We start from the raw sequence: 54,127 nt of genomic DNA on the forward strand, positions 1-54,127 counted from the left end.
CGCGGCGGGTGGCGGGGCCCCGCCACCCGCGGCACCGCCTGCCGGTCCGCCGCGGCCGAGCGGCGCCGAGCTCGATTACGCCGCTCTCGTGCTGTGCGGCCCGGAAGGACAGGGCGGTCGCCGGGGCCGGCTGTTCCCGGACGCCCCCTCGGACCCGGTCGCGGCCGAACACCGGCGCCGCGCCGAGGCGGTGGCCGCGCTGCCGCTGCCCGGACACGCCGTGCGTCCCCGCGAGTCGGCGGGCTCCTTCGACCACCGCTTCGATGCCGCGGCACGCGCCGACATCCCCTCGGACGGCACCTGGCACACCGTCACCGTCGGCGCGATCCCGGTCGGTCTGCGCACCGAGTACCTCTGCGTGCCGTCCGTCGAGCAGACCGTGTACGCCACGCTGGTGGTCGCCAACGCCACCGACCAGGCCCTGCTGGCCGGCCCGGTGGAGGTCACCGTCGACGACGAGTTCCTGCTGACCGCCGCCCTGCCCACGCTCGCCCCCGGCGGTGTCCGCCGGGTGGGACTCGGGCCGACCGAGGGCATCGGGGTCACCCGCCGCACGAACCTGCACGAGTCGACCGCGGGTCTTCGGGGCAACACCACCGTGCTCGACCACCGGATCCATGTGGAGCTGGCCAACCGGCTCGCCGGGCCCGTCACCGTCGAGGTCCGCGAACGGGTACCGGTCACCGGCGAACCGGACGTCCGGATCGAGGAGCGGGCCGACTGGACGGTGCCCGAGGCCGGCACGGGAGCCGAGCAGCACGCGCCCGGCACCCGCATCTGGCGGGTGGACCTGCCCGCCGGCGCCACCACCGCCCTCGACGGCGGCTACGAGATCCGCATCCCGGCCGGCAAGGGCCTGGTCGGCGGCAACCGCAGGAGCTGACGCAGCCATGTCCACGGCCCCCATGCCGATCGCCCTCCCCGTCACCGCGGTCACCGCCCTGGAGGACCGGGCCCACATCGAGCGCACCGCCGTGCTCGACCTCGAGGCCGGAGTCCAGCGGCTGCGTCTCGGGCCGGTCAGTGCGCTGGCCGCCGACCGCACCCTCCACGCGGAGCTGACCGCGGATCACCCGGCGACCGTGCTCGACGTACGGCTGGTCCGCACCTGGACGCCCGTCGGTCCGCTGCCGTCCGCCGACGACTCCGCCCTGCGCCGCCGCGCGCACGAACTGGAAGGCGAGCGGCACGCCGCGGAGCAGCGGTGCGACCGGCTGCACGCGCGCCTCGACGTGCTCGGCCGCCTCGCCGCCGATCTGCTGCGGGACATCGGCGAAGGAGCCGGCTCCGGGGAGAGCGACGGGCCCCGCTGGGCCCTCGAGCTGGACCGGGTGGACGGGGAGCGCGAGAAATTCGGCGAACAACTCCGCTCCGCCCGGGCACGGCTGGCCTCCCTCGACGCCGAACTCGACGAGGTCCGGCGGGCCATGACGCGCTCCGGCGCCCAGCCGGCCGAGCTGGTCGGCCATGTCGAGCTGACCGTGGACGCCGCGGCGGCCGGGCCGGCGCGGCTGCGCCTGAGCCACCTCACCCCGTGCGCGCTGTGGCGGCCCGCCTACCGGGCCGTGCTCGACGGCGACTGCCTGACGCTGGAGACCGATGCGATGGTCTGGCAGCGCACCGGTGAGGACTGGTCCGGCGTACGGCTGACGCTGTCGACTGCCCGGTCGGCGCTCGCCACCGACCCGCCGCGGCTCGGCGAGGACCGGCTGACGCTGGGCGACCGCAGCGCCGCCGAACGCCGCACGGTCGACGTCGAGTTGCGCGAGGAGGCGATCGGGGACATCGGTCCGGTCCCGGTGCTCGGCCTGCCGGGGGTGGACGACGGCGGTGAGGCGCGGGTGCTGAGCGCGCCCGCACCGGTCTCCGTACCCGGTGACGGGCGTGCCCACCGGGTGCCGCTGTCCGCGTTCACCGCGCCCGCGGTCAGCGAGTACGCCTGCTCACCCGAGTTGTCCGCGCTGGTCACCCGGGTGGTGCGGTTCGACAACGGATCCGGTCACGCGCTGCTCGCCGGTCCCGTGGACCTGGTTCGCGCCGGCGGGTTCGGCGGCCGCGGCACGCTGGACTTCACCGCGCCCGGCGCCCCGGTGGTACTGCCCTTCGGCAGCTGCGACGACCACGGTGTGGTCCGGGAGGCCGAGGAGTCCCGGACGACCGCCGGAATCACCCAGCGGACCGTGGTCACCCGCACGGTCCGCCTGCACCTGTCCCGGTTCTCCGCGCCGGCGGAGCGCGGCGAGCGGATGATCGTCGTACGCGAGCGGGTCCCGGTCTCGGAGGTCTCGGCGGTGGAGGTGCGCCTGCTCAAGGACGCCTGCTCCCCCGCACCCGCCGCGGTCGACGCCGACGGGGTCGCGCGCTGGGACGTCGCGCTCCCGCCCGGCGGCCGCCGTACGGTCACGCTGGTCTACGAGCTGTCGGCGAGCGCCAAGGTCGCGGGGCTCTGACACGTCGCGCGGCGCCACCGGCCCGCGGTCTCAGCCGACCTGGATTCCGATGACGCAGGTGTCGTCGTCCGTGTCGGAGCGGCTCTCGGCGAGCAGGCGGTCCAACTGCTCGTCGAGGTCGCCGACCCCCGAGGCCGCCGCGTCCACGAGGTGGAGCAGGGAGTCCTCCACCGAGGAGTCCCGCCTCTCCACCAGCCCGTCCGTGAACATGAGCAGGGTGTCGTCCGGTTCCAGCCGGACCTCCCGTTCGATGTACGTGACGTCCGGCAGCGCTCCGAGGAGCAGGCCCTCGATGAGCGGGAAGGCCTCGGGTTCCCCGCCGCGGACGAGCACGGGCGGCAGGTGGCCGGCGCGCGCCCAGCGCATCACCCGGGTGCGGGGGTCGAAGAGCCCGCAGACGGCCGTGGCGGTCACGTTCTTCGCCAGGTGGTGGGTGACCGTGTTGAGCCAGGACAGCAGTTGGGCGGGGCCCGCACCGGTGACGGCCAGGCCGCGCAGGGCGTTGCGCAGGACGACCATGCCGGTGGCGGCCTCGATGCCGTGTCCGGCCACGTCTCCCACGGAGAGCATGACCAGCCCGGAGGGCAGGACCACGGTGTCGTACCAGTCGCCGCCGACGAGCGATTCGGATTCCGCGGGCCGGTAGCGGACGGCCACGCGCAGGCCCGGGGCTTCGACGGCCGGCGGGGTGGGCGGCATGATGGCGTGCTGGAGCTGGAGGGCGAGGCGGTTGCGTTCGGCGGACTCGGCCGCGGTGTGGGCGAGCTGGTCCCGGGTCGCGGCCAGGGCGACTTCCGTCCAGTGCTGGGCGGAGATGTCCTGGTAGGCGCCGCGGACGGCGTACAGGCGCCGGTCGGCGTCGAGGACCGGCTCGGCGACGACGCGGATGTGGCGGGTGATCCCGTCGGACCTGCGCAGGCGCAGATCGACGGAGGCCGGACTGCGGTGGCGCAGCACGGCCCGCAGGAAGCGGTCCAGGGCGGCGGAGTCGTCGGGGTGGGCGTAGCCGGGCAGTTCCCGCAGCGGTACGGGCGGGGCGCCGGCCGGGAGGCCGTGCAGCGCGTACAGCTGGGCGTTCCAGGTGATCCCGCCGGTGACGAGGTTCTCCTCGAAGCCGCCGATCCGGCCCAGGCGCTGCGCGTGCTGGAGGAGGTCGGCCAGGCGTGCCGTCTCGTCCTCGATGCGCCAGATCAGCAGGACGGCCGTGCCGTGCCGGCTGACGCTGATGTCCGCGACCGAGGTGAGCGGGATCTGGTCGACGAGCGCGGTCAGGCTCATGCGTTCGGCCCTGAAGGGTTCGCCGGTGGCGTGCACGCGCTCGATGACGTCGAACAGCCCGTTCTCGCCGGCGGCCGTCGGATAGGCCTCCAGCAGCAGGGCGCCGTTGACGTCGGTGCGCTGCCGCCCGGCGGGGTCGACGAAGCGGCTGCTGGCGTGGCGGATGCGGAAGTCGGTCAGCCGTCCCTCAAGATCCAGTACGGGGGTGAGGATGACGGCGGGGTCGTGCAGTCCCTCGGCGAGGTCGGTCAGCTCCGAGACGTCGGGGAGCAGCGCTTCCGGGACGCCGGGACCGGCCGGGGACGCGGTGTCCATGGTGCGGGCGCAGAGTTCGGCGAGGGCCTCGACCTGGCGTTCGATCTGCGGGGGCTGCGGTGCCAGGGGTTGTGGCCAGCAGATTTCGAGGACGCCGTGGATGCGGCCGCCGGTCCCGGCCGGTACGGCCATGCGTCCGCCGTCGGGCCAGTGCAGGTGCGCGATCGAGGGCAGCCCCTCGCGTTGGAGGCGGGGCAGGGTGACGAGTCGGCGCTCGCTCAGCGCGAGGCGGGCGACGGTGGAGACGCCCGGGGGGACGTGGCGCCAGCGTGCTGCTTCTCCGGGCGGGAACCCGGCGTAGCCGGCGAGGGCCAGGGAGCCGTCGGGCGCCGCGGTCCACACGGCGACGGCGATCGCGCCCAGGGGCCCCAGGGCGTTGGTCAGGAGGGATTCGGCCACCGCCTGGGTGTCGTCGGCGGCGGCCAGCATCCCGCTCTCGGCTGTGCGCAGCCGGACCGCCACCCTGGTGGACGGCTTGGCCGGGCCGAGCGTGCCCGTGCGCTCGACGAACTCGGCGGCGACCTCGCTGACGTGGTCGCGAGCGGCTTGGTTGACGATGTCCGCGGCGATATCGAGCGGGGAGAGCCCGGTCTCGCGGGACAGCTCGTCCAGCTGCCGTGCCGCCGCGGCGGGGGTGCAGCTCAGCTGGCCGATCAGGATGCCCTTGGCCAGTTCGACCAGGGCCCTGCCGTCGGCGGCCGCGTGCGCCGCCCGCACCTCGCCGCGCAGGCGTTCGACGGTGGCGACGAGGCGTCCCAGCGGTGTCGGACCCCGGTGGGGGGTCGGGTCCGGGTACGGCGTCGGGTCCGGGTGCGGGGTCAGGCCCTGGCGCGGGGCGGCGGTCATTTCGAGAGCCAGTGCCGGACGCGGGCGATGAGGTCGTCGGCGTCGACCGGCTTGGTCACGTAGTCGCTGGCCCCCGCGGCGAGGCTCTTCTCCCGGTCGCCGGGCATCGCCTTGGCGGTGACCGCGATGATGGGAAGGCCCGCGTGGGCCGGCATCCGCCGGATCTCGGCGGTCGCCGCGTACCCGTCCAGTTCCGGCATCATCACGTCCATCAGGATGAGGTCGACCCCCTCGTTGCGGATGAGCGTTTCGATGCCCTTGCGCCCGTCCTCCGCGTGGAGCACCCGGACACCGTGCAGTTCGAGTACGCCGCTGAGGGCGTACAGGTTGCGCGCGTCGTCGTCGACGACGAGGACCGTACGTCCGGCCAGGCCGTCGTCGAGCACGCGGGCGGGGCTCTGCGCCCGCTCCGCGCCCGCGTGGACGAAGGGCAGTACGTCTCCCGGCTGGTCCGCGGACAGGTGCAGCACGATGCGTTCGCGGAGTTCGTCCAGACTGGACAGCAGCTCCAGGCGGCGCGACGCTGCCCGTTCCCGCAGCGCCGTCTCCTGTCCCGTGTTCAGACGGGGGTTGTTGTGCGCGAGGACGGGGAGGGAGGAGAGCGCCGGGTCTCCGTCGAGGGCGTCGAGGAAGCGCAGGGCCTCGCCGTCGGGCATGTCGAGTTCGAGGACGACGCAGTGGAAGGAATCCGATGCGAGGGCGGCGGCGGCCTCCCGCGAGCTCGTGACGCCGACGACCTGGATGCCTCCGAGGTCGCCGACCGGCCGGTGGCGGGGGGCGAAGTCCCGGTCGGCGCTCTCGGCGACGAGGGTGAGCAGGCCGCCCTGGCGTTCCTCGATCACCAGCAGGCGTCGTGCCTGCCGCTGCGCGGGAAGGGCCGGCGGCGTACCGGCGTGACCCGCCGCGGCGGGTCCGGTCGCGGTGTGCCGGGCGGGCGCAGGGAGCTCGGGGAGCGGGTCCGTCTCGTACTCCGCCCACCGGACGGGCAGGTAGAGCGTGAAGGTGCTGCCCTGTCCCGGTGTGCTCTCCGCGGTGACGGCGCCGCCGAGGAGCTGGGCGATCTCGCGGCTGATGGAGAGGCCGAGGCCGGTGCCGCCGTACTTGCGGCTGGTGGTGCCGTCGGCCTGCTGGAAGGCGCCGAAGACGGACCCCAGCTGCTGCTCGGGGATCCCGATGCCCGTGTCCCGCACCCGGAAGGCCACCACGGGCCCGCGGCCGGGCAGTCCGGCGGGGACCTCGGGCGCCGTCGCCGGCTCGATCCGGAGCTCGACGCCACCGCGTTCGGTGAACTTGACGGCGTTGGACAGCAGGTTGCGCAGGACCTGCCGCAGCCGTGAGTCGTCGGTGTGCAGGGCGTCCGGCGCGTCGGGGGCGGTGGTGACGGTGAAGTCGAGGCTCTTCTGGGTGGTCATCGGCCGGAAGGTGGCGTCGACGTACTCCAGCAGCTGCGGCAGGGACACCGCCTCGGGGTTGATGTCCATCTTTCCTGCCTCGACCTTCGACAGGTCGAGGATGTCGTTGATCAGCTGGAGCAGGTCGGACCCCGCCGAGTGGATGACGCCGGCGTACTCGACCTGCTTCGGGCTGAGATTGCGGGTGGGGTTCTGGGCGAGCAGCTGGGCGAGGATCAGGAGGCTGTTGAGCGGTGTGCGCAGCTCGTGGCTCATGTTGGCGAGGAACTCGGACTTGTACTTCGAGGCCAGCGACAACTGCTGCGCCCTGTCCTCCAGTTCCTGCCGCGCCTGTTCGATTTCCAGGTTCTTGGCTTCGATGTCGCGGTTCTGGCTGGCCAGGAGGGCCGCCTTCTCCTCCAGCTCCGCGTTGGAGCGCTGGAGTTCCTCCTGTTGCACCTGGAGCTCCGCCGAACGCGCCTGCAGTTCGCCGGTCAGCCGTTGGGACTCCCCGAGGAGCTCGTCGGTGCGGGCGTTGGCGACGATCGTGTTGACGTTGACGCCGATGGTCTCCAGCAGCTGGCCGAGGAAGTCGCGGTGTACGGGGGTGAACGCGGAGAAGGAGGCGAGCTCGATCACGCCGAGGGCCTGGTCGTCGACCACGATCGGCAGGACGATCAGGCTGCCCGGGGTGGTGCGGCCCAGCCCCGAGGAGATGACGTAGTCGCCGGGGACCTGGTCCGTGGCGATGATGCGCTGGCTGCGGGCGGCCTGGCCGACGAGGGACTCGCCGAGGGCGAAGGCGGTGCCCTCGCCGGTGCCGGCGGGGCGGCCGTAGGAGCCGACCAGGGTGAGCACGGTGCCGCCGGGGCGGTCCTCGGCGAGGTAGAAGGCGCCGTACTGGGCGGCGACCAGCGGTGTCAGCTCGTCCATGACGAGCGCGGCGACGACGGAGAGGTCGCGGTGGCCCTGCATCAGGCCGGAGATCCGGGCCAGGTTGGACTTGAGCCAGTCCTGTTCCTGGTTGGCCCGGGTGGTCTCGCGCAGCGAGCCGACCATCGAGTTGATGTTGTCCTTGAGTTCGGCGACTTCGCCGGAGGCGTCGACCGTGATCGAGCGGGTCAGGTCGCCCTCGGCGACGGCGCTGGCGACCTCGGCGATGGCCCGGACCTGGCGGGTGAGGTTCCCGGCCAGTTCGTTGACGTTCTGGGTGAGCCGCTTCCAGGTGCCGGAGACGCCCTCCACCTCGGCCTGGCCGCCGAGCCGCCCCTCGCTGCCCACCTCGCGGGCCACGCGCGTGACCTCGGCGGCGAAGGCGGAGAGCTGGTCGACCATCGTGTTGATGGTCTCCTTCAGCTCCAGGATCTCCCCGCGCGCGTCCACCCGGATCTTCTGCGTCAGGTCGCCCTGGGCCACCGCGGTGGTGACCTGGGCGATCGAACGGACCTGTGCGGTCAGGTTGTCGGCCATGACGTTGACCGATTCCGTGAGGTCCTTCCACGTTCCGGAGACGCCCTTGACGTCCGCCTGACCGCCGAGCCGGCCCTCGGTGCCCACCTCGCGGGCCACCCGCGTGACCTCCCCGGCGAAGGCGGAGAGCTGCTCGACCATCGTGTTGATGGTCTCCTTCAGCTCCAGGATCTCCCCGCGCGCGGTGACGGTGATCTTCTGGGAGAGGTCCCCCTCGGCCACGGCGGTCGCGACCTGGGCGATGGAGCGCACCTGATCGGTGAGGTTTCCGGCCATGAAATTGACCGAATCCGTGAGGTCCAGCCAGGCACCGCCGACGCCCGGTACGTCGGCCTGGCCACCCAGGGTCCCCTCGGTGCCCACCTGGCGGGCCACGCGGGTCACTTCCGACGTGACCAGCGACAGCTGGTCGGCCATCCCGTTGAAGACCGTGGCGATCTCACCGAGCAGTCCGTCCGACGTATCGGGCAGCCGGGTGCGGAAGTCCCCGTCCCGTACGGCCGTCAGGCCGGCCAGCAGCCGGCGCAGCTCCGGTTCGCCGATCCCCGCCCCGCCCCCGGGCGCCGGCGGACCCGTCAGTGGCTCCTGGCGCGTCCGCTCAGCCATCCGTCAACCTTTCGCCACACGACCGTTCGGCGAAGGTGGACGCCGACCCGAAGGACCTTATGGCACGACCGATCACCCTGAAGCAGCGCTTCCGTAACTGACCCGCAAGACACGGGTGCGGAGGCGGGCGGAGGGTAGACGAATCGGTGACGAAGGACACAACCGAGTCAAAGGGGTGAGCGCATTGTCGGTCAAGGCGGTCGGCTGGGCACGCTCGTTTCCGGTGGCGAGAGGAGTACGGGCGGCACGGCAGTGGACCGCCGCGCACCTGGCGTCACTGCCCTGGGACGATTCGACCGCGGACACGGTGCACTCCGTACTGCTGACCGTGTCCGAACTCGTCACCAACGCCCACCTGCACGCCGCCGGCACCGCCCACCTCGTGCTGACCTGGGACGGCCGGTGCCTCCACGTCAGCGTCGCCGACTCCGATCCCCGGCTGCCCGGCCTGCGGCCGGCCGAAGCCGATGCCGGCGCCACCTCCGGCCGGGGACTGGGGATCGTCGCCACCCTCGCGGACTCGTGGGACGTCCACGCGTGCCACGGCGGCAAGGCCATCACGGCCTGTTTCCGCCCCCACGGCGGGGCCGACCCCCACACCGGGCCGCCGGCCGACCGGGGCGGGCCGCGCCCGTCATGAGCCGCCGCCGACCGCGTCTTCGACGCTGGGGTGGAGGGACAGGACCGTATCGGCACCCGTCAGGGCGAAGAGCCGGCCGAGCTGCTCCCCGGGGGCGGCGATCCGCAGAGCGGTCAGACGGTGCACGCGCAGCAGCAGGTTCAGGAACGAGGAGTCCCCGAAGGTGACGGAACCCACGTCGAGCACCACCAGCCGGTGCCGGTCCGCGGCGGCGACGAGGGCTTCCTCCAGCGGGGCCAGCGTGTCCTGGTCCAGCTCCCCCCGCGCGGCCACCACCCACCCGGCCCCGGCCGGGCGGCCGTCCCCGACCACGCCCTCGTGGTGCGTGTCCCCTGTTCCGGTCATGTCCGCCTCCCGGATCGTCACATGTACGGCCTCCGCAAGGGAGTATGCCTGCCCGTCGGCCGTACGCCAGCGCAGGGGCCCCGGTACGCCGTGGCCGGTGGCCGGCACGGCACCTCCGGCGGGCGTCCGGAAAAAGTTTTCGCATGGGCCGTGTAAGAACGAGAAGTCGGGGCATGAGCGCCCGGGCAGCCGTCAGTCAATCGGGAGGGAACGGCCACCATGTCTCGCTCGGCCACCGCCGTAGGACCCATTCGTGCAACAGACGTGCAGATCAGGACCTCTGTACCCGCCGACAGGTCCGTGGGAGCCCCATCTCGGGACGTGGCACTGCCCGAGGTGGAGAACCCCCGGGAGATGGCACCCGGCGACGCGCGGGAGCTTTCGCGGCTCTTCTTCGCGAGGCTCCGCACGCTGGAGGAGGGCACGCGCGAATACCAGTACGCCCGCAACACCCTGATCGAGATGAACCTCTCCCTCGTGCAGTTCGCCGCGCGCCGCTTCCGCGCCCGGGTGCTGGGCGGGGGCCTGGACATCGAGGACATCATCCAGGTGGGCACGATCGGTCTCATCAAGGCGATCGACCGCTACGACCCCGAGCGCGAGGTCGAGTTCTCCACGCTCGCCCTGCCGTACATCACCGGCGAGATCAAGCGCTACTTCCGTGACACCACCTGGGCCGTGCACGTACCGCGCCGCCTCCAGGAACTGCGTACGGAGCTCGCCAAGGCCCAGGAGGCCCTGACCGACGTCCTGGGCCGGGCCCCGACGGTCAAGGAGGTCGCCGGGCACCTCGAACTGACCGAGGAGGAGGTCATCGACGGGCTGGTCGCCGCGAACGGCTACACCAGCGGCTCCCTGGACACCGGCGGCGGCGACGGGGACGAGCCCGCGACCTCGGCGAGCCGGACGACGCGGCCGCTGGCGGACCGCCTCGGGGACGTCGACCCCGCCATGGAGCTCTTCGAGGAGTTCCACACCCTCGCGCCCCTGCTGGAGGAGCTGGACGAACGCGATCGGCTGATCCTGCAGTTGCGTTTCGGCCAGGAGAAGACACAGGCCGAGATCGGCGCCGAGCTGGGCATCTCGCAGATGCAGGTCTCGCGCTTGCTGTCCCGGACGCTCTCCCGGCTGCGCGCCGGAATGCTCTCGGTGTAGGCAGCGGCATGTCCCCGGTCCACCGCAGCGACGGACCCGTACCACCCGTCGGCGCACAGGCGTTGTACGACGACGTGGTGTGGGCTGACGCCGTCGTGCGGTGCTCCGGGGAGGACGCGGACCTGGACCTGCTCTCGGACGCGGACGCCACGAGCGGCGGGACGCGTGCGCGGCGGCCGCTCACCGCCCGGCCGCTGCCCGACCGCCCCGGGGCCCTGCTGCGCGGCAGCTGCGACCTCGACACCCGGCCCATCCTGTCGGCGGCGCTGGGCGTCGTCACACGGATCCCGGGCCCGGTCGTCCATCTCGACCTCTCCGGCGTGCCCTTCCTCGACGCCGCCGCCGTCGCCGCCCTGGTGCAGGCGAACGCCACCGTCGCGGGACAGGGCCGTCGTCTGGTGCTCCACCACCCGCCATACTCGCTCCGCAAGGTAGTGGAGATGTTCCCGGACGAATGTGCCGCGCTGGAGGTCGCAGCATGATGAACGTATCTGCGCCCACCGCGTCCGGGGACTTCGTCCACCCCGCCCTCTTCTACCAGGGCCGGGCGGAGTACCTGGCGGGAGTGGGCGGGTTCGTACGCGAGGCCCTCGCGGCCGACGAGCCGGTGCTCGTGGCCGTGCCCGGCGCGCACCTGGACGCCCTGCGCGAGAGCCTCGACCTCTCCGGGGCCGAGGTCACCTGGACGGACATGACGCAGCTGGGCCGCAATCCCGGCCGCATCCTTTCCGCCCTGCAGGACTTCGCCGACCGGCACGCGGGCGGGCGTCCGCCCCGGATCGTGGGCGAGCCGATCTGGCCCGGCCGCTCCCGGGCCGAGGTGCTGGAGGCCACGCGTCACGAGGCCCTCATCAACTCCGCCTTCGCAGGACGGCACGCCACCATCCTGTGCCCGTACGACGTCCTGGGCCTGCCGGCCGCGGTGGTGTCCGATGCGCGGCGCACCCATCCCACCGTGATCGCGGAGGGCAAGGACCTGCTCAGCCCGGAGTACTCCGACGCCTCGGCGGTCTGCGCCGACTGCGACGAACCGCTGCCCGAGCCCGACGGGGGTGTACGGCGGTTCGCGTACGCCTCCGGGGAGCTGGGCGAGGTACGCGCGTACACCGAGACCTGGGCCCGGAAGGCGGACCTGAGCACGGCCCGGCGCGGCGATCTGATCCTCGCGGTCAGCGAGGCCGCCGCCAATTCCCTGGCCCACGGCGGCGGGAGCGGCTCGCTCCGGCTGTGGAGCGCCGCGGGCGGCGGAGTCGTCGCCGAGGTCCGCGACGGCGGCCACCTGGCCGATCCGCTGCAGGGGCGACGCCGCCCCTCCCTGACATCGGCCCAGGGAGGCCGCGGCCTGTGGATGATCCATCAGCTGTGCGACCTGGTCGAGATCCGCGCCTCCGAGAGCGGCCTCACCCTGAGGATGCACATCGCATGCTCCTGAGACCGGCGCCTCCCCTAAAATGTCACGGGCATGCTCGGGTGTCCCCCTGCACGGGGGTATGCGCGAGGTCCGCGACACCGGAACCGTGAAGGGGCCGGGCGGAGGCCGTGCGGGGCCAGAAGGGGTCCCGCACGCAGAGAAACCAGTGTCAACGGTGGGGGTGAGGTACCACGGTGGAAACCATCGGACCGGGAACCGGGACCGGAACCGGAACCGGCGATCCGCTCCGCGCCGGGCCCTCCCCCGTGGTGCAGCGCCGTCGCCTCGCGCTCGCCGGCGTCCGGGGGCACGTCGCCAAGGGCCGCGACTTCACGCGCCAGGCCTTGCAGGACTGGGGCTGGGACGGCACCAATACCTCCGAGGACGCCCTGCTCCTCGTATCCGAGCTGCTGACGAACGCGTCCCTGCACGCGGGCGGCTGCATCGAGCTCGTGGTCTGCTCCGGTGAGGTCCTGCGGATCGAGGTCTTCGACGGCTCGACGACACCGCCGCGCCCCCATCCGTCCCCGCAGCGCGGACTCCCGGGCGGACACGGCCTCTACATCGTGCAGCGCCTCTCCGATCGCTGGGGCACCCACACCCACGAGCACGGGAAGGCCGTCTGGGCCGAGATCGAGGCATCGCGGCTGACCTCGGGCAGGCCGACCGGCCGGTGACCCGGCCGGCCGCCGGCCCGCGTCCCCGCGGGGAAGCGTCATTCCGGGAGCCCGGGGCAAGCGCGCGGTATGACACCGAACGCGCTCACCTCCCTGGCCCTGACCCCGGCGCCCGGCCCCGCCTGGGTCCACCTGATCGTCATCGGCTTCGCCCTCCTGATCCTCGTCCGCACCCTGGCCCGCCACCGGTAGCGACCACGCCTGCGGGGCGGACGCACCGGAGGCCGTGTCCTGCGCGGCCGCACGCGGTGCCCGGCACGGCGGCCCTCGACCCGAACGGCTCGTACGCGGTGGCGGAGCAGCGGCGCCCGCCGGACCGGATCGGCGATCTGTTCTCCGACGACCCGGCCGGTGAGCAGGCCGTGCAGAAACGCGCCGCGCAGCACATCGACGGGGCGGCCCGGGACAGCGGTCTCGCGGAGCGCGCCGGGAAGAAGACCACCGCGATGCCGTAGGAGACCCTCACCCCTCGGCTTCAGTGGGGTGAGGGTCTCCTACGGCTGAGGGGGCACGGCCCGCCCGGTGGTGTCCTGCCCCCTGTCGGAGTCACGGCCCGCCCGGGACTGCGCCGACGGCGCGAGGACCAGGCGGGGAAGGGCCTCCGGATGCTTCTCCGAGAGCCAGGCGACCAGCTGTTCCCGTACCGCGCAGCGCACCGTCCACAGGTCGTCGGCGTCCTTGGCCGTGACGATCGCGCGGACGACCATGGTGGAGGGAGTCGTCTCCGTGACGGCGACGTCCCAGCCGCGGCCGTCCCACTCCGGGCAGTGGTGCAGGATCTCGTGCACCTTGTCGCGGATGAGGTCCACGGGGGCGCGGTGGTCGCAGTGGAGGAACACGGTCCCGGTCATCTGGACACCGCCGCGGGACCAGTTCTCGAAGGGGCGGGTGGTGAAGTACGAGACGGGCATGGTGATGCGGCGCTCGTCCCAGGTCCGTACGGCGAGGAAGGTGAGGGTGATGTCCTCCACCACTCCCCACTCTCCGGCGACCACGACGGTGTCGCCGATGCGCACCATGTCGCCGAAGGCGATCTGGAACCCGGCGAAGAGGTTGCCGAGGGTGGACTGGGCCGCGACGCCGGCGACGATTCCGATGATGCCGGCGGAGGCGAGCACGGAGGTGCCGAGCGCGCGGAAGCTCGGGAAGGTGAGGAGCATCGCCGCGGCCGCGACGACGGCGACGACGACGGTCACGACCCGCGTGATCAGGGTGACCTGGGTACGGACCCTGCGGAGCCTGGCGGGGTCTCGGGTACCGGCCGCGTACCGGGCGTACCCGGACTCGACGGCGGCGGAGGCCACGCCCACGATCAACCAGGCACCGGCGCCGATCAGCGCGAGCGTGAGGGCGCGGCCGACGGCGGCCTCGTTCTCCCGCAGCGGCGGCCACGCGGTCTGCCGGTAGGCCCCCCTCAGCAGTGCGGCGAACAGCACGATCTGCAGGGCCCGGCGGCAGCGGCGCAGCGAGTTCCACAGGGGTGTTTCCGGGTGGCGCGCGTCGGCTCGGCGCAGCAGCAGGTCGGCGGCCCATCCGGCCGCGAAGGTGAGGAGGATCGAGCCTCCCAGGACGGTCAGCAAGCGAAGGACGTGGTTCATGTCTCCTCGGCGGGTGTAGGCGGCACGGACTTCCCCGCGCATGCCCAGGCGAGGACGGGCGACACACGGGACCTCCCGCCCGGCTGAGACCGGCGGCCGAACCCCTGCGCATGCGAAAGCCGCCGTCCCCGCCCCAGACCGCGGGGTGGGAACGGCGGCGGCTGCCGGTTGCCGGTTGCCGGTTGCCGGTTGCCGGTTGCCGGCCCTACCGGCCGCGCCCGCTGAGGAAGTCCCGCGCGCGGTCGACCAGTCCCGTGCCGGCGGACAACAGCCGGTGGTGGGGCTGGGAGGGGAGGGCACCGGGGTGGGGGCGGGTCGGAGCGAACCTCTTGGCCCGGCGCACCCTGTCGCCCAGCGTCTCCAGGACCTCCGGTGTGCACGCGTGGCGCAGGCGGGGGAACAGGTTCTGCTCCTCGTCGTACACGTGGGCGGTGACCTCGGCCTTCAGTACGGCGACCAGCTGGTCGAATTCGGGCCCCGCCGCGTCCAGCCCCTCGAGGTCCTTCAGCAGCTTCTCGACGCGTGCGTGGTCGGCGAGTTCCTTGTCCGCGATGAGGTCGCCGTCCGGGAAGAGCTCCCGGATCGCCGGGTAGAGGAACTCCTCCTCCGCCACCGAGTGCCGGACCAGTTCGATGGTCAGCTGTTCCGCCGCCTTCTGCCGTTCGCCCGCCGGGGTGGTGTGCTCGATCCTGTCGAACAGGACGTCCACCTCGTGGTGGTCGACGGTCAGTTCGGCGATGACGTCCCCTGCGTGTCCCATGCCGTTCTTCCTTCCCGATCGGCTTCGACCGGCGGTGCACGCCGGTCGCTGCGCGCGTACCCGGGATGACGCGGCGCTAACGGACGGCCGCGTGCCCACGGTGCCCGACCGGAGGGGGCCGTCGGGGGCCGGCGCATGGGGAACCCCGGGGCGGGTAGCCGCGCCCCGAACGGCTGGACCGGTGGCCCGGCGCCCCGCGGTGCCGGGCCGCCGACGATACGTAAGGAGTGCACATGTCACACGTCGAGGAGTACGTCGAGGTCAACGTCCCCGTGCGGACGGCCTACAACCAGTGGACGCAGTTCGAGGACTTCCCCGCCTTCATGGAAGGGGTCGAGCGCATCGACCAGCGCACGGACACGCTGACCCACTGGGTGACGAACGTGAACGGTGTGCAGCGCGAGTTCGACGCGCAGATCACCGAGCAGCTCCCGGACCGGCGCGTCGCGTGGATGACGGTGGACGGGGAGGCTCGCCAGGCCGGCCTGGTCGTCTTCCAGCCGATCGACGCGACCACCACCAAGGTCGTCCTGCACATGAACTGGGTGCCCGACGGCCTGGCCGAGACAGCCGCCGACAAGCTCGGCTTCATCAAGCGTCAGGTGGCCGGCGATCTGAAGCGGTTCAAGCTGTTCATCGAATCGCGCGGAGTCGCTACGGGCGCCTGGCGGGGCGAGGTCTGATCGCGATGAGAGGCGGGGGCGGGGACAAGGGCGTGCGGGCCGCGGCCCGCGGTGGTCGGCTGCGGGAGTTCACGGCCCGCTGTGGTCTGGCGGCGCGCGGAGTGCTGTACGTGCTGATCGGGATGCTGGCCCTGCGCGTGGCCTTCGGTGACGCGGGGGGCGAGGAGGCCGACCGCCAGGGCGCCCTGCGGGAGCTCGTGGGAAAGCCCTTCGGCGGTGCCCTCGTCTGGGCCGTCGGGGCCGGGCTCGTCTGCATGGCGCTGTGGCGGCTGTCGGAGGTGGTCTTCGGCGCTGCCGGGCCGGACGGGGACAAGCCCGCGAAGCGGCTGGCCTCGGCCGGCCGGACGGTCTTCTACGCCGTGGTCGCCTTCTCCGCCCTGTCGTTCGCGGCGGGCGGCGGGGGGCGCTCCGGGGACGAGCAGTCGCGCGACGGGACGGCCCGGGCGCTGGACCTGCCCGCCGGCCAGTGGCTGGTGGGTGCGGCAGGGCTCGGGATCGCCGTCGCGGGCGTGGTCATCGCGGTGCAGGCGGCGCGGCGCACCTTCCGCCGGCACCTCTCGATGGGAGGGGTGCCCGGGTGGGGGCGCAAGAGCGTCGATTTCCTCGGGGTGGCCGGCGGTCTGGCCCGGGGCGTCGTGTTCGCGGCGGCCGGCGGGTTCGTCGTGTACGCCGCGGTGCGCTACGACCCGGCGCGGGCGAAGGGCGTCGACGACACCCTGAGGTCGTTCGCCGGGACCGCGGCGGGCCCGTGGCTCCTGGTCGCGGTCGCCGTCGGACTGATGCTCTTCGGGGTGTTCTCCTGGGCGATGGCCCGGTGGCGCGAGGTGTGAGGCGGGCCGCCGTTGCGGGCCGGACCGGCCGGACGGATGTGACCGCTCAAGGGCGTTACCCGCCGAAGGGAAACGGAAATCCGTGGGTATCTCGGCCAACTTGACCGTACGCCCCTGCACGCCCCCCGCAGTGACGTTCCATCGGCTCTGTACGGGGCACCCGTGGTGCCGTTGGTCCGTCTACCGAGGAGCACACACGATGACGAAGGTCCTCGTCCTGCACAGCGTCAGCCTGGTCAGGTCGGCACTGGCCGCCCTCCTGAGATCCGAAGGGCCGTTCGAGGTCACGTCGTCGGGCTGGCGGGCCGCGGCACGCCAGACCGAGTCGTTACGACCAGACGTGACGGTCGTCGACCTCGACTGTCCGGGGACGACGGCCGTCCTCGCCCATGACGGGCGCGCGGACCACCGGGTCCTCGCGCCCCCGTCCCCGGTCCTGGTGCTCGCGTCGACCGGCGCGCCCGGGCTGCTGCACCGCGCGTTCCGCGCCGAGGCGCGCGGTTACGTCGACAAGGACGGCTCGCCGGGGCGGCTCGTACGGGCGGTCCGGAAGGTCGCCTCGGGGGAACGTTTCATCGACGCCTCGCTGGCTTCCGCCTTCATGGAGGCCGACCCGCTGCCGCTGAGCCCGCGGGAGCTGAGCGTGCTGACCCGGGCCGCGGAGGGCGATTCGATCGCCGAGATCGCCCGTACGCTGCACCTGGCGAGCGGGACGGTACGCAACTACATGGCCGCGGCGACCCGCAAGACCGGGGCGCGCAACCTCATCGACGCGATCCGCATATCCCGGCGGGCCGGCTGGGTGTGATCCCCGGGCCGCCGCGGGGCCGCGGACGGGCACGACGGCCGTGTCAGTCGTCCGCGGCCTGGTTCCACCTCCCCACCAGATCGCCGTACAGGGGTGACCTGGCGGGGAGTTCTTCGTGTGTGCCGCACACGGCGCGGGTCCCGTCGAGGACGAGGACCCGGTCGGCGCGGGCTGCGGACGAGACGCGGTGGGCCACGACCACGAGGGTGCCGGGACGGTCCGCGAGGGCCCGTTCGGCACGCTCCTCGGCCGCCGGGTCCAGGTGGCAGGTGGCTTCGTCGAGCAGCAGGAGCGGGGCCGGCGAGAGGTAGGCGGCGGCGAGCGCGAGCTGCTGGCTCTCGCCCCGGGACAGCAGCCGGGGCGACACCCCGGCGTCCAGACCGCCGAGCCGGGCCACCAGCTCTTCCAGCCCCAGGGCGCTGACGGCGCGCCGCACCCGGGCGTCGCCGGGCTCCGGCGTGCCCGGGGCGACGGCGAGGTGGGTCAGGTTCTCCCGTACGGTGCCGGTGAACACGTAGGCCTGCTGCGGCAGCAGGGTGCGCCGCGGGTCCGGCCCGGTGGACCCCGTCTCCCGGCGGGCGGCCGCGCCGGCGACGAGGACCGATCCCGCGTCGGGTGACAGCATTCCGGCGAGCAGGGCGGTGAGCGTGGACTTGCCGATGCCGCTCGGTCCGACCACCGCGAGGTGCTCCCCCGGGCGCACCAGCAGGTCGAGGCCGTCGAGCACGGGAGCGGCGCCGGGGCCGTAGGCGAAGGTGACGCCCCGGAGCTCGGCCGCGGCCTCGCTCCGCGGGCGGACCGGCCGGGGCGACGACAGCGGCTCCGGCTCCGGCTCCGGCTCCGGCTCCGGCTCCGGCTCCGGCTCCGGCTTCAGCGTGCCGTGGCCGGCCGGGTCCGGCGGCACCGGAGCGCTGAAGCGTTCGAGTACCACGAGCAGCCGGGTACCGGCGGAACCCAGCGCGGTCATGAGCGAGTTGAGGGCGGGCAGCAGGGCCTGTACCAGGTACGTGAGTCCGCCGGCCAGCGTACCGGCGGTGATCCCGCGGCCCAGCAGCCAAGGTGTCGCGGCGAGGAGCGCGATGACCGGCAGCCGGCCCGCCGTGCCCAGGGCCAGGGTGCGCAGAGCCGCCCAGCCCGCGAGGGTGCGCGCCAGCCGCTCCTGGGCGGCGATGAGGGGCTCCGCCCGCGCCTCCACGGCGGTCCGTCCCCCGCAGGCGACGATGTCGCGCAGCCCCTCCGCCAGCTTCCCCACCCGGTCGGCCAGCGCCTCGTCGGTGTCCAGGGACCTGCGCTGTACGGCGGCCAGGGGGCGCAGCGTCGCCAGGAACGCGGCCACGCCCAGCAACAGGGGCGGCAGCACGACCAGCAGCAGCACGGGCGCGAGGGCGGCCATGCCGACGAGGGCACCCACGGCGGTGAACACGAACGAGCGTGCCGTCAGGACCAGCCCCGCGAAGGAGTCCCGGGCCATCTCCGTCTGCTGGGTCAGCCGGGAGACCGCGCCCGTGTCGCCGGCGCCCGCCGGGTCGGCGACGGCCCGGTCCAGTGCCTGGCGCACCGCCCGCCGCACCAGGCCGTCCCGCAGCGGCTCCACGAGGTCCGCGAGCCCGGCGAACACGCCGCGCAGCGCGAACCCGCCGATCAGCGCTCCGGCTCCGGCCGCGGCCAGCCAGCCGAGGCCGGTGGCGGTGCGGCCGGCGAGGAAGCCGTCGTCGAGGGCGCGGGCCACGCCGTAGCCGCCGAGGAAGGTGTGCGCGGACTCCAGGAGCGACCATGCGGCCAGCCGGCCCACGACCCTCCCGCGGCCGCGCAGGAACAGCCGGCCCTCGGGGGCCACCCGGCCCCAGGCCCCTCCTCCGGTCATCGCGCCGCCTCCCGCTGCGTGTCCCTTTCCGTGTCCTCGTCCGTCTCCCGCTGCGTGTCGGCGGCGAACACCGCCCGGTAGGCGGGCTCGTGTCGCCAGAGCTCGCCGTGGGTTCCCGTCGCCCGTATCCGCCCGTGCTCCAGCCAGACGACGAGATCGGCGCGGACGGCGGACGAGAGGCGGTGCGCGACCACGATCCGGGTGCCGGGCCGGATCTCGCGGGCGAGGGCCCGCTCGACCTCCCGGGCCGTGACGGTGTCGAGGCTGGAGGTGGCGTCGTCCAGTACGAGGAGCCGGCCCGCATGGGCGAACGCCCGCGCCAGCCCCAGGCGTTGGACCTCTCCGCCGGACATCGGGGCGTCGGCGAGGCGCGTGCCGTACGCGTGGGGCAGGCGCCGGACGAACAGGTCGGCTCCCGCGGCACGGGCCGCGGCGCGCACCGCCTCCGGCCCGGGTCCCTGCCCCGCGCCGAAGGCGATCGCCTCGCCGACCGTGTCCCCGAGCAGTACGGGCCGGTCGAAGGCGTATCCGACCTCGCGGCGCAGTACTTCGGCGCTCACTTCCCGCAGGGGCACCCCGTCCAGCAGCACCCGGCCCGCGTCGGGGTCGGTGAGCCGGCCGGCCACGGCGGCGAACAGCGTCTTGCCCGCGCCCGAGCGGCCCACCACGGCCACGGTGGTGCCTCCCGGGATCACCAGACTGATGTCGTGCAGGACGGCGGCGCCCCCGCGCACCACCCGGACGCCCCTCAGTTCCAGAGTGCCGGGGCCGCCTTCCGGCAGCCGCGCCCGGCCGTGGCCGAGTACGGGCAGGGCCAGGAGGGCGGCGGTCCGCCGGGTCGCCGACCGGCCGCGGACCACGGCCGCCAGGCCCCCGGTCACGGCGCCGATGCCGGCCGCGAGGCCTGCGTACCGTACGGCGGCGAGGAGTTCACCGACCCCGATCGCCCCGGCCGACAGGCGGATGCCGCCGACGGCCAGGACGGCGTACAGGAGCATCGGCATGAGGGCCGCGGACCGGGCCGTGGTGCCGCCGTAGACCTGCCACATCCGCCTGCCCTCGGTGCCCAGCTCGGGCAACCGGGCCAGGATCCGCGCGCGTTCGCGCTCCGCGGTGCCGGCGGCGGCGATCGTCCGCGCCCCGGCCAGTGCCTCGGTCAGGCGGCCGGCGGTTTCGAGCTGGACCTGCTGGTAGCGGGCGACGCTGGTGTGCGTGTCGCGGGCGAAGGCACGCAGCAGGAGCACCAGGAACGGAACGCCGACGAGGAAGGCGAGTGCCGTCCACAGGTCGATGAGGAAGAGGGCGGTGACCGCGCCGAGGGGCGGGAGCAGTGCGGCGACGGCGTGCGCGACGGCGGCCGGGACCTTGCCCGCCTCGGTGGCGTGTGCGGTCAGCCGCGCCGCGGTGTCGCCGGGTGCGTGGCGGGCGGCGTGGTGCGGGGCCGTCCGCAGCAGCCGGGCGAGCGCGAGCCGGCGCAGGCGGGCGGTGGAACGGCCGTCGACCTCGCCCGTCAGCCGGGCGCCGACCGCGTCCAGGGCCACTTCGGCCGCGATGACCGCGGCGCACAGCAGCGTCCAGGCGGAGCCCGCCGGGTCGCGGCGGAGCAGCAGGTCGAGGGTGTGGCCGAGGACGGCCGGTTCCGCGAGCGCCGCCGCGGCGGCGCCGAGCGTGCATCCGAGGACCGCGGCGGTGCGTCCGGCGCTGTGCCGGGCCGCTGCCACGAGAGCCCGGTCGGCGGTACGTGCCACGGCCGCCGCCTGCGCCGCGTCGTCCACCGCGTCGGGGGGGCTCATCCGCGGATGCCTCCAGTGGTGTGGTGCGGGCCCGGGCGGCGAACCGCCCGGGCCCGGAGGTGACCCGGATCAGTTACAGGTCGTGATGCTCAGGCTGCTGTCGCCGCAGAGGAGCAGGCTGGCCCGGCTGCCGCCACCGCCGCCGTGCAGCGCGCCCTCGGTGACCTCTTCCTTGGGGGTCTCCATCGACTGCAGGTCGAGAAGCGTCATGTCAGATTCCTCTTCTGTCGGGTGGTGCGATGGGTCACGGTCCCGGGCGGGACCGGCTCTTGGGCCGCCGCGGTACGTCGCAGCGGCGGGAGGAACGGCAGGTGCGCGCGCCCGCCGGGCGCGGCGCTGCCGAGGGCGAGGAGAGCGCCGGCGGTGCCCGTGGCGAGGTCCATGGACAGGCGCATCATCTGCTCACCGGGGAAGGCCAGATGTCCCTGGTACGGCACGGCGTGCCGGGCCAGTGCGTCGATCTGGCGGGCGATGTCCGCGGGACCCGTGCCGGGGCCGGGCGTGGTGGTCCGGGCCAGGTGGAGGATCATCCCGGCGGCGCCGCGCAGCAGCCCGGGCTGGGCGTAGAAGGTCGCCTGCGCCGCCCGTACGATCTCGCGCCGGGCCTGTTCGAACCGCTCGTCGGGAGCGTGCTCCAGCCAGTCGTCGAGGACCATGCCGATGCCGACGCTGCCTTCACCGAGGTACGGCATCGTGCGCCAGCCCTCGTTCACCTGCAGGGTGCCGTACGCGCTGGTGACGCAGCGGTCGAGGTCGCGGTGGAGCGACCGGGCGGCTTGGAGCAGCAGTTCCTTGTCTCCGGTGCGTTCGTACAGCCGCAGGAAGAGCAGGGCCGGTCCGGTGTTCCCGTACATCAGTCCGGCGCGGGTGGGCCGCTGCTCGGGCCGGGCGAGCAGTTCGGCGCAGCGCAGGGCCGCGGTGTGCAGCCCGCTCTCGCCGCTCGCGGTGCCGAGCGCGTCCATTGCCAGGCCGATGCCGGCGAGTCCGCTGTGCAGGTCGGGGCCCGCGCTCTGCCAGGGCTGCCGGAGCAGCCGTTCGCTGAGGTCGAGGGCGGGGCCCGCGTGTCCGAGCCGGTGGAGCGTCCAGGCCGTGCCGGCGAGACCGTCGTAGAAGCCGAGCGGGGTACCGGAGTCCGGTTCCCCGGTCCGCTCCAGCAGCCATTCCTCGGCTTCGGGCCAGGGCTCGGCTCCGGTCTCGGCGAGGGCGTGGAGCACTCCGGCGATCCCGTAGCCGAAGCCGGTGCCCGCGCCGGCGGTCGCGAACTGGGCTATGTCGCCCGGCACGAAGCGGTCCTCGCGCTCCCGGGTGGCGCTCGCGCGTATCGCCGCGGCCATCGACGCGCGGGCGGCCGGCCAGTCCCCCGGCTCGACGGGCAGGTACGGGCCCGGCGGTGCGGGCGGGCGGCCGCCCGGCGCGCCCTGCGGGGCTCCGGACAGGATCTCCTCGACGGCCTCGTCGAGGAACTGCCGTGGTACGGGGAACTGTTCGGCGGCGACGGCGGCGAGATGGGCGGCCTTGGCCCGGTCCAGGACGAACAGGCTGGTCAGCGGGAGGAACAGGGCGATCCGCAGACAGGCGAGGGCGTAGCGGTCGACGGAGAACCCGCGCCGCTCGGCGGGGGCGACGAAGGCGGGATTGGCCACGGTCTGCCGCAGTCCCTCGTCCACGTGCGCGGCGGCCTCGAAGTCCAGCAGGGCGACGGAGGGTTCACCGCTCTCGTCCTCGGCCACCATGATGTTGAAGAGGTGGAGGTCGTTGAAGACCACGCCGCGGGCGTGCACGGCCTCGACGGCCTCGGTGACCCTGCGGTGGATCTTCAGGGCCCAGTCGGTGTACGAGGCGAGCTCCGCCTGGTCGGGGTCCGCCTCGATCAGCGGGTGACGGCGGGCGAAGTAGGTGTTGAGCGGTTTGCCCGCGAGGTGCTGCAGCACCAGGAAGTGGTGGTCGCCGACCGTGAAGGTGCCGCGCACCGCGGGCACGCAGTCCAGTCCCGACAGTCTCTCCAGCGCGGCCCGTTCACGGTGCAGCCGGGTCACGGCGTCGGCGCCGTCCGCGGCGAGCCCGGCGTACGGGCGGGCCTCCTTGAGGACCACGCTCTCGCCGGTGCGGCTGTCCTTGCCCACGTAGACGCCGCCGCCGTTGGAGAAGTGCAGCGCCCGCTCCACGGTGAAGGGGATGCCGGTCAGGTTGGCCGCGGAGCGCGCCGCGAGGTGCGGCTCCAGGAAGTCGGGCAGTTCGAGCCACTCGGGCGGCTGGAACACCGGTCCGCGCCGGTCCGGTACGAGCCGCCCGTCGGGGGTCTCTATCGCCGGGACCAGCTCGCCGTGCTCGTCGTAGCAGTGCCTCAGGGTGAAACTGCCGTAGCGCAGGTACACCGGGCCGGCGCCCCAGCGCAGATCGCTGAGGATGTACGGGCCGGCCGCCCCGGCCAGCGCGGCGTCGAGGTCCTCCGCGATCCGGCGGCACTGCTGCTCGTCGGCCGGGTACACGGTGATGAACTTGCCGCTCGCCGCGCGGTCGGCGTACTTGGCGTTGCGCAGGTGCAGCAGGTACCGGCTCGGTATGAACTTGAAGGCGATGCGCCGGGCGGTGCAGTACGCGTACACCGTCGTCAGCAGGGCTTCCGCGTTGTCGAGCGTGGCAGAGACGTGGATCTTCCAGCCCTGCGCGGGCAGTTCGGCGTCGGCGGGGCGCAGTGCGAGCCAGTCGCCGCTGCGGTGCGAGCGCCACCCCGACGGTACGGGGGCGAGCGCGGCCGGGTAGCTCTCACCGGCGCGCCGGTACGGCGCGTCGTAGAACCAGCGGTCGGCGTCGCAGAAGGCGGCGTACCCCTTGTTCACACCTGCTCCCTCGTTCGGCGGCAGACCTGACCGTGTCACGCCGGGCGGATGCCGCGACAGTCATGCCTGTCACCGCCGGGGTGTGCAATACCCACGAGTCACAAGTCACGGGTCAGGTGCCGTACGGCGATGTCACGAGGCAGATCTCGCAGGGCAGAGGTCACAAGGCAGGTGCCATGGGTCAGGCGTCACCGGCCTCCGCGGTCCGCCGGTTCCACCAGTGCCGGCGGCGCGGGTGGACGGCCCGCCCGAGGCGGCGGCCGATCAGCAGGTACCCGAGGAGCGCGCCGGCCGTGTTGAGCAGGACGTCGTCGATGTCGAAGACGCGTCCGGTGACGAGGGCGCCCTGGACGAGCTCCACCAGCGTCATCAGACAGGCCGTCACGGCGCCGACCCGCAACAGTCCCCGCGCCGGGGGCAGCAGAACGGGCAGGAGCACACCGAAGGGCAGGCCGAGCAGCAGGTTCCCTCCCAGCTGGCGCACCGCCTCGACCGTCGACGTCCCGTGCAGGTAGGCGCTGATCGAGCTGCCGGGCCGGACGTTGGCGTGCACGAGGGCCGCCGAGGCGGCGGAGGGTTCCAGCGTCAGCCGGGCCAGGACCACACCGAAGAGCACCGTCCCGGCGAATGCGGTCACCATGGCCGACGCCCGGACCGCCGGATGGGCCGGCCGCCGTCGTTTCCTCCGGCCGGGCGGCACGGTCCGCTCCCTCCGCTCCGCCGGCTCGCTCCGCTTCGTCGGCTCCGCCCGCTTCCGCGTACTCCGCAGTACATCCCTCCATGTCATGCGGGCGCGCCTACCCCGCGGGCCACCCCGCACACGCTGCCGCCCGCCGACGACCGTCGGCGCACGGTACGGAGCCGGTTTCGGACAACTCCCGCCGATGCCGCGCGCAGAGGCACGTGCGGGGGATTCGGGGGCAGGCGAGAGGGTGTCCATCCCGTGCGCCCCCGACCCGGCCGACCGGGCCGGCCGCGGGCGGCGCTCGATTCCAGGAGGTTTCGCGATGCTGATCACCGTCACCCGCACCGGGGGGTTCGCGGGCAGGGAACGGACCGCTTCCCTCGACACGGAGTACCGGCGCGACGGCGCCGAGCTGGAGCGGCTGGCCGAGCTGGCCCTGAGCGGCGAATGCCCCGGGGCCCGGGAACCCGTGCCGGACGGGTTCGGCTACGTCGTCCGCGTCGACGACAAGCTGGTGGAGTTGCGCGATCCGTACCTCACCGCGGAACAAGGGCAGCTGATCGCCACCGTCCTGGGCGCCGGCGCCTGACGGCGCCGCACGACGCGGCGGAGGCGCCGTCCGCTCAGCCCCGCTCACCGTCGAAGAGCACTCCGGGGTTGAGGATGCCCGCCGGGTCGAGCGCGTTCTTCGCGGCCCGCAGCGCCCGGGCGAACGGCTCCGGGCGCTGCCGGTCGTATCCGGGCCGGTGGTCGCGGCCGACGGCGTGGTGGTGGGTGACGGTCGCCCCGTGCGCGCCGAGCACGTCCATAGCGGCGGACTTGATCTCGTCCCACATCGCGACCTCCGAGCCGCGCCGCGCCGGGGCTATGACGGTGAAGTAGGGGGCGGGGCCGTCGGGGTAGACGTGGGTGAAACGGCAGTTGATCATCCCCTGGGCACCGGTGACCTCGCGTACGACGGCGCCCAGGTCCCGGTGCACGGCCTCGTACAGGGCATCGGCGCGGTCCCAGGTGCAGGCCGTTTCGAAGGTCTCGCTGATCACGCTCATCCGCGCGAGTCCGTCGCGCAGGTACGGCATGCGCAGGAAGGCGGAGCGCCACGCGCCGGCCGCGGAGTCGTCGGCGGAATCACCGGCCGGGGGCCGGGTGGTCCCGGCCGGCGAGCCCCCGTGGTCCTGCGCCAGGGCGACCAGTTCGGCGAGCCGGTCGGCGACGGGGAAGTGCGCGGACTCCACTCCGAGGACGAGTACGCTGCGGCCGCCGCCGGCCACGCCCGAAAGCGCCGCCTCGCCCGGATCGAGCAGCCGGCAGTTGGCCGGGTGCAGCCCCGACTGTGCGATGGCGCGTACCGCGTCGGCCGCGGCCTTGAAGTCGTCGAACAGGACGGAGGCGGACGCCTTGTGGCGGGGCCGGTCCTGCAGCCGCATCCATGCCTCGGTGATCACGCCGAGCGTTCCCTCCGATCCCAGGAACAGCCGGTCGGGGGAGGGTCCGGCGCCCGAACCGGGCACGCGCAGCGACTCGTTGACGCCGACCGGGGTGACCACGCGCAAGGACTCGGTCAGGTCGTCGATGTGGGTGAGGAGCGTGGCGTAGTGGCCGCCGGCCCGGGTCGCCAGCCAGCCGCCGAGGGTGGAGAACTCGAAGCTCTGCGGAAAGTGGCGCAGCGTCAGACCGTGTGGCCGCAGCTGTGCTTCGAGGTCGGGGCCGAGTACGCCCGCCTCGATCCGTGCCGCCCGGCTGGCGGTGTCGATGTCGAGCACGCGGTCGAGGCCGGCGAGGTCGAGGGAGACCGCGGCCCGCCGCCGCTCTCCCCGGTACTCCACTCCCCCGACCACCGAACTGCCCGCCCCGTAGGGCACGACGACCACGTCCGCCCCCTCGGCCCAGTCCAGTACGTCCACGACGTCCTGCTCGCTGCGGGGGAAGGCGACCTGGTCCGGAGCCGCCCCGAGTTCGCCCCGCAGGGCCCGTACGACATCGCGGTAGGCCTTCCCGTACGTGTGCGAGGCCCGGGCCGGCGGGGTGTCGGACATCAGGTGGGCGAGGGAGGGCGGCGGGGTGATCCGGGTCTTCGGCAGATCGACGGACCGGACGTCGGGTACCGGGAGCGGGGTGTCGGCGGCACCGGGGACCAGTGCGCCGAGGGCGACGCACTCGCCGTCGGACAAGGCCTTGTCGTCGGTGCCCCAGCCCCACCAGGAGCGTCGGCGGGACGGGGCGAGAGGGGCGGCGGGAGGCACGGTCTCGGCCATGGCGATATAACCTTTCGGTAATTTACCGCTTGGTAATTTACTTCACCGTATAGTTCGCCCCATGGACTCCACAAGCACCGGCACCGCACCGAACGCCTCGCCGCCCCCGGGCAGGCGCCGGGGCGGAGCGGCGGGGACGAAGGGGGTACCGCGCGCCGAGCGCGAGGAGCAGATCCTCGCCGCCGCGCTGGAGGAGTTCGGCCGGCACGGGCACGCGTCCGCCTCGATGGCCGCGATCGCCGGGCGGGTGGGCGTGACGAAGCCGATGCTCTACGCCTACTTCGACTCCAAGGACGGGCTCTACCTCGCCTGCCTCGAGCACATCGCCACCCGCGTCATCGCGGCCATCGACGAGGCGATGGCCGGCGGACCGGCCGCACCCGCCGGGGAACAGCTCCCCCACGCCGTCCTCACCGGGCTCTTCACGGCCCTCGAAGACCGGCGTCACGCCTGGTTCGTCCTCTACGACAGGACCTTGGCGCCCGGCTCCGAACTGCGCCTCGCCGCCCAGCGGCACCGCGGGGCCATCGACGGGCTCGCCGCGTCGGGCACCGCGGCACTGCTGAGCGGCCACGGCAACGAGGACCCCCTCGACGCCGACGCCCTCAAGCACGTCTGGACCGGCACCGTCAGCTCCCTCATGGGCTGGTGGATCGCCCACCCCGAGCTGTCCACCGAGGACATGAGCGCCCGCTGCGCCCGGCTGCTCACGGCCATCCGCACCGCCTGACCCCCGAGGCGCGATCAACGCGACCCGGCCATCGGGGGATCGAGGCGGGCGAAGCCCGGCTGACGGTGGTACGGGAAGTAGGGATACGGGGCCGGGCGGGCGCTGGCCCCGTCGAGCTTCGCCATCTGCTCGGCGGTGAGCGTCCAACCCACGGCCCCGAGGTTCTGGCGCAGTTGCTCCTCGCCGCGCGCACCGATGATGACGGAGGACACGGTCGGCCGCTGCAACAGCCAGCGCAGGGCGATCTGCGGGATCGCCTTTCCGGTCTCCCGGGCGATCTCGTCCAGGGCGTCGACGACGCGATAGAGGTGTTCCTCCTCCACCGGCGGCGCGAAGTCGGCGGTGTCGTGCAGCCTGCTGCCGGCGGGCAGCGGACGCCCCCGGCGGATCTTGCCGGTGAGCCGCCCCCAGCCGAGGGGGCTCCAGACGATCGCCCCGAGCCCCTGGTCGTGCCCGAGCGGCATCAGCTCCCATTCGTAGTCGCGGCCGACGAGGGAGTAGTAGACCTGGTGGGCGACGTAGCGCTCGCGGCCGCGGCGGTCGGCGGTGGCGAGGGATTTCATCGCCTGCCAGCCGGAGAAGTTCGAGATGCCGAGGTGGCGGATCTTCCCGGCCCGGACCAGGTCGTCGAGGGCGGAGACCGTCTCCTCCACCGGGGTGCCCGCATCGAAGGCGTGCAGCTGGAAGAGGTCGATGTAGTCCGTGTCGAGGCGGCGCAGCGCCTTGTCGACGGACGCGATCAGGCGCGATCGCGAGGTGCCCGCGTCCGCGGGGGCGTCGCTCGTGGGCAGGCCGGCCTTGGTGGAGATGAGCACCTGGTCGCGGCGGCCCTTGAGGGCGGCCCCCAGCACCTCCTCCGACGCTCCGTCGGAGTAGACGTCGGCGGTGTCGAACATGGTGACGCCGACGTCGATGCAGATGTCCACGAGGCGGCGCGCCTCCGCCACGCCCGTGTTGCCCCAGGCCCCGAAGAGGGGCCCCCGTCCGCCGAAGGTCCCGGCGCCGAAGCTGAGCGCCGGCACCTGAAGCCCGGACGCACCCAGTCGCCTGTACTCCATGACGAATCCCCTCTCCCGCACCCAGCTAATGGGGCTGCGGTTCCGTTAAGATGCCCTCAGCGTAGCAACGCGAGACGGTTAATAGAACTGGAGTCCCGTTATGGAGTTGACGGAAGCCACGCCCGACCCGGGGACCGCCCGGCCCGGAGGGCGTACGGCGCGGGTGCGCGCGGCCGTACTGGACGCCACCGCGGAGGTCCTGGCCGAGCAGGGTTTCGCCCATCTCGACCTCACCGACATCGCGCGCCGCGCGGAGGTCGGGAAGACCACCGTCTACCGCCGCTGGGGGACGGTCACCGGCCTCGTGGCCGACCTGCTGCTGGAGATGGCGCAGCAGTCCGTACCGCGCACGGAGACGGGTTCACTGCTCGGGGACCTGACGGCCAACGCCCGGCTGGTGCAGCGAACGCTCGCCGATCCCCGCCAGGGGGCCCTGTTCAGGGCGGTGATCGCGGCGGCCGGCTCCGACCCGAAGGCGGCGCAGGCCCTGTACGGCTTCTACTCCGCCCGCGTCGAAGAATGGGCGCCCTGTGTGGAGCAGGCCGCCGCCCGCGGCGAGGTACCCGACGGCACCGACGCGCAGGAAGTGATCCGCGCGACGTCCGCTCCGCTCTACTACCGCCTCCTGACCACCGCCCTCCCGCTCGACACGGCCGACGCCGATCGCGCCGCGAGCGCCGCGGCGGCGGCCGCGCGAGCGGGGGCGTACGTACGGGAGCCTTAGGCCGTGTCTTTCGGATCAGGGTGGATCGGCCCGGGGCGTCCGGTGCCGTGCGCCGCAAGGCCGAGGAGGGAGCCGACGTGGTGTGTCGGCGAGCGACGAGAACGCCGCGTGCCGGGCGTCGCGGGGCAGGCGGGACTCTGCGGACACCCCCTAAGGGGCGGTGCGGGCCGGGAACGTGAAGGCGTAGCCCTGCGCGGCGAGCCAGGGCAGGTACTCCTTGAGCGCCGCGACCGTCTCGCTGCGGTCTCCGCCGCCGTCGTGGAACAGCACGGTCGGCTGTCGGGGCAGCTTGCCCTCCACGGCGGCGACGATCGCGGGCAGGCCCGGACGGCTCCAGTCCTTGGGGTCGACGCTCCAGCCCAGCGGCCGCATCCCGCTCGCGGCGGCTATCGCACGGCTGTCGGGGGTGAAGGCACCGCCCGGGGCGCGGTAGTAGCTGACGGCGACGCCCGGAACGGCCTTCTCGATCATGGCCTTGCCGTCGAGTATCTGCTGCCGCTGGTAGGCGACGGGCTTGTGGTCCATCGTCACGTCGTGGTCGACGGTGTGGTCGCACAGCCGGTGGCCGTCGGCCGCGATCGCGCGCACCAGGTCCGGGTACTTCTGCGCCCTGGTTCCGATCATGCAGAAGGTGGCTTTGACGTGGTTCCGCCTCAGCACCTCGAGGACCTGCGGCGTCCAGCGGGGGTCCGGGCCGTCGTCGATGGTGATCGCGACGTCACGACCCGGCCCCTGGGCCAGCCGGGAGATCCCGAGCGGGATCCCGGTGGCGCCGTGGACCCGCTCCGACTCGGCCGCGGACCGGCCCGCCGAGCCGTCCGCGGCGGCGAATGCCGGGGTGACCGCGGTCGCCAGAAGGGCGAGGACGGCCCCCGCCAGGGCGGGAACCGCCCGTCGACGACGCGCGGAAGTGCTGGTGATGCCCATGGATGCGCTCTACCTTTGCGCTCGGCCCCCGGAACTAGCGATTCCGATCCAGCGTAGGTCACGCGCGGAGGCACTCATCTCCCCCCATCGGCCGATTTATCCCACCCTCTGGGCCTTCCCACCAGGCCGCAGCACGCTCGCCCGACCCCCTGGACGAGGCCGGGCGTGATGTCCGCCACGTCCGGGCCCCGGAGGGCCTGCCCGGCGCGGGTGTGCCGACGGGCTACGGGCGGCGGGTGGCGGTGACCAGGTAGTAGTCCAAGATCAGCTGCTCCCAGGCGGCCAGGAAGTTCCTGGGCCAGGTGCCCGGCGCCCAGAGCCGCGCGAGCCAGCGGTCCCAGCCGGGCCAGACCTGCGGACCGATCGAGGTGATCCGTACATCGGCGAAACCGGCGTCCGTCAAGGCCTCGGCGAGCCGCGAGACGGGCCGGGCGATGTCCAGGCCGCTGGCGAACGAGTCGAGCAGACCAGCGAGCCGCTCCGCCGGCGCGGGCGCGCCCTCGACGCTGAAGAAGCTGGCGACCGCCACCCGCCCGCCGGGGCGCAGGACCCGCGCCGCCTCGCGGGCGAACGCGGGCAGGTCCGGGAAGTGCTGGGCCGCCTCGACGCTGTAGAGGCAGTCGAACTCGGCGTCGCCGAGGGGCAGTCCCTCCGCCGCCCCGAGCACGAAGCGCAGCCGGGGCGGCTGGGCTTCGAGGAGGTGGGAGTTCGCCTCGCGGGCCCGCCGGAGCTGCTGGGGATGGATGTCCACCCCGGTCATCTCCCTGGGCGCGTACTCCTCCAGGGCGAGGGCGCATCCGAGGCCGAGACCGCAGCCGATCTCCACGGCCCGAGCGCCCGCGGGACCGACCGCGTCGAGTACGTGCCGGTAGAGGTCCTGCTCACTGCGGATCCGGTCGCGCTGGGACAGCGGCTGTTCCAGATCGACCGCCTGCCAGTAGCCGAAGTTGATGAACCCTCCGGCGAACACCGGCACGGCGCTGAGATCGGCCGGCCCGTACGTCTCCCAGACCTCGGGACGCACGACCGGAGCGGGCTGCTCTGCAGGGGTCCCCGACACCGCCCCACCACCTCCTCGTGACGGGGCGCCGCGCCCCGAACCCCCCAGTGTGGCGCGCGGGCTCCCGCCGCGACAGAGGACCCGCCCGCCCATGGGCCGGGAGTGGCGCGTGATGCGTGCGGGATCGGCCCGGAGGCGGCTCAACCCGCGTCGGCCGCACCGGCGAGCATCGGGGGCTGGACCGCGCGGTGCCACGGGGTGGGGAGCCGGTCACCGGCCGGCTCGGTGCGGGCGGGAGGGGGCGTGGTGACGATGTGCAGATCGGCGTCCAGGCCGAGGGCCGCCGCGACGGTCGTGCCGGACCGGTCGGTCACGCCGGCCGGTGCGCCCGTGTACAGCATCTGGGACTCCTGCCAGGACTGCGGGCCGTCCGCGCCCGCCACGCCGACCGTGCCCGAGCCCGTACGGCCCGCGAGCAGCGGGCCCGCGATGCCCACGCCGCCGTAGCCGCCCGGACCGCCGGCCTCGGCCACCGGGGAGAGCTCCGGCGCGGCCCCGCCCATGGTCGCCAGGCTCGTACCGACGGTGCCCGTGCCCGGCCGGCGGAAGAACAGGCGGACCCCGTCGCCCTCCGGGCGCACCGAGAGCACGCCCGTCGTCTGGGGCAGTCCGGTCGCGAAGGAGCCCGTCATCGGAGCGCCCGGCGTCGGCTGGACCCAGGCCACGACGGACCCGGTCGTCGCCGCGTACACGTACCGCCGCCCCGATCCGTCGGTCGCGGCGACCGGATCGCCCAGGAGGCCGGAGCCGCCCAGGGCCTGCCATGCGCCGAACCCGCCGTCCGGGGCGCTCTGGGTCCGGGCGCGCAGGGTGCGCCGGGAGTCGCGCACGTACACCGTCATCCGGCCCGCCGGATCGACGGCGACGGCCGGGCCGCTGATCGCCGAGGTGCCGGACCGGTCCACGGTGTCGGGGGTTCCCAGTGATTCCCAGGGACCGAACGCACCGTCGGGCCCGCCCTGTTCCGCGTACACGATCTCGCGGCCGTAGTCCCGGGGTGTCGCACCGAGGGTGGTGCGGGTGGCGAACACCGCGATCCTGCCGTCCGGGAGCCGGACCGCGGACGCCCCGGCGTCGATGCCGTCGCCCGGGAGGAACCGGGGGCCTTCCCAGGGGGCCTTCGGGCCGCTGCGCGACCAGTACGCCATCCGCCCGTCCAGCACGGCGAAGGCCCACAGCCGTCCGGGGACGCCCTCGGTCATCCACGAGGTGCCGTCGCCCCGGCTGTAGCGGATCGTCCGGTTCCATCCGGCGCCGGTGGGCCTGGTCGCGGTCTTGCGGTCACCGCAGCCGGCGGGGCTGCCGCACCAGTCGTCGTGGTCCATCCAGGCGTAGGTCTTGAGGTAGCCGAGCTTCTCTTCGCCGGCCTGCGGATCGAGCGTCGGCGGCAGCGCGCTGTTCGGGTAGCTCACGTAGTTCTGGACGGAGAAGTGCGGGCGGTCCGTGGTCTGCGCGTAGCGCTCGGCGGCGGCCTGGACGAAGCGGGCGCCGTACATGTGGTCCTGGTGGTCCAGGAAGACGCCGCTGTCGGACTTGCCGGGGGTCGGGTCCTGCGTCCGTATCGTGGTCGGCTTGTACCGCGCGAACACGTCCGCGATGGCGGCCACGGTCTGGTCCTTCGAGTACGAGAACGGCCGCTCGACCGGCGTCCCGGAGGTGAGCTGGGCGCCCAGGGCGGGTATCCGGCCGTCCCACAGGCCGCGCAGGCTGTCCGGATTGTCCCCGGAGATGCTGCGGGCCTCGCGGAGCTGCATCCACACCAGGTTGACCTCGGGCCTGGCGACGAGCACGTCCACCTCGGCGCTGCCCCCGCCGGCCGTGGGTATGGATTTGCGCTGCCAGACGCTGGTGCGGTCACCGGTGGCCATCTGCGCGTAGGCGCCCCGGATGCCGTTCTGCCGGGCCTCCGCGTAGGCGGCGCGGTCGGCGGGGCCGGCGGCGTCGTCCAGGTGCGGGCTGTGGGCCTCGTTCCGGCCGTCGGACTCGCCCGAGGTCAGGTAGACGGTGGTGACCTTGATGCCCGTCGATATGGAGCGGCTCAGGTCGGGGTTCATGAAGAACAGGTCGTCGTCGGGGTGCGCGACGACCTGGAGGGTGGAGCCCTCGGTCACGCTCGGCCTGAAGACCGCCTCGGCGGCCGCCTGCGGCTGCTCGCTCCCGTATCCGTAGGCCCAGGTCGTGACGCCGGCCACACCGACGGAGACCGCGGCGAGCAGGGCCGCGAGGCGAGTGCGGCTGGCCAGGGACATGTACGACGCCTTGGGGATCGGTCCGGTGCGGGAAGCCGACCGGGAGGTCGGCCGGTGTCCCGATGGCTCCATTGCTTCCGGAGACGACCGGGCCCGATTATGCCCCGCACGTTTGCGACTGACACACCCTCAAACGGCATATGGCAGCGACTGAGTTAAATGACAGGAATGGGAGATATGCCCATTTTGTCGCGCGTCGGACAGGCCGGACCGGACCGCTGCGCCTCAGCTCCCCTTCTTCGGTTCCTCGGCGTTTCGCCAGACCGTGAGGTCGAGCGTGATGTAAGTGCTCGGGTCGTTCGCCCCCGACCGGCCGCGGTACGTCGCCACCGCGATGTGGCCGGCGTCACTGAGCACGCAGATCTCCGACCCGTCCGTGAGCTGGTCCAGGCCGATCTTCTCGGTGTAGCGGGTCTCGGCGCGGCAGGTCTCCAGCGAACCCTTCTGCGCGTTGTTCAGCACGACCAGCTTGCCGTTGTCGGTCCCGACCTTCGTGTCCCCGAAGAGGGTGTCCCGGTAGAAGTAGAGGTCTCCGTGGTTGTACAGCACGCCGGCGTTGCCGCCGGTGCCCGGGCGCGGCGGGTTGTCGGCCAGCATGAGCTGGTAGTTGGCCGTCAGGTTGATGCCCTTGTAGGAGGCCGGGGTCGGATCGGCGCGCTTGCCCCCCTTGTCCTGGGAGCCTCCGGGGGTCCCGCTGCTCGCGCTCGCACCGGCGGAGGACGAGCCGCCCTTGGCCTTGTCGCCGGAGTTGTCCGGCAGCAGGGAACCGAGGACCGCGAGGCCGATCACCGCTGCCACGACGACCCCGGCGATGACCGGCGCCTTCGACTTGCGCTGCGGCGCGGGTGGCGGGAAGCCGGGGTGGAATCCGGGCGCCGGCGCCTGATGGACGGGGTGGGTCGGGTAGCCCGGGGGAGGCGTCTGATAGCCGGGCGGCGGCGTCTGGTGACCGGCGTGGGTCGGGTAGCCGGGGGGAGGCGTCTGATAGCCGGGCGGCGGCGTCTGGTGACCGGCGTGGGCCGGGTAGCCGGGCGGCGGCGTCTGATGGCCGGGCGGCGTGCCCGGAGCGGCGGGACCGGCCGGTGCGTGCGTCGGCACGGCGGGCGCGCTCTGCGTCGGCGCGGCGGCCACGCCGGCACCGGTCGGCGGGTACGGGGGCGCGCCCTGCGCCGGAGGCTGCGAGGAGACCTCGGTCGGCGTCGGGGCCACGGCGGGCTGCGGCGGCGGGGTCTTCGCCGGTTCGGGCAGCTGCAGGCGCTCGGTGATCGAACCGGCGACCGCCTGGGGCAGCCAGTCCTCGCCCTGGCGGAGCGGGACCGAAGAGAGGTCCTGGCACATCCGGATGACCTCGGCCAGAGCGGGCCGGTCCGCCGGGTCACGGCTGAGGCACCGCGTCACGAGGGGCCGCAGCTCGTCCGGCAGCGCGCTGAGGTCGGGGTCCTCGTGCACGATGCGGTAGAGCACGGCGTGCGAGGACCCTTCCCCGTACGCGGGCGCGCCGATCGCCGCGTACGCCACGATCTGGCCGAGGGCGAAGATGTCCGTGCGGTCGGTGACCGTACCGGCGGAGGCCTGCTCGGGCGCCATGAAGGCCGGCGTGCCGACGCTGACGCCGCTGCCGGTCAGGGAAGTGGCGTCCGCCGCGCGGGCGATGCCGAAGTCGATCACGCGGGGGCCGTCGGCGGCGAGGAGTACGTTCGCGGGCTTCAGGTCGCGGTGGACGATGCCCGCGCCGTGGATGACGTGCAGCGCCTCGGCGACCCCGACGGTCAGCAACAGCACACTGCGCAGCGGCAGCCGTCCGTGCCGGGCCACCGCGTGCGCGAGGGAGGGGCCCGGTACGTAAGCCGTGGCGAGCCAGGGCTGCGCACCCTCGGTGTCGAAGTCGATGACGGGCGCGGTGTAGAGGCCCTGCACCCGCTGCGCCGCACGTACTTCCTGCTGGAAGCGGCGCCGGAACTCGGGGTCCTCGCTGAACTCGGGCCGGATCACCTTGAGCGCGATGGGCCGGCCGCCCGGGGTGTAGGAGAGGTACACCTTGCCCATGCCGCCCGCGCCCAGCACGGCGCTCAGCCGGTAACCCCCCACCGTGGCCGGGTCTTCGGGCCGGAGCGGCTGGAAAAGGTCGGTGGAAGGTGCACTCATGAAAAATCCATCCCCTGTAACGGCAGTTCAGCCCGCTTGAGCCCCGCTGAAGCCCCGAAGCCAACCGAGAGGGTACCCAACTTCCTGGCTCGTCCCCGTCGCCGGTCACCGTACCCGCGCCCGGGTGAGGGCCCATGACGGATCGTGTGGAAGTTCCGTGCGTCCACGGGTACTCGGCCTTCACCCGGGCTTCCGGCATCTGGCGGGCGTCCCCGCTCCCCTGCCCGCCGTAACGGCGGGCAGGGCTTGGTCCTCATCGGACGATGCAGATCTCCGGCAGCGGCGGGTCGCTCTCGCCTTCCGCCACCAGCACCGCCCGCGCCAGATGCCGGGGACGGGCCCACCCCGCGTCGGTGGACAAGACAGCCCGCGTCCACCGGTTCCCTTGCGGAGCCGCCGCCACCACGGACAACGCGCTGATCAGCATGCGACGACGCGCCGAAGGGCCGGGGATCTCCATTCGCCCATGCTGTCACGGCTGCCCGGACCACCTCCGCCGCGGCCCGGGCCGAAGGACACGGCCTGGCCGGCACCGTGGCGGTCACCCGATCGGCCGCACGGAGCGGTGGGCGCGGGGATGGGGGATGCAAGGCTGGAGGGAGGCCCCCAGCCGAGGCCGGGTCGGACGAGGAGGCTTTGCCGGTGCCTGGTCTGGATTCCCTGGTGTCGTACGCTCCGTTCTTCGTGCCCGTGATCACCGGTTTGGTGGGCGGGATCAGCCTCGTCGTCAGGGACCGCCGCGAGGCGCGGAGCGCCGACCACCACTACCGCAAGAGGCTGGAAAAGGCTCAGATGGAGATCCAGTTCATCACCGGCTGGATCGAGGCCAAGAGACTGGCGCCGACCGGGGCGCCCGACCCCGAGCCCGGCCACTGGCTCGACGAGTGCTACGCCTCGGTACGCAGTTTCGAGGCCGCGGCGCGCCGCCGCCGTGGTGGGCCGGGGAGGCTGCGGCGTCTGCTGCTCCTGCGGCCGCTCCACGGCGTCCCGGCGAATGCGGTGCGGGCCGTGTACTGGCTGGCCCTCCTCGCGTTCAACGCGGCCCTCGCATGGTGGGTGAGCATGGTCGTCGACGGTCCTCCCGCCTTCTTCGGGACGGACCCGGAGTCCCAGTCCGAGGACGTCGACTCGGTCCTGGGGGTGGCGGGCTGCTTCCTGCTGGTGGCGGTCGTCCTGTGGGCGTGGGCGGTGCATCTGGACGCGTCGGAGCCGGAGGAGGGCTACGCCACGCGGATCGACTCGGCCGCGTGGGCGGCGCGGGTGGCCGAGCGGAAACGCGCCACGGACCGGAAGACGGACGGAGGGCCGGACGGGGAGCCGGACGACACCGCGGACTGACCGGCCCCGCGGTCTCCGCGCGGCCCGAGCTTGAGAGGATCACCCGGTTCGCCCGGACCTGCCACCGCTCCCCCGCGGCCGGCACATCCCCCACGACCGGCAAGGAAGCCACTACGTGACGACCGCGCTCGCGACCACGCCACCCGACGAGTCCCGGGCCGCGCGCCTGATCACCGATGGACTCGACCCGAAGACCTGGATCATCGCCGACACCGTGCTCATCGGCTGGCACACCGGCCGCCTGACCGGGATCGGATGGGGCCTCCTCGGCTGCCTGTTCGCCGCCGTCATACCCCTGGCCTTCATCAAGTACGGCATACACCGCGGTCGCTGGGCCGACCGGCACGTCGGCCCGAGGCCGCAGCGGATCATCGTGATGGGCTTCGTCACCGTGTCGGTCACCACCGGCATCGCATCGCTGTCGGCCCTCGGTGCCCCGCGAACCATGGTCGCGCTGGTCTCGGCCATGCTGGCCACCGTCGTGGCGCTCCTCGCCGTGACCCCCGCCTGGAAGATCAGCGTGCACGCCGCCGTCTCCTGCGGAAGCGTCGCACTGCTCGCCATGGCGTACGGGCCCCTGATGCTCCTCGCGGGCCCCTTGGCCGCCGTCGTCGGCTGGTCCCGGATCGAGCTCCAGGACCACACCCTCGCCCAGGTCCTCGCGGGCTCCGCGGTGGGCGGGGCCGTCGCGGCCGGTGCGTTCGCGCTGGTCCGGTAGGCGGCCGCGGGCGGCACCACCGCAGGGGCATCCGAACGCCGTCCGGTTCGTTCACAGGGGCAGGACCGCGAACGGACAGCGGCAGGACGAAGGGGAACCATCGTGGAGAAGAACGCCTGGGCCGTCACCGGAGAGCTTGCCGCCTTCTTCGACGAGGCCGCCGCCCATATCCCCGCCGAACAGCGCCGGGTGCTGCAAGTACTGAAGATCGGGGAGGAGTTCGGCGAAGCCGCCCAGGCCGTCATCGGCGCCACCGGCACCAACCCCCGCAAGGGCCTGTCCCACTCGTGGCGGGATGTGGAGGCGGAGGTGTGCGACGTCATGGTGACGGCGATGGTGGCGCTCCACCGGCTCGGCGTCGCCGACCCGGCGGCGATGTTCACCGCGCACCTGGCAAAGACCGCCGCCCGCACCCTGGCCGCCCGGGAGGCATGAGCAGGTGGATTCCCCTGCTTCCACGGCGGCGTCCACACCGGTGACCGGCTCGTCCGGCTGAGCCCCGGGGCTGAGCCCCGAGCACGACCGCCACGCCTTCAGGCACCTCGACGAGGTGCGGGACACTCCGCTCACCGCCCGCCTGCGGACGCTGGCCGCCCTCCGGAGGACACGGCCCGGCCGCCGAAGTCGGGCAGGACCAGGGAGCCGTCCTCGGCCAGGGTGAAGCCCGGATTGTGGGCGACTTCCCAGGCGTGGCCGTCGGGGTCCGTGAAGACTCCGGAGTAGAAGCCGATCGCGTTGAGCGCGGCGGGGCGGCTCACGGTGCCGCCGGCCTTGGCGGCCGCGTCGAGGACGGTGTCCACTTCGGCGTCCGTACGCACGTTGTGGGCCAGCGCGATACCGCCGAACCCGGCCTGCGGCGCGTCGGGGAGACCGCAGTCCGCGGCGAGTTTCCGGCGGTCCCACAACACCAGGGCGAGGCCGCCCGCCTGGTGGAAGACCGTCTCCTCGACCTCGGTGCCGCGCCATCCGAGCGCCGCGTAGAAGGCCTTGGCACGGGCGAGGTCCGCGACGCCCAGGGTGACCAGGCTGATCCGCTGTTCCATCGCGCCACCGTAGCGGGCCCGGGCAGGACGGTGCTCGGAGGCGTACCGCGCGCGGCCCCGCTCCGCGGAGGGTTCCGTGGAGCGGGCCGCACGCGGTCGGTCCAAAGCGGCCGTGAGCGGCCCGCCGGCACGACCGGCCCGTCAGCGGGGCTCCTGACGGACCTGTCGGCAGGACCGGTCCGTCAGGAGCCCTGCTCCGTCAGGATGCCCGGGTCCGAGAGGCCGGCCGCGCCGGTCTCGACCTTGCCCGCGAAGCGGCGGCCGAAGTCCGGCACCTCGGACGCGGTGACCGTCACGTCGTACCAGCGCCGCGTGTTCCGCAGCGGAACGCTGTACGTGACGGTGGCGCCCTTCGCGACCGCGAGCCGCTTCGGTCCACCGCCGTAGGCATTGGTGACCGTGAGCGTCGCGGTAGACGCTCCGGCGTTGGTGAGCGTGAGGTCCAGGTTCCCCGTGGTGGCGTTGTGGCGGGCGGTTACCTCGGGGCCGGGGGTGGTGCCGGGGTTGCGGAAGCCTCGGAGGAAGCCGTTCGGGCCGTGGACCGTCAGGTCGGTGACGCCCGCCGAGTAGACGGTGTTCCAGGTGTCCGAGATCGACTTGCCCGCCTCGGTGGTGTAGGTCCAGGGCGCGTCGGTCCGGTTGGCGGAGGTGATGTAGAACTGCGCGCCCAGGTCCGGGCCGCCGCTGAACGTCAGCCGGAACGTGCCCTCGCCGGTGAGCGCGGCGCCGTCCACGTACGGGGCGTACTTCAGCGGACGCGTGTTGCACAGCCCCTTCTCCTGGCGCGGCATGGTCCCCACGGCCGGCGGGGTGGCCAGGAAGTTGGGGTGGCGCTCGCGGTCCTGCGGCTCCCAGAGACCGGTGTCGGGCAGCCGGACCGCACCGGTGTCCGTACGGGCGAAGTCGAAGGCGGAGGTCAGGTCACCGCAGACGGCACGGCGCCAGGGCGAGATGTTGGGCTCCTGCACACCGAAGCGCTTCTCCATGAACCGGATGACCGAGGTGTGGTCGAAGGTCTCGGAGCAGGAGTAGCCACCCGTGCTCCACGGCGAGACGACGAGCATCGGCACGCGGGGGCCCAGGCCGTACGGGCCGGCGACGTAGCCGGCCTTGCCGGGGAAGACGTCCAGTGTGGTGGAGACGGTCGACAGGCCCTGGTTGGCGTTGGCGGGGGCGTACGGCGGGACGACGTGGTCGAAGAAGCCGTCGTTCTCGTCGTAGGTGATGAACAGCGCGGTACGGGCCCACACGTCGGGGTTGGAGGTCAGCGCGTCCAGCACCTGCGCGATGTACCAGGCGCCGAAGTTGGAGGGCCAGTTGGAGTGCTCGCTGAACGCCTCGGGGGCGGCGATCCAGGAGACCTGGGGCAGGGTGCCGGCGGCGACGTCGGCGCGCAGCTTGTCGAAGTAGCCCTCGCCGGTCCGGGCGTCGGTTCCGGTGCGGGCCTTCTCGTACAGCGGGTTGCCGGGCTGGGCGCTCCGGTAGTTGTTGAAGTAGAGCAGCGAGTTGTCTCCGTAGTTGCCCCGGAAGGCGTCGTTGATCCAGCCCCAGGAACCGGCGGCGTCGAGGCCGTCGCCGACGTCCTGGTAGACCTTCCAGGAGACTCCGGCCGCCTCCAGGCGCTCGGGGTACGTGGTCCAGCCGTAGCCGGCCTCGGCATTGTTGAGGACCGGGCCGCCGCCCTTGCCGTCGTTGCCGGTGTGGCCCGACCAGAGGTAGTAGCGGTTGGGGTCGGTCGAGCCGATGAACGAGCAGTGGTAGGCGTCGCAGATCGTGAACGCGTCGGCGAGCGCGTAGTGGAACGGGATGTCCTCGCGCGTCAGGTGGGCCATCGTCGCCGGCGTCTTGGCGGGCACCCAGTTGTCGTACTTGCCCTTGTTGAAGGCGCTCTGGCCCCCCGCCCAGTCGTGGTTGAGGCCCTGGAGGTACTCCATGCCGAGGTCGTCGGACGGCGGCCGGAACGGCAGCGTCTCCTTGCCCGCGTTGTCGGTCTGGTGCCAGACGGACTTGCCGCTGGGCAGGGTCACCGGCCGCGGGTCCCCGAAGCCACGGATACCGCGGAGGGCACCGAAGTAGTGGTCGAAGGAACGGTTCTCCTGCATCAGGACCACGACGTGCTCGACATCGGCGATGGTGCCCGTCGTCCCCTGGGCGGGGATGGCGGCGGCGCGCGCGATGCTCTCGTTGAGCAGGGTCAGGGCGGCGGCGCCGCCGGTGAGCTGGAGGAAACGGCGGCGGTTCAGTTCTGCCATGGCGAGAGTGACCTCTGCTTTTGATCGAGGAGTGCTGGAGCGCACCCAGAACAGCGTGCCGGGACTACCGGAGAGGGAGCCTGACGTGACGGTGGCGGATACGCCAGACGAACGGCAGTCGGATTCCGCAGGAGTTCGGCCAATCTCGGCGGGCGCGGCACCTGAGGCCCCGCGGGGAGGCGGCGGGACTCCGGGGGAGGCGGCGGGCCTCTCGGGGCACGGACGGCATGCGCGACCGGTTCGCGAACCACGCGGCGAAGAAGACCCGCGGGCGACGCGCACCCTGCGCTCAATTCACGCCAACGAAGACCTATACTTAGGGCAGCCTTACCTAATCAGCTCGCGGGTCCGTGTGCTCATCACCGCCACCGGCCCCGCCGTCACGAAGGAACCGAGACCGCATGAGACCCGAGTCCACCGTCCTCTCCGCCCCGCGCTCCGACGTCCACACGGAGACCGTCGAAGGCTTCGGTACCGTCCGCTTCACTCCCGTCGACCCCGCGACGGACTCCGCCGTGCTGCACGCCTGGGTGGTCGAGGAGCGCGCCGAATTCTGGGGCATGAACGGCGCCAGCCGTGAGCTGGTGCAGGAGATCTACGAGGACGTGGACCGCCGGGACACCCATCACGCGTTCATGGTCCGCCTGGACGACGAGCCCGTGGCGCTCTTTCAGACCTACCAGCCGGAGGAGGACCGGGTCAGCGAGTGCTACGAGGTACGGGAGGGTGACATCGGCGTCCACCTCATGCTCGCGCCGATCGCCGGCCGGCCCCGGCCCGGCTTCAGCAGGACCCTCGTCGACTCGCTCATCCGCTTCACGTTCCGCGACCCGGTCATCCGGCGCGCGGTGGGCGAGCCCGACGCCCGCAACGAGAAGGCCGTCGCCCTCCTGGCTCGCATCGGCTTCGTACGGCAGGGCGAGATCACCCTGCCCGAGATCGACCTGCCGGAGATCTACCTGCCCGAGAAGCGGGCGGTGCTGGCCTTCCTCGACCGCCCCGAGCGGCTCCCCGCGGCACAGGGCGCCCCGTTGCAGCCGTAGGCGGTGTCCGCGAAGTCCCGATCTTCCGCAAAGTCCCGCCTGTCCGCCGCCCCCCGTCGGCGGGCAGGCGACGCTCACCGAGGGCCCTTCCGGGAGGCGGCGTCCGTCGCGGCGTTGCGTTCAGAGACGTTCCGTACGAGTTCGGGCGCAGGCCGCGACGACGCCGTCTCGGCCCCGGACCGGGAGGAGCCGCCGGTGTGGCTCCGCCGTGACCTCCAACCGGCCGACGTCCTCGCCTCGGCCGGGCCGGTCTCCGGCGTGATCGGCTTCGCCGCCCTCGGTCAGCGGCGGTCGGATCCGCCTTCCTCCCGACGCCTGCGGCGGTTTCGGCCGAGGGCCCCCGCCAGACCGATCAAGCCGCCTGAGATCGCGCCGGCCACGAGGATGCGCAGCAGGTCTTCCATCGAGTACTCCTCCTCCGGGCCAGGTTCACCGTCGCCCGTCCCCGCTCGGCCGCCCGACGGAGATCGCTCTCCTCGCGGCCGGGCCGTGGTCCGTGCTCGGGTGCCTGATCAACTACGAACGGGACACTATCGACGCGCGTACGGCCTGGCTTGGACAAATTTGACCTCACCCCTCACAGGGCGAGCGCACCCTCCGCCACGCGGGCGGCGGCCATCCGACCGGGAGTGGTCTCGGCCAGGGCACGGAACTCGCGGTTGAGGTGTGCCTGGTCGTAGAAGCCGCAGGCCTCGGTCACTTCGGTCAGGTTCACGCCCTCGCGGGTGAGCAGCCGCGCCGCCCGGTGGAAGCGCAGCACGCGGGCGGACATCTTGGGGGTCAGGCCCACCTGTTCGGTGAAGCGGCGGATCAAGTGGCCCTGGCTCCAGCCCACTTCGGCCGCGATCCGGCCGACCGGAATCGCCCCGCCGGCGCGGGACAGCAGCTGCCAGGCGTGGCTCACCTCGGGCGCGGGATCCGGGCCGCGCCCGATCCGGGCCGACAGCGCGATGTCCAGGAGGTCGAACCGGGCTCCCCAGTCGGCGGTGTCCGCGAGCTGCTCGGTCAGCACTCCGGCCCCGGGTCCGAGGACGTCGCAGAGACCGACCACCCTGTTGGTCAACTCGCTCATCGGCAGTGCGAAGAGCCGGTAGGCACCCAGCGGCGTCAACTCGAGCCGGATCGCCTCCTGTCCACCCGGATGGTCACACACCCGGGGGCCGTCCTCCAGACCCGCGACCAGCGATCCGGTGACCAGGCCGTCCGGACTCGGGCCGTCTCCCAGTCGGCGTACCTGGGTGAACGGCTCCCCCAGATTGATCACCACGACCGCTCGGCCCGTGGGGACCAGCCGCACGCGATAGGGCGTGGCCGCCGCCTCCCAGTAACCGGCATAGCTGTGCACGAAGGGGCGCAGCTGGGGAGGCCACGGACGGGTGACCCGCCACCGGCCGCCCACCCGGGTCATCTCGACCGCCCGGCCGGCCTTGACTGTGCTTGCGCCCACCCCTGTCCCCCTCCCGCCTCCCGTGGCGACGAGGAGCTGGCTGTGACGCCGGCCCAGTGATCTACTGGCATCGGTCCAAGGAAGGAAGATCCATCATGCCCACCAAGACGTCGACGTTACAGATTCCCACCATGGACGGCCAGGCCGACGCCTTCGCCGCGTTTCCCGGCGACGGCGAGCGGCACCCGGGGGTGCTGCTGTACATGGACGCCTTCGGCCTGCGCCCCGAGTTGGAGGCGAAGGCCCGCGAACTGGCCGGGCACGGCTACTACGTGCTCGTCCCCAACGTGTACTACCGGCACCGCCCTGCACCGGTGATCGAACTTCCCGAGCACATCACGGCGGAGGACCGGCCCGCGCTCTTCGGCCGGTTGATGCCCTTGATCGAGGCGCACACCACCGAACGCGCCCTGCGCGACGCCGACGCCTACCTGCGGTTCCTCACCGCGCAGCCCGAGGTCGGCGCGGGACCGGTCGCCGCGATCGGCTACTGCATGGGGGCCGTCCTGGCGATGCGCACGGCGACGGCACATCCCGACCGGGTCGCCGCCGTGGCCGGATTCCATCCCGCCCCCCTGGTCACGGACGCGCCCGACAGCGCGCACCGCCTCGTCCCGAAGCTCACGGCCGAAGTCCACCTCGGCCTCGCCGAGAACGACATGCGGCCCGAGGCCGTCGACGAGCTGAGCCGGGCCCTGGACGCCGCAGGCGTGGGCCACGCCATCGAGCTCTACGCCGGCACCGTCCACGGCTTCACGATGTCCGACACCGCCGCCTTCGACGCCTCCGCACTACAGCGCCACTGGGAGCGCCTGCTCCCCCTCCTGTCCCGCACCCTGACCGGTGGCTGAGACGGGCGCACCGGGCGCACACGCGGCAGGCCCGGTGCTCCGGCCGGGAGCACCGGGCCGTACGGCTCGCACGGCATGCGCGGGCACCCGGGCGTCACGGGATCCCGCGTTCCGACGGCCTAGACCTGAGGCGGGCGGTCCTGAGGCGGGCGGTCCTGAGGCTTGTCCGTTCCCAGCTGCTCGTTGATCTTCTGCTGGGCCATGTCGACCTGACTCTGGTACTTGCTGCCGGTCTTCGCGTCGACGGCGTCGCCGGCCTTGTCGACCCCTTGTCGGGCTACGTCCTCATGGCCCTTGAGCAGGCCCTTGAGCTTGTCAAGCATCGACATCACGGCCTCCTTGGAAATGCTGGCGCCACCAGCATCCCGAGATCCGCCGGGTTCCGCATCCCGAGCGCCTGATGCCCTTCCCTCCCCCCGTCGCATGTCCGCGATCACCCTCGCTACTGTCGGTGCCCCGAGGGAGGGCGCGCATGGAGCAGTTACGGTCGGGGGATCCTCGACGGATCGGCCCGTTTCAGGTCATGGCACGCGTCGGTTGTGGTGGCATGGGCACGGTCTACCTGGGATCCCGGGACGCAGGAGAGGACCCGGTGGCCGTCAAGACGATCAAAACGGAGCACACACAGGACCCGGACTTCCGGCGACGGTTCACCCGCGAGGTCTTCGCGGCGAGCCGCATCCGCAATCCGCACGTCGCGCGCGTGATCGGCTTCGACGTCGACGCCTCCGAGCCTTGGCTCGCCACCGAGTACGTACGAGGCCCGTCCCTGAGGGAACGCGTCAGGCGGCAGGGCCCTCTGCGGCCCACACAGGTGATCAAGCTCGGCATCGGCCTGACGACCGGGCTGACGGCCATCCACGGGGCCGGCCTGGTCCATCGGGACTTGAAGCCGGGCAACATTCTCCTGACGGACGACGACCCCAAGATCATCGACTTCGGTCTTGCCCACGCCCATGACTTCAGCTCGGTCACGCACACGGGAGCGGCTCTCGGTACACCCGGGTATTTCTCCCCGGAGCAGGTGGACGGGCGGCGTCACGCCGGACCGGCGACCGACGTATTCGCCCTGGGAGCCGTTCTGGCCTACGCATCGAGCGGCACTCCCCCTTTCGGGCAAGGCGAATTCGCGGTCCTGGCGTATCGGGTGACCCATCTTGAACCAGACCTGTCCGGTGTTCCCCTCGGATTGCGGGAGTTGACCGAGGCCTGCCTGGCGAAGAATCCGGAACAGCGCCCTTCGCTTCGCCTCCTGCTTCGCCGCCCGTTTCGCCGTCCCCCAGCAGGTCGCCCAGCCCGTCGCCCGCACATGATGAGTACACGAAAAGACTGATTTCATCACTGCAATACGATCCGGTCCAGAACGGCTGCATGATGGAACAGACCACCCCTCTCAAATCGGCCGCCGGCTATGGAATCACCGTCACACCTCTGGAGAGGAAGGGCAGTTTCCTGTCCCGGGCCAGAATCACCGTTCGCGTCAACACCTCGGAAGTGAGAAGCGAGCCGACCGTGGTCCACGTCACCTTTCCGAAGGGGGAGGACACCTACCTGGAGGTGCCCGAGGGCCGCGAACAGTGGTCTTTCACCTGGCCTGACCAGCTGGTCGGGCAACTGACGCGCCCTGTGTCGAACACGCCCGCAGTGGCACTGGCGGGTCCCTACACCGTTGTGATCGTCCGTGGCAGCGTGCTGGGGTGCAACGGGTTCTTGGGTGACGTCAAGGGCCGGGGCGAAGCCTGAGCGGCGTCGGCCGGGAGGCCGCGACGGTACTGTCGTGGCGCGTCGGGCGGCCTGGAGCGGAAGGGATTGCTCCGCGCACGCCGAGCCGACCGGCGGCCCCTTCAGGCGAGGGTGACCCTCAGTTGCCGTCGGCCAGGACGTCGAGGGTCTCGGCGAACAGGTCGTACGGCTCCCCTCCGGCGTCAGGACGTGGGACAGGTGCGCGCGGGCGGTCACGGCGTTCCGCCAGAGGAGGGTTGCCGGGGCGGTGTGGCCGAAGTTGCCGCCCAGGGGTCCCCTCCAGTTCCAGGTCGATCAGATCCGCGCCGTGGGCGGACGGGCACCAGGCGCTGACGGTGGCCCACAGGGGCAGGTCCGTGAACGGCGCGCCCCGGTCGTCCCGTACCTTCAGGACGGCTTCCCCCAGGTCCAGCGACCGCCGGGTGCCCGCCACCAGTGCGCTTCGCATTTCGTCACCCGGGGCGAACCCCCGCAGGACGATCGGGCGTTCCGTCCGCACGGGCGGCAGGATCCGGGTGAACTCACGGCAGGCGCCCGGCCGGCGGTGCTCGTCGTGCAGCCGCACCGGACCGCGGTACCCCTCGGGCGGACCGTGGTGGTCGTCCAGGGCCGTGAGTACGAGCCCGTCCCTCCCCGCGCGCCGGCCGAGGCTCTCGGCGTCCTCCAGGAGTCAGGGGCCGAGCTCCCCGTCCTCCGGCACCCACCACACCCTGCGGCCGATCCGGCCGCGCGGGTCGGCGCCATCCGGCACCCAGCCGGACCGTTCGTACGTCTCGCGCCGGCCTCCTCCGAACAGACCCTCCGCCTCGGCGCAGGCGCCCCAGTCGTGGCCGAACTCGGTGTCGGTCAGCGTGTACCGCGCTCCGCCGCGACGGGCCTCATGCCCAGGCCAGGTGGGCGTCATGGAGTCTCAGCCGTGCCGCAGCTCGGCCCAGGTGCGGGCATCCACCACGCCGGTGGTCGGAAGGCCGCGCTCGCCCTGGAAGAACTCCGTCGCCGACGTGGCGTCCGGGCCGAAGACGCCCTCGGGCTCCTCCTCGGTCAGCTGCAGGCCGGTCCAGAACCGCAGCAGGCACTGGGCTTCCTTCACCGTGTTGCCGGTGCTGCCGGCCTGGACGGTGGGCGGGGGGTTCCTGTGGTCGAAGCCGCAGGACAGCCCCTGGATGTCCGGCCCGTCGGCCGCCGAGGCGGTGCCCGTGGTGAGCGCCGCCGCGCCGATCAGGAGGGAGGCGACGATCGTGGCCGTTGCCGCCGATTTACGCATGAGTAAATTCATGCCCCTGACTCTAATGATCACCTCGATACGCGTGAAAGGGATTTTGCGAGGGCGTCCAGGGTGAGGTGGTCCTCGGGGGTCCCGCCGGCGCGACGGCCGCGACCGGTGGCCCTCCGGGCCCGCGCCGCCGCAGCTCACGGAGGTCACTCCCCTGGCCGTCGGCGGCGAACAGCCGCACCCGGCCGTCGTCACTCCCGGGCCAGGGGCCCGGCCGATCCGGCAGCCCGCTTCCGCAGCCGCCGTTTGTCCGGCTTGCCCCGGTCGGTCAGCGGCAGGGCCGCCTCCCAGAAGACGGTGGTCGGCCGGTGCGCCGGAGCCAGTGCCCGCGCCACCAGCAGGCACGCCTCGGCGGCCGCCGCGGCCGTGGGAACACGACCCGGCGCGGGCACCAGGAAGGCACACACCTCCTCGCCGGTGCGATCGTCGGCCCTGCCCACCACCGCCGCCTCGGCCACCGCGGGATGCCGGGTCAGGGCCGCCTCGACCGGACCGCAGTAGATGTTCACCCCGTCCACCATCACCACGTCCTTCACCCGGTCGTCGAGGTAGAGGTACCCGTCGGCGTCGAAGTGGCCGAGGTCCCCGGTCCGCAGCCATCCGTCCCGCATCACCTCGGCCGTCAGGCCGGGCTGGTTCCAGTAACCGGCCATCACCATCGCGGACCGCACCCACACCTCCCCGATGCCTCCCGGCCCCGCCTGCGCCCCGTCCTGATCGCGCAGCTGTACGTCCACACCCGGCGCGGGGCGGCCGACGGACCCCAGCAGGTAGGGCCGGTCGGTCACCCCCGCGTCGTGATCGGCCTCCGAAAGCCTGCAGATCACCCCGGCTTCGTTCATCCCGTATCCCTGCCGCCACCTCGGCCGCGCACCCCAGCGCGTCAGCGCCTGCCGCAGCCGCTCCGGGTGGACGGGAGAGTCTCCGTACGACACCCGGGCGAGACCCGGTACGCCGTCGGCCGTCGCCGGATCGTCCAGCAGCCGGTACACCATCGAGGGCGTCAGGTACGTGGACACGGGCCCGAGCCGCCGGCAGGCGGCGGCGAACTCCTCCACGCCGAAGGGGCCGAGGACCTCCACCCGGCCTCCTTCGCGCAGGTGCTCCAGGCACCGGCCCCCGGAACGCTGCGCGAGCGAGGTCACCGACAGGTAGACCGACTCGCGCGGTCCGCCGGGGGCGGCGCCCTCGCCGCCCCCGGCGCTCTTGCCCGTCACTCCGCCCGCGCCGCCCTTGCCCCGCGCATCCGTCCGGCCGGCCATCGCGGCGAACGTGGAGGCCACCCCCTTGGGCCTGCCGGTCGTACCACCGGTGTACGTCACGCGCGCCACGTCCTCCTCGCGCGCCCGCACGGGCACCGGCCGGCCTTCCCGGCTGCGGGCGAGCCGCATCAACTCTTCGAGCCCGATGCGCGCAACCCCGCTGTCCGGGACCGGAGTGTCGTGCACCACCAGAGCCGGTGCGCAGTCGCGCAGCATGAAGTCCAGGCCGTGGGTGGCCGGGCAGATGACCACCTGGGTCAACCGCGCGCCCAGGACGTGCGCGGCCAGCCGCACCAGCAGCGCCTCGGGCCGGTTGCCGTCCGTCACGCAGGCCAGACCCGTCCCGCGCGCCACTCCCAGCTCACCGAGGACTCCGGCCAGCCGGTACGTATCGGCCAGGACCTCGGAGAACCCCATGACGACGGGTCCGGCCCCGATCGCGGGCCGCCCCGCGTTCCGCTCGAACGCACCGATCAGGTCCGTGACATACCGCGCGCCCATCGTTCCACCGCCTCCGCCCTCGGCCCTCCGCGCTCCGCCGTCCCGGCCAGTCTCCCGCGCACCCGCGTGCCCTGTCCCCGACTCGCCGAACGGCGCCCGCGGGCGCGGGCGCGCCACGACCCGCTCGCTGTACGTGTCACGGGCGGGCTGCTCCGGCCCCGCGGGCCGGCGCCCGATCGCTCGGGGCCGCGCGGAGGCCTTCGTAGGCGGGCGCGAGGCGCCGCGAGAGCCTGAACGCCATCGACTTCTGCGCGGCGGCCACCGGACCCGTGACCATCGGCCTCCAGGTCGGACACCCCGCTACGCACAGGCGGAACTGCTGGACGGGCTCGGCGAGCTGTTCCGCGGCTGGGAGCGGTGGAGCGCTGCGGTGAGCGGGAGCCACACCCCCTGTCCGGTCGCGGTGATGGACGCCGCGGCGCCGAGGCCGGCCTTCGCTCCCTCCCAGCCGCAGTACGCCGTACGGATGGCCCTGCGCGCGGGCTTCGTGCGCCTGCGCGACCTCGCGGACATCCGCGGCATCGGGTACGACCGCGACCCGCGTCCGGACGACCCGCTGCTGCTCGCGTACGAGGACTTCCTCCAGGGCCTGGCCCGGATGTCCGGGCAGGGGTACCGCATGGAGCGCACCCCGGAGCAGGCCCGGCCGCACTTCCGCGGCTGACGGGTCAACCACGAGGCCATCGCCCACCGCCTGGCCCGGGGCGTCGACGCCGTCCCCGCCCCCTGGTCGGGGGCCCGCAGCACGAGCACGCCGGTCCGCACGCCGGTCACCCCCACCGACCGCCGGCCGGGGCGGCGGGGATCTGGGCCGTGTCTTTCGGAGCGGGCCCGGGCTCGCGGGGTCTGATCCAAGGGGCACCCCCTAGTGTGGGGTCCAGTTGAACTTGCCGCCCCCGACCCACCGGACCTCGTCCAGGTCGTCGAGGTCGTGGATCGGGATCCCGGCCTCCGCGGCGACCAGCAGCACGTCCGTCATCGACATCGCCCTGCCGACGAACCTCCCGTCGACCTCCACGATGCGAAAGGGCGGGTTGCCGGGCTGGACGCCCAGTACGGTGATGCGCGCCGGGGAAAGGTGAGGTGTCGATCCTTCGGTCATGCGGAAACGGTTCCACGCCGGGACCCGCGGCGCGAGCGGCGACACGTTCGGAGGGGGCCGATCGGCCGCGCGGACCGCCGCCTCGCAGCGTGCCGCGCCGTGCGGGTGGCGCCGGCGGTGGCCCGACGACCTGATGACCACGACCCGCCTTGAAAACTCTCGCGGGGCGCACTGGGGACGCCGGCGCACGCAGACGGTCACGGTCACGGGTCCACGGACACCCCGGTGCCGAAAACCCCTCCGCTCACGAAATTCGTGGACCCGCTGCCCACGCCGCCGACGGCCATCGCGGATCCTTCCGTCCATCCGGGCGCCGACTACCACGAGATCACGATGCGCCAGGGCTCTTGGCGCTTCCACCGGGATCTGGGACCGTCGACCGTCTGGGGTTACTGGGCCGCACATCCGCAGGACCCCGGCAAGGCGATCGGCATGGGCCACCTCGGGCCGACCATCAGTGTGAACAAGGACCACCCGACGGTCGTCAAGTACCGCAACGATCTTCCGACGACCCATCTGTTCCCGTTCGTGATCGACGGGATCCGCAACGGGAACCCCCAGCTCACCCCGGTCCCTCCACCCCCGTACAAGCCGCACCTGCCGCCCCTCGAATGTGAACGTGTGGAACGTCGTACACCAGCACGGCGGATTCACGGCGCCGCAGCCCGACGGCATGCCCCTGCATTCGTTCGGCCCGGACGGAATCCCATCGGTACGGACGTCACCCTGACGAACTACAACGCGCCGGTCCACTTCCCGGGCGGCGGTCCGGAAATCCCGGAGATCATGCGGTTCAAGGTCACCGGGCCCCCGTCCGGGGGCAGGGACAAGACGACCCCGCCCGAGGAACTCCGACTGCCGGCGGTCGCGACCGTCAGGCCCGAACCACACACCCGTCGGCGGGAATGGGTCCTGTACCAGCACAAGCTGTTCCGCACCATGACCTTCAACGCGGTGCCGTTCATGGAGCCCTCCGAGGACTTCATCAAGGCGGGCTCGACCGAGATCTGGGAATACGTCAATCCCCACCACGACGCCCACCCGATGCATGTCCACCTCGTCGACTTCCAGGTGCTGAACAGGCAGGCGATCGACGCGGCCGGCTACCGGGAACAGTACGAGAAGTGGATCGATGGCGGCCGCAAAGCGGAGGACAGGCCGGTGCTGGCGAACTACCTCACCGGACCGCCGATCTCGCCGGACCCGGACGAGGGGGACTCCAACAAGGACACGGTCAAGTCCTATCCGGAGACGGTGACCAGGATCATCATCCGGGAGTTCACCCCGCCGACGGACACGATCGCGTCGATTCCGGGAAGCGGCACCGAATTCCCGGCGCAGTACGTCCACCACTGCCACGTCCTCGAACACGAGGACGACGACCTGATGCGCCCCTGGACGATCGTCCGGGACTGACGGGTCTGACGGGACGGCCGGGCTGACGGGACGGGCGGCGGCGCCCGCCACCGGCGCGATCCGCGTCGGCCGGAAGCCGGTCAGCTCCAGCTCTTGGGGCAGTGCCGCTCCATGAACGCGAGAAACGCCAGGGACCTGGCGGCCATCGCCCGGGCCGCCTGGATCTCGCCCGGCGCCAACTGCAGAGCTGCGCCTATGCGTTCCGCGTTCCAGCCCATGGCGAACAGGTGGTGCACCACGGCGGGCCGCAGGCCCTGGAGCACCTGCGGTCCCTCCCCCGACACCACGGCCCGGGCGAGCTCCGCACCCTGATCCATCCGTGCCAGCTGCACCCGCATCCGGCGCCGCTCGATCGGTGTGGTGCCGCCCCAGATGCCGTCGCTCTCGTCCGAGCGGACGGCTATCGCCAAGCACTCCTGACGGACAGGGCAGGCGGCGCACAGCTCCTTGGCCGCCCTGATCTGGAGGTCGCTCAACGGCACGCCGTACGCGGGGAAGAACAGGGCCGGGTCGGCGTTCCGGCAGGCGGGTGCGGACAGTCCGGGTAGGACTGCCGGGGAACTCGCCTCGATCACGCTCCGACCGCGCTGCACAACCGGACGTATCACAGTGAATCCCCTATCGGTTCGATCGCTTCAGGGAATCTCCCTACTCAGCAAACGTCCGATGTCAGGCAGGAGTTCAGACCACTTGATTTCCTTCCTGTCGGCTCCTGCTCCGCTACTGAGCGTCGACGGCCGGGGCGGGCTGCGTCTCGGCGGCGGCGCCCACCGCGCTGTAGAAGACCGAGCGCCCTTGCTTGGTGCGCTCGGCCTTGCTGGTGGCGACCAGTCGGTCGAGCGTGTTGCGTACGGTCTGGATGGTGGCCGGACGCACGGCCACCACTTCGCCGAGGATCTCGGCAACGGACCGGGGCTCGACCTGCGCCTGCAGCAGGCCGTTGACGGTCTCGATGAGTGACGCCTCCCCCGGCCGGTGCCCCTTCCCTCCCCGCCCCTTGCCGGCGCGCCTGCGCGCGACATCGCGCTCCGCCCGCCGGGGCTTCGGCAGCTCGCCGGCTTCCCCGGACCCGACCCTCACGGAGGCGATGGCCTCCGCGCCGGTGGCCAACGTTTCCTGGAGCTTGAGGAGTACGGTGTGCTCCTCCTCCAGCTTGCGCAGCTCGCCGCGCAGTTGTTCCTGGCGCAACAGGTTCGCGTCCACATCGGTGCGGATGCGACTGGCGTACTCGTCGAGGACGAGCGGGGATTCGGGCACGGCACTCACCTTCTCCATCATGCGCTGAGGGTGGGATGCTACCGATCCTGAGCTCGCTGGTCAGGGCTTGTCGGTCAAGGCGTGGTCATGGCCGGGCCGGGGTGGACGAAACCCCTCCACTCCGACGGGTTCACAGGCCCGGCAAGCGAGGGTGACGGTGACGGACACCGCGGCCAACGCGGCGATCGCGGCGCCGGGGGTGAGGTACTGGGCGACGCCGCCGCCGATCGCGGCCCCGATGCCCTGCCACGTCATCCGGCCGGCGGACTCGACGCCCTGCACCTGACCGCGGACCGGGTCGGGAGTCAGCTCGAGGAGCCGCTCCTGGAGCGGCAGCGTGGCGGCGAATCCGGCGCCCGATACGAAGACCGCGGCGATCAGCACCGACACGGGCGGGCGGAAGCCGAACAGCAGGTACGGGGCTGCGAGCAGCAGGCGCATGGCGAACGCGCAGCGCTGTCGCCGGGCGGCGGTGAGCAGTCTCCCGACCGCCAGGTCCCCGAGGAGCATGCCGGCGGATCCGGCGCCGAGGAGGGCGCCGGCGTGCTCGGGTGCGTAGGAGATGAACAGTGCCTCGCAGCCGACGATCAGACCGTTCGGCACCCATAGGTTCAGCAGGAGTGCCCGCTGTTCCTTCCGTGAGAAGAGCTCGATGTTCGTCGTCCAGGTCTGGCGCAGTCCGGGCCGGCGGGACAGGCGGATGGAGCGTTCCCTGATCGTCGCAGCGACGGCGGCCAGGCCGAGGCCGGTCAGGACGGCGGCGATGACGAAGACCTCCCGCGGGCTCAGACAACGCAGCAGTGCGGCGCCGATGGCGTAGCCGAGGACTGCCGTGCCGCCCGAGGTGATGTTCATCAGCGACCGCGCCAGCGCGTACGTGGCGGTCGGCACCACCTCGGCAAGCAGTCCCATGCGCGTGCCGGTCCCCAGGGACTGGAAGAAGCCCAGTGCCAGCAGGAGGCCGAACCGGGCCGCCAGCGGCAGCCCCGGCACCGCTTGCGCGGCGACACCCACCAGTGCGGCGCACTGGAGGATGACCAGGGTCCGGCGCGGCCGGCTCCCGTCGGCGACCGACATGAGCGTCAGGGCTCCGAGCACCGTCGCGAAGGTGGCGCCGTACATGCTCACGGCGGTCAGGAACGGTGACGCGGTCTGGTGGTCGACCAGTGTGCCGAGCGCGAACCCCGACAGGGTGCTCGCCGCGACGGTCAGGGTGAAGCCGGCGTACAGGCCGGCGAACTCGTGGTTGCGCAGCAGGGAGCGGTAGCCGGTGGTGGACGGGTCGGCG

At 72.9% G+C, this 54,127-nt stretch carries 54 protein-coding genes (1 of these 54 running past the window's edge); 24 read left to right on the forward strand and 30 right to left on the reverse strand.

Annotated features, from left to right (window positions below; translation table 11 throughout):
* Both K7B10_RS06120 and K7B10_RS06125 read left to right on the forward strand, forming a co-directional pair.
* Window positions 1-883 (forward strand): DUF4139 domain-containing protein (locus tag K7B10_RS06120; protein ID WP_229334917.1); only part of this gene is annotated, 883 nt, incomplete at its 5' end.
* A 7-nt stretch (window positions 884-890) separates the two neighbouring features.
* Complete coding sequence (locus K7B10_RS06125; protein ID WP_229334918.1) at window positions 891-2,450, forward strand: DUF4139 domain-containing protein; 1,560 nt, start codon at window positions 891-893, stop codon at window positions 2,448-2,450.
* Between the two features lie 30 nt (window positions 2,451-2,480).
* On the opposite strand, the gene K7B10_RS06130 is transcribed toward K7B10_RS06125, so the two are convergent.
* Window positions 2,481-4,889 (reverse strand): SpoIIE family protein phosphatase, encoded by a 2,409-nt coding sequence (locus tag K7B10_RS06130; RefSeq protein ID WP_229334919.1) that lies wholly within the window; start codon window positions 4,887-4,889, stop codon window positions 2,481-2,483.
* Window positions 4,886-8,356 (reverse strand): hybrid sensor histidine kinase/response regulator, encoded by a 3,471-nt coding sequence (locus K7B10_RS06135; protein WP_229334920.1) that lies wholly within the window; start codon window positions 8,354-8,356, stop codon window positions 4,886-4,888. Before K7B10_RS06135 ends, K7B10_RS06130 begins: the two co-directional genes overlap by 4 nt.
* A gap of 175 nt (window positions 8,357-8,531) precedes the next feature.
* On the opposite strand from K7B10_RS06135, the gene K7B10_RS06140 reads away from it, so the two are divergent.
* Entirely contained in the window at window positions 8,532-8,996 is a 465-nt protein-coding gene (locus K7B10_RS06140) for an ATP-binding protein (protein WP_229334921.1), read from the forward strand.
* Here the strand turns inward: K7B10_RS06140 and K7B10_RS06145 are convergent.
* Window positions 8,991-9,341 carry an STAS domain-containing protein gene (locus K7B10_RS06145; protein WP_229334922.1) on the reverse strand — a complete coding sequence of 117 codons (351 nt, stop codon included), beginning with the start codon at window positions 9,339-9,341 and terminating at the stop codon, window positions 8,991-8,993. The genes K7B10_RS06140 and K7B10_RS06145 overlap by 6 nt on opposite strands.
* Window positions 9,342-9,560: 219 nt before the next feature.
* Here K7B10_RS06145 and K7B10_RS06150 point away from each other — a divergent pair, with 219 nt between their 5' ends.
* The 6 genes from K7B10_RS06150 to K7B10_RS06170 all read left to right on the forward strand — a co-directional run bounded on the left by K7B10_RS06150 (window position 9,561) and on the right by K7B10_RS06170 (window position 13,039).
* Window positions 9,561-10,496 (forward strand): SigB/SigF/SigG family RNA polymerase sigma factor, encoded by a 936-nt coding sequence (locus tag K7B10_RS06150; RefSeq protein WP_229334923.1) that lies wholly within the window; start codon window positions 9,561-9,563, stop codon window positions 10,494-10,496.
* Window positions 10,497-10,504: 8 nt separating this feature from the next.
* Entirely contained in the window at window positions 10,505-10,978 is a 474-nt protein-coding gene (locus K7B10_RS06155; protein WP_229334924.1) for an STAS domain-containing protein, read from the forward strand.
* Complete coding sequence (locus K7B10_RS06160; RefSeq protein WP_229334925.1) at window positions 10,975-11,928, forward strand: anti-sigma factor RsbA family regulatory protein; 954 nt, start codon at window positions 10,975-10,977, stop codon at window positions 11,926-11,928. Before K7B10_RS06155 ends, K7B10_RS06160 begins: the two co-directional genes overlap by 4 nt.
* 173 nt (window positions 11,929-12,101) lie before the next feature.
* Window positions 12,102-12,584: an ATP-binding protein gene (locus K7B10_RS06165; protein ID WP_229334926.1), complete on the forward strand. Its 483-nt coding sequence runs from the start codon at window positions 12,102-12,104 to the stop codon at window positions 12,582-12,584.
* 69 nt (window positions 12,585-12,653) lie between these two features.
* Entirely contained in the window at window positions 12,654-12,776 is a 123-nt protein-coding gene (locus K7B10_RS40715) for a hypothetical protein (RefSeq protein ID WP_267501342.1), read from the forward strand.
* A 56-nt stretch (window positions 12,777-12,832) separates the two neighbouring features.
* Entirely contained in the window at window positions 12,833-13,039 is a 207-nt protein-coding gene (locus tag K7B10_RS06170) for a DUF4230 domain-containing protein (protein ID WP_229334927.1), read from the forward strand.
* Between the two features lie 39 nt (window positions 13,040-13,078).
* On the opposite strand, the gene K7B10_RS06175 is transcribed toward K7B10_RS06170, so the two are convergent.
* Window positions 13,079-14,182, reverse strand: a complete 1,104-nt coding sequence (locus tag K7B10_RS06175) for a mechanosensitive ion channel family protein (protein ID WP_229334928.1) — start codon at window positions 14,180-14,182, stop codon at window positions 13,079-13,081.
* A 205-nt stretch (window positions 14,183-14,387) separates the two neighbouring features.
* On the reverse strand, window positions 14,388-14,942 hold the full coding sequence (locus K7B10_RS06180; protein WP_229334929.1) for a hemerythrin domain-containing protein: 555 nt from the start codon (window positions 14,940-14,942) through the stop codon (window positions 14,388-14,390).
* A 233-nt stretch (window positions 14,943-15,175) separates the two neighbouring features.
* On the opposite strand from K7B10_RS06180, the gene K7B10_RS06185 reads away from it, so the two are divergent.
* The 3 genes from K7B10_RS06185 to K7B10_RS06195 all read left to right on the forward strand — a co-directional run bounded on the left by K7B10_RS06185 (window position 15,176) and on the right by K7B10_RS06195 (window position 17,263).
* The gene (locus K7B10_RS06185) at window positions 15,176-15,625 is read left to right on the forward strand and encodes an SRPBCC family protein (RefSeq protein WP_229334930.1); all 450 of its coding nucleotides are present in this window, start codon (window positions 15,176-15,178) and stop codon (window positions 15,623-15,625) included.
* Between the two features lie 5 nt (window positions 15,626-15,630).
* A complete protein-coding gene (locus K7B10_RS06190) occupies window positions 15,631-16,455 on the forward strand; it encodes a DUF1206 domain-containing protein (RefSeq protein WP_229334931.1) in 825 nt (274 codons plus the stop codon).
* 199 nt (window positions 16,456-16,654) lie between these two features.
* The gene (locus K7B10_RS06195; protein ID WP_229334932.1) at window positions 16,655-17,263 is read left to right on the forward strand and encodes a response regulator transcription factor; all 609 of its coding nucleotides are present in this window, start codon (window positions 16,655-16,657) and stop codon (window positions 17,261-17,263) included.
* Between the two features lie 43 nt (window positions 17,264-17,306).
* On the opposite strand, the gene K7B10_RS06200 is transcribed toward K7B10_RS06195, so the two are convergent.
* From K7B10_RS06200 to K7B10_RS06220, 5 genes are all read right to left on the reverse strand, one after another.
* A complete protein-coding gene (locus K7B10_RS06200; protein WP_229334933.1) occupies window positions 17,307-19,127 on the reverse strand; it encodes an ATP-binding cassette domain-containing protein in 1,821 nt (606 codons plus the stop codon).
* Window positions 19,124-20,920 carry an ABC transporter ATP-binding protein gene (locus tag K7B10_RS06205; protein ID WP_229334934.1) on the reverse strand — a complete coding sequence of 599 codons (1,797 nt, stop codon included), beginning with the start codon at window positions 20,918-20,920 and terminating at the stop codon, window positions 19,124-19,126. Before K7B10_RS06205 ends, K7B10_RS06200 begins: the two co-directional genes overlap by 4 nt.
* Window positions 20,921-20,989: 69 nt before the next feature.
* Window positions 20,990-21,130, reverse strand: coding sequence for a SapB/AmfS family lanthipeptide (locus K7B10_RS06210; protein WP_229334935.1), 141 nt, complete (start codon window positions 21,128-21,130; stop codon window positions 20,990-20,992).
* Window positions 21,127-23,760: a class III lanthionine synthetase LanKC gene (gene lanKC, locus K7B10_RS06215; protein WP_229334936.1), complete on the reverse strand. Its 2,634-nt coding sequence runs from the start codon at window positions 23,758-23,760 to the stop codon at window positions 21,127-21,129. Before lanKC ends, K7B10_RS06210 begins: the two co-directional genes overlap by 4 nt.
* A 181-nt stretch (window positions 23,761-23,941) precedes the next feature.
* On the reverse strand, window positions 23,942-24,400 hold the full coding sequence (locus tag K7B10_RS06220; protein WP_372481377.1) for a VanZ family protein: 459 nt from the start codon (window positions 24,398-24,400) through the stop codon (window positions 23,942-23,944).
* Between the two features lie 367 nt (window positions 24,401-24,767).
* Between K7B10_RS06220 and K7B10_RS06225 the strand changes: the two genes are divergently transcribed.
* Complete coding sequence (locus tag K7B10_RS06225) at window positions 24,768-25,034, forward strand: protealysin inhibitor emfourin (RefSeq protein ID WP_229334938.1); 267 nt, start codon at window positions 24,768-24,770, stop codon at window positions 25,032-25,034.
* A 34-nt stretch (window positions 25,035-25,068) separates the two neighbouring features.
* On the opposite strand, the gene K7B10_RS06230 is transcribed toward K7B10_RS06225, so the two are convergent.
* A complete protein-coding gene (locus K7B10_RS06230) occupies window positions 25,069-26,700 on the reverse strand; it encodes an FAD-binding oxidoreductase (protein ID WP_229334939.1) in 1,632 nt (543 codons plus the stop codon).
* A gap of 61 nt (window positions 26,701-26,761) precedes the next feature.
* On the opposite strand from K7B10_RS06230, the gene K7B10_RS06235 reads away from it, so the two are divergent.
* Window positions 26,762-27,430: a TetR/AcrR family transcriptional regulator gene (locus K7B10_RS06235; RefSeq protein ID WP_229334940.1), complete on the forward strand. Its 669-nt coding sequence runs from the start codon at window positions 26,762-26,764 to the stop codon at window positions 27,428-27,430.
* Window positions 27,431-27,444: 14 nt separating this feature from the next.
* On the opposite strand, the gene K7B10_RS06240 is transcribed toward K7B10_RS06235, so the two are convergent.
* A complete protein-coding gene (locus K7B10_RS06240) occupies window positions 27,445-28,488 on the reverse strand; it encodes an aldo/keto reductase (RefSeq protein ID WP_229334941.1) in 1,044 nt (347 codons plus the stop codon).
* 100 nt (window positions 28,489-28,588) lie between these two features.
* Here K7B10_RS06240 and K7B10_RS06245 point away from each other — a divergent pair, with 100 nt between their 5' ends.
* Complete coding sequence (locus tag K7B10_RS06245) at window positions 28,589-29,212, forward strand: TetR/AcrR family transcriptional regulator (protein WP_229334942.1); 624 nt, start codon at window positions 28,589-28,591, stop codon at window positions 29,210-29,212.
* A gap of 150 nt (window positions 29,213-29,362) precedes the next feature.
* Here the strand turns inward: K7B10_RS06245 and K7B10_RS06250 are convergent, their stop codons facing one another.
* The 5 genes from K7B10_RS06250 to K7B10_RS06270 all read right to left on the reverse strand — a co-directional run bounded on the left by K7B10_RS06250 (window position 29,363) and on the right by K7B10_RS06270 (window position 36,053).
* A complete protein-coding gene (locus K7B10_RS06250) occupies window positions 29,363-30,139 on the reverse strand; it encodes a polysaccharide deacetylase family protein (protein ID WP_229334943.1) in 777 nt (258 codons plus the stop codon).
* 223 nt (window positions 30,140-30,362) lie between these two features.
* Complete coding sequence (locus K7B10_RS06255) at window positions 30,363-31,199, reverse strand: class I SAM-dependent methyltransferase (RefSeq protein WP_229334944.1); 837 nt, start codon at window positions 31,197-31,199, stop codon at window positions 30,363-30,365.
* Between the two features lie 140 nt (window positions 31,200-31,339).
* Window positions 31,340-33,448, reverse strand: coding sequence for a PIG-L family deacetylase (locus K7B10_RS06260; protein WP_229334945.1), 2,109 nt, complete (start codon window positions 33,446-33,448; stop codon window positions 31,340-31,342).
* 225 nt (window positions 33,449-33,673) lie between these two features.
* Window positions 33,674-35,593, reverse strand: a complete 1,920-nt coding sequence (locus K7B10_RS06265) for a serine/threonine-protein kinase (RefSeq protein ID WP_229334946.1) — start codon at window positions 35,591-35,593, stop codon at window positions 33,674-33,676.
* A gap of 253 nt (window positions 35,594-35,846) precedes the next feature.
* Window positions 35,847-36,053 (reverse strand): hypothetical protein, encoded by a 207-nt coding sequence (locus K7B10_RS06270; protein WP_229334947.1) that lies wholly within the window; start codon window positions 36,051-36,053, stop codon window positions 35,847-35,849.
* A gap of 182 nt (window positions 36,054-36,235) precedes the next feature.
* Between K7B10_RS06270 and K7B10_RS06275 the strand changes: the two genes are divergently transcribed.
* The 3 genes from K7B10_RS06275 (at window position 36,236) to K7B10_RS06285 (ending at window position 38,084) form a co-directional block, all read left to right on the forward strand.
* Complete coding sequence (locus K7B10_RS06275; RefSeq protein ID WP_229334948.1) at window positions 36,236-36,931, forward strand: hypothetical protein; 696 nt, start codon at window positions 36,236-36,238, stop codon at window positions 36,929-36,931.
* 115 nt (window positions 36,932-37,046) lie between these two features.
* Window positions 37,047-37,649, forward strand: a complete 603-nt coding sequence (locus K7B10_RS06280) for a hypothetical protein (RefSeq protein ID WP_229334949.1) — start codon at window positions 37,047-37,049, stop codon at window positions 37,647-37,649.
* A 102-nt stretch (window positions 37,650-37,751) separates the two neighbouring features.
* Window positions 37,752-38,084, forward strand: a complete 333-nt coding sequence (locus K7B10_RS06285) for a MazG-like family protein (protein ID WP_229334950.1) — start codon at window positions 37,752-37,754, stop codon at window positions 38,082-38,084.
* Window positions 38,085-38,215: 131 nt separating this feature from the next.
* Here K7B10_RS06285 and K7B10_RS06290 read toward each other — a convergent pair whose 3' ends face one another.
* The gene (locus K7B10_RS06290; RefSeq protein ID WP_229334951.1) at window positions 38,216-38,692 is read right to left on the reverse strand and encodes a VOC family protein; all 477 of its coding nucleotides are present in this window, start codon (window positions 38,690-38,692) and stop codon (window positions 38,216-38,218) included.
* A 182-nt stretch (window positions 38,693-38,874) separates the two neighbouring features.
* Window positions 38,875-40,944 carry a phosphocholine-specific phospholipase C gene (locus K7B10_RS06295; protein ID WP_229334952.1) on the reverse strand — a complete coding sequence of 690 codons (2,070 nt, stop codon included), beginning with the start codon at window positions 40,942-40,944 and terminating at the stop codon, window positions 38,875-38,877.
* A gap of 401 nt (window positions 40,945-41,345) precedes the next feature.
* On the opposite strand from K7B10_RS06295, the gene K7B10_RS06300 reads away from it, so the two are divergent.
* A complete protein-coding gene (locus K7B10_RS06300) occupies window positions 41,346-41,987 on the forward strand; it encodes a GNAT family N-acetyltransferase (RefSeq protein WP_229334953.1) in 642 nt (213 codons plus the stop codon).
* A 281-nt stretch (window positions 41,988-42,268) separates the two neighbouring features.
* On the opposite strand, the gene K7B10_RS40720 is transcribed toward K7B10_RS06300, so the two are convergent.
* The gene (locus tag K7B10_RS40720; protein ID WP_267501343.1) at window positions 42,269-42,391 is read right to left on the reverse strand and encodes a hypothetical protein; all 123 of its coding nucleotides are present in this window, start codon (window positions 42,389-42,391) and stop codon (window positions 42,269-42,271) included.
* A 173-nt stretch (window positions 42,392-42,564) separates the two neighbouring features.
* A complete protein-coding gene (locus K7B10_RS06305) occupies window positions 42,565-43,434 on the reverse strand; it encodes a helix-turn-helix domain-containing protein (RefSeq protein WP_229334954.1) in 870 nt (289 codons plus the stop codon).
* Between the two features lie 95 nt (window positions 43,435-43,529).
* Between K7B10_RS06305 and K7B10_RS06310 the strand changes: the two genes are divergently transcribed.
* Window positions 43,530-44,285 (forward strand): dienelactone hydrolase family protein, encoded by a 756-nt coding sequence (locus K7B10_RS06310; protein WP_229334955.1) that lies wholly within the window; start codon window positions 43,530-43,532, stop codon window positions 44,283-44,285.
* Between the two features lie 119 nt (window positions 44,286-44,404).
* Here the strand turns inward: K7B10_RS06310 and K7B10_RS06315 are convergent, their stop codons facing one another.
* The gene (locus tag K7B10_RS06315; RefSeq protein ID WP_229334956.1) at window positions 44,405-44,614 is read right to left on the reverse strand and encodes an antitoxin; all 210 of its coding nucleotides are present in this window, start codon (window positions 44,612-44,614) and stop codon (window positions 44,405-44,407) included.
* 143 nt (window positions 44,615-44,757) lie between these two features.
* Here K7B10_RS06315 and K7B10_RS06320 point away from each other — a divergent pair, with 143 nt between their 5' ends.
* Both K7B10_RS06320 and K7B10_RS06325 read left to right on the forward strand, forming a co-directional pair.
* Window positions 44,758-45,618 carry a serine/threonine-protein kinase gene (locus K7B10_RS06320; protein ID WP_229334957.1) on the forward strand — a complete coding sequence of 287 codons (861 nt, stop codon included), beginning with the start codon at window positions 44,758-44,760 and terminating at the stop codon, window positions 45,616-45,618.
* Between the two features lie 38 nt (window positions 45,619-45,656).
* Window positions 45,657-46,028 carry a hypothetical protein gene (locus K7B10_RS06325; RefSeq protein ID WP_229334958.1) on the forward strand — a complete coding sequence of 124 codons (372 nt, stop codon included), beginning with the start codon at window positions 45,657-45,659 and terminating at the stop codon, window positions 46,026-46,028.
* Window positions 46,029-46,146: 118 nt separating this feature from the next.
* Here K7B10_RS06325 and K7B10_RS41195 read toward each other — a convergent pair whose 3' ends face one another.
* The 4 genes from K7B10_RS41195 to K7B10_RS06340 all read right to left on the reverse strand — a co-directional run bounded on the left by K7B10_RS41195 (window position 46,147) and on the right by K7B10_RS06340 (window position 49,064).
* Entirely contained in the window at window positions 46,147-46,593 is a 447-nt protein-coding gene (locus K7B10_RS41195; RefSeq protein WP_308284536.1) for a hypothetical protein, read from the reverse strand.
* A 105-nt stretch (window positions 46,594-46,698) separates the two neighbouring features.
* Window positions 46,699-46,932: a hypothetical protein gene (locus K7B10_RS41200; protein ID WP_308284537.1), complete on the reverse strand. Its 234-nt coding sequence runs from the start codon at window positions 46,930-46,932 to the stop codon at window positions 46,699-46,701.
* A 6-nt stretch (window positions 46,933-46,938) separates the two neighbouring features.
* Window positions 46,939-47,304, reverse strand: a complete 366-nt coding sequence (locus K7B10_RS06335) for a peptidoglycan-binding domain-containing protein (protein ID WP_229334959.1) — start codon at window positions 47,302-47,304, stop codon at window positions 46,939-46,941.
* Between the two features lie 188 nt (window positions 47,305-47,492).
* The gene (locus tag K7B10_RS06340; protein ID WP_229334960.1) at window positions 47,493-49,064 is read right to left on the reverse strand and encodes an AMP-binding protein; all 1,572 of its coding nucleotides are present in this window, start codon (window positions 49,062-49,064) and stop codon (window positions 47,493-47,495) included.
* Window positions 49,065-49,434: 370 nt separating this feature from the next.
* Here K7B10_RS06340 and K7B10_RS06345 point away from each other — a divergent pair, with 370 nt between their 5' ends.
* Window positions 49,435-49,728: a hypothetical protein gene (locus K7B10_RS06345; RefSeq protein ID WP_229334961.1), complete on the forward strand. Its 294-nt coding sequence runs from the start codon at window positions 49,435-49,437 to the stop codon at window positions 49,726-49,728.
* 201 nt (window positions 49,729-49,929) lie between these two features.
* Here the strand turns inward: K7B10_RS06345 and K7B10_RS06350 are convergent, their stop codons facing one another.
* The gene (locus tag K7B10_RS06350) at window positions 49,930-50,166 is read right to left on the reverse strand and encodes a hypothetical protein (RefSeq protein ID WP_229334962.1); all 237 of its coding nucleotides are present in this window, start codon (window positions 50,164-50,166) and stop codon (window positions 49,930-49,932) included.
* Between the two features lie 225 nt (window positions 50,167-50,391).
* Here K7B10_RS06350 and K7B10_RS41205 point away from each other — a divergent pair, with 225 nt between their 5' ends.
* A complete protein-coding gene (locus K7B10_RS41205) occupies window positions 50,392-51,582 on the forward strand; it encodes a multicopper oxidase domain-containing protein (protein ID WP_229334963.1) in 1,191 nt (396 codons plus the stop codon).
* 80 nt (window positions 51,583-51,662) lie between these two features.
* On the opposite strand, the gene K7B10_RS06360 is transcribed toward K7B10_RS41205, so the two are convergent.
* The 3 genes from K7B10_RS06360 to K7B10_RS06370 form a co-directional block, all read right to left on the reverse strand.
* Window positions 51,663-52,157 (reverse strand): WhiB family transcriptional regulator, encoded by a 495-nt coding sequence (locus K7B10_RS06360; protein WP_229334964.1) that lies wholly within the window; start codon window positions 52,155-52,157, stop codon window positions 51,663-51,665.
* Between the two features lie 145 nt (window positions 52,158-52,302).
* On the reverse strand, window positions 52,303-52,860 hold the full coding sequence (locus K7B10_RS06365; RefSeq protein WP_229334965.1) for a hypothetical protein: 558 nt from the start codon (window positions 52,858-52,860) through the stop codon (window positions 52,303-52,305).
* 39 nt (window positions 52,861-52,899) lie between these two features.
* Window positions 52,900-54,127, reverse strand: the 3' portion of a protein-coding gene (locus tag K7B10_RS06370) for an MFS transporter (protein ID WP_229334966.1). Its footprint extends 23 nt past the window's final position; only the last 1,228 of its 1,251 coding nucleotides appear in the window; its start codon lies off the right edge, out of view — the gene reads right to left on this strand; the stop codon is at window positions 52,900-52,902.

The sequence above is a fragment of the Streptomyces flavotricini genome (assembly GCF_020639365.1).
Lineage (GTDB): Bacteria > Actinomycetota > Actinomycetes > Streptomycetales > Streptomycetaceae > Streptomyces > Streptomyces flavotricini.

Coding starts and splice junctions, on each gene's coding strand:
- K7B10_RS06125 (WP_229334918.1), top strand. CDS start 891: ATGTCCACGGCCCCCATGCCGATCGCCCTCCCCGTCACCGCGGTCACC.
- K7B10_RS06130 (WP_229334919.1), bottom strand. CDS start 4,889: ATGACCGCCGCCCCGCGCCAGGGCCTGACCCCGCACCCGGACCCGACG.
- K7B10_RS06135 (WP_229334920.1), bottom strand. CDS start 8,356: ATGGCTGAGCGGACGCGCCAGGAGCCACTGACGGGTCCGCCGGCGCCC.
- K7B10_RS06145 (WP_229334922.1), bottom strand. CDS start 9,341: ATGACCGGAACAGGGGACACGCACCACGAGGGCGTGGTCGGGGACGGC.
- K7B10_RS06150 (WP_229334923.1), top strand. CDS start 9,561: ATGTCTCGCTCGGCCACCGCCGTAGGACCCATTCGTGCAACAGACGTG.
- K7B10_RS06155 (WP_229334924.1), top strand. CDS start 10,505: ATGTCCCCGGTCCACCGCAGCGACGGACCCGTACCACCCGTCGGCGCA.
- K7B10_RS06160 (WP_229334925.1), top strand. CDS start 10,975: ATGATGAACGTATCTGCGCCCACCGCGTCCGGGGACTTCGTCCACCCC.
- K7B10_RS40715 (WP_267501342.1), top strand. CDS start 12,654: ATGACACCGAACGCGCTCACCTCCCTGGCCCTGACCCCGGCGCCCGGC.
- K7B10_RS06175 (WP_229334928.1), bottom strand. CDS start 14,182: ATGAACCACGTCCTTCGCTTGCTGACCGTCCTGGGAGGCTCGATCCTC.
- K7B10_RS06180 (WP_229334929.1), bottom strand. CDS start 14,942: ATGGGACACGCAGGGGACGTCATCGCCGAACTGACCGTCGACCACCAC.
- K7B10_RS06185 (WP_229334930.1), top strand. CDS start 15,176: ATGTCACACGTCGAGGAGTACGTCGAGGTCAACGTCCCCGTGCGGACG.
- K7B10_RS06190 (WP_229334931.1), top strand. CDS start 15,631: ATGAGAGGCGGGGGCGGGGACAAGGGCGTGCGGGCCGCGGCCCGCGGT.
- K7B10_RS06195 (WP_229334932.1), top strand. CDS start 16,655: ATGACGAAGGTCCTCGTCCTGCACAGCGTCAGCCTGGTCAGGTCGGCA.
- K7B10_RS06200 (WP_229334933.1), bottom strand. CDS start 19,127: ATGACCGGAGGAGGGGCCTGGGGCCGGGTGGCCCCCGAGGGCCGGCTG.
- K7B10_RS06205 (WP_229334934.1), bottom strand. CDS start 20,920: ATGAGCCCCCCCGACGCGGTGGACGACGCGGCGCAGGCGGCGGCCGTG.
- K7B10_RS06210 (WP_229334935.1), bottom strand. CDS start 21,130: ATGACGCTTCTCGACCTGCAGTCGATGGAGACCCCCAAGGAAGAGGTC.
- K7B10_RS06220 (WP_372481377.1), bottom strand. CDS start 24,400: ATGGTGACCGCATTCGCCGGGACGGTGCTCTTCGGTGTGGTCCTGGCC.
- K7B10_RS06225 (WP_229334938.1), top strand. CDS start 24,768: ATGCTGATCACCGTCACCCGCACCGGGGGGTTCGCGGGCAGGGAACGG.
- K7B10_RS06230 (WP_229334939.1), bottom strand. CDS start 26,700: ATGGCCGAGACCGTGCCTCCCGCCGCCCCTCTCGCCCCGTCCCGCCGA.
- K7B10_RS06235 (WP_229334940.1), top strand. CDS start 26,762: ATGGACTCCACAAGCACCGGCACCGCACCGAACGCCTCGCCGCCCCCG.
- K7B10_RS06240 (WP_229334941.1), bottom strand. CDS start 28,488: ATGGAGTACAGGCGACTGGGTGCGTCCGGGCTTCAGGTGCCGGCGCTC.
- K7B10_RS06245 (WP_229334942.1), top strand. CDS start 28,589: ATGGAGTTGACGGAAGCCACGCCCGACCCGGGGACCGCCCGGCCCGGA.
- K7B10_RS06250 (WP_229334943.1), bottom strand. CDS start 30,139: ATGGGCATCACCAGCACTTCCGCGCGTCGTCGACGGGCGGTTCCCGCC.
- K7B10_RS06260 (WP_229334945.1), bottom strand. CDS start 33,448: ATGTCCCTGGCCAGCCGCACTCGCCTCGCGGCCCTGCTCGCCGCGGTC.
- K7B10_RS06265 (WP_229334946.1), bottom strand. CDS start 35,593: ATGAGTGCACCTTCCACCGACCTTTTCCAGCCGCTCCGGCCCGAAGAC.
- K7B10_RS06270 (WP_229334947.1), bottom strand. CDS start 36,053: ATGGAGATCCCCGGCCCTTCGGCGCGTCGTCGCATGCTGATCAGCGCG.
- K7B10_RS06290 (WP_229334951.1), bottom strand. CDS start 38,692: ATGGAACAGCGGATCAGCCTGGTCACCCTGGGCGTCGCGGACCTCGCC.
- K7B10_RS06295 (WP_229334952.1), bottom strand. CDS start 40,944: ATGGCAGAACTGAACCGCCGCCGTTTCCTCCAGCTCACCGGCGGCGCC.
- K7B10_RS06300 (WP_229334953.1), top strand. CDS start 41,346: ATGAGACCCGAGTCCACCGTCCTCTCCGCCCCGCGCTCCGACGTCCAC.
- K7B10_RS40720 (WP_267501343.1), bottom strand. CDS start 42,391: ATGGAAGACCTGCTGCGCATCCTCGTGGCCGGCGCGATCTCAGGCGGC.
- K7B10_RS06310 (WP_229334955.1), top strand. CDS start 43,530: ATGCCCACCAAGACGTCGACGTTACAGATTCCCACCATGGACGGCCAG.
- K7B10_RS06315 (WP_229334956.1), bottom strand. CDS start 44,614: ATGTCGATGCTTGACAAGCTCAAGGGCCTGCTCAAGGGCCATGAGGAC.
- K7B10_RS06320 (WP_229334957.1), top strand. CDS start 44,758: ATGGAGCAGTTACGGTCGGGGGATCCTCGACGGATCGGCCCGTTTCAG.
- K7B10_RS06325 (WP_229334958.1), top strand. CDS start 45,657: ATGATGGAACAGACCACCCCTCTCAAATCGGCCGCCGGCTATGGAATC.
- K7B10_RS41200 (WP_308284537.1), bottom strand. CDS start 46,932: ATGACGCCCACCTGGCCTGGGCATGAGGCCCGTCGCGGCGGAGCGCGG.
- K7B10_RS06335 (WP_229334959.1), bottom strand. CDS start 47,304: ATGAATTTACTCATGCGTAAATCGGCGGCAACGGCCACGATCGTCGCC.
- K7B10_RS06340 (WP_229334960.1), bottom strand. CDS start 49,064: ATGGGCGCGCGGTATGTCACGGACCTGATCGGTGCGTTCGAGCGGAAC.
- K7B10_RS06350 (WP_229334962.1), bottom strand. CDS start 50,166: ATGACCGAAGGATCGACACCTCACCTTTCCCCGGCGCGCATCACCGTA.
- K7B10_RS06365 (WP_229334965.1), bottom strand. CDS start 52,860: ATGATGGAGAAGGTGAGTGCCGTGCCCGAATCCCCGCTCGTCCTCGAC.